At 47.2% G+C, this 57,671-nt stretch carries 51 protein-coding genes, 2 tRNA genes, 1 pseudogene and 1 riboswitch (2 of these 55 cut by a window edge); of the genes and pseudogenes, 25 read left to right on the top strand and 29 right to left on the bottom strand.

Annotated elements, in window-relative coordinates:
- A protein-coding gene (locus AC5JR3_RS07770; RefSeq protein WP_495844625.1) for a Wadjet anti-phage system protein JetD domain-containing protein crosses the window boundary here: on the top strand, positions 1-973 show its 3' portion. It extends 194 nt beyond the left edge of the window; the window shows 973 of its 1,167 coding nt (coding positions 195-1,167); its start codon lies beyond the left edge, outside the window; the stop codon is at positions 971-973.
- Positions 974-1,022: 49 nt separating this feature from the next.
- Here AC5JR3_RS07770 and AC5JR3_RS07765 read toward each other — a convergent pair whose 3' ends face one another.
- The 3 genes from AC5JR3_RS07765 to AC5JR3_RS07755 form a co-directional block, all read right to left on the bottom strand.
- Positions 1,023-1,415 (bottom strand): ACP S-malonyltransferase, encoded by a 393-nt coding sequence (locus AC5JR3_RS07765; RefSeq protein ID WP_495844623.1) that lies wholly within the window; start codon positions 1,413-1,415, stop codon positions 1,023-1,025.
- On the bottom strand, positions 1,412-1,786 hold the full coding sequence (locus AC5JR3_RS07760; protein ID WP_495844621.1) for a DUF433 domain-containing protein: 375 nt from the start codon (positions 1,784-1,786) through the stop codon (positions 1,412-1,414). Before AC5JR3_RS07760 ends, AC5JR3_RS07765 begins: the two co-directional genes overlap by 4 nt.
- 116 nt (positions 1,787-1,902) lie before the next feature.
- Entirely contained in the window at positions 1,903-2,445 is a 543-nt protein-coding gene (locus AC5JR3_RS07755) for a Uma2 family endonuclease (RefSeq protein ID WP_495844619.1), read from the bottom strand.
- A gap of 144 nt (positions 2,446-2,589) precedes the next feature.
- Here AC5JR3_RS07755 and AC5JR3_RS07750 point away from each other — a divergent pair.
- A pseudogene (locus AC5JR3_RS07750) lies at positions 2,590-2,799 on the top strand (HNH endonuclease); the annotation flags it as partial.
- Positions 2,800-2,864: 65 nt separating this feature from the next.
- Here the strand turns inward: AC5JR3_RS07750 and AC5JR3_RS07745 are convergent.
- Both AC5JR3_RS07745 and AC5JR3_RS07740 read right to left on the bottom strand, forming a co-directional pair.
- Entirely contained in the window at positions 2,865-4,094 is a 1,230-nt protein-coding gene (locus AC5JR3_RS07745; protein ID WP_495844617.1) for a DUF4336 domain-containing protein, read from the bottom strand.
- Positions 4,095-4,184: 90 nt separating this feature from the next.
- Positions 4,185-5,129 (bottom strand): ROK family protein, encoded by a 945-nt coding sequence (locus AC5JR3_RS07740; protein WP_495844614.1) that lies wholly within the window; start codon positions 5,127-5,129, stop codon positions 4,185-4,187.
- Between the two features lie 170 nt (positions 5,130-5,299).
- Between AC5JR3_RS07740 and AC5JR3_RS07735 the strand changes: the two genes are divergently transcribed.
- Positions 5,300-7,159: an RNA/DNA-binding domain-containing protein gene (locus AC5JR3_RS07735; protein WP_495844612.1), complete on the top strand. Its 1,860-nt coding sequence runs from the start codon at positions 5,300-5,302 to the stop codon at positions 7,157-7,159.
- Between the two features lie 159 nt (positions 7,160-7,318).
- Here the strand turns inward: AC5JR3_RS07735 and AC5JR3_RS07730 are convergent.
- Positions 7,319-7,391, bottom strand: a tRNA-Ala gene (locus AC5JR3_RS07730).
- 146 nt (positions 7,392-7,537) lie between these two features.
- Between AC5JR3_RS07730 and trhO the strand changes: the two genes are divergently transcribed.
- A complete protein-coding gene (gene trhO / locus AC5JR3_RS07725) occupies positions 7,538-8,512 on the top strand; it encodes an oxygen-dependent tRNA uridine(34) hydroxylase TrhO (protein ID WP_495844610.1) in 975 nt (324 codons plus the stop codon).
- Between the two features lie 49 nt (positions 8,513-8,561).
- On the opposite strand, the gene AC5JR3_RS07720 is transcribed toward trhO, so the two are convergent.
- From AC5JR3_RS07720 to AC5JR3_RS07705, 4 genes are all read right to left on the bottom strand, one after another.
- Positions 8,562-10,235 (bottom strand): cation:proton antiporter, encoded by a 1,674-nt coding sequence (locus AC5JR3_RS07720; RefSeq protein ID WP_495844608.1) that lies wholly within the window; start codon positions 10,233-10,235, stop codon positions 8,562-8,564.
- 100 nt (positions 10,236-10,335) lie between these two features.
- A riboswitch (Fluoride riboswitch) is annotated at positions 10,336-10,418 on the bottom strand.
- A 217-nt stretch (positions 10,419-10,635) separates the two neighbouring features.
- The gene (locus tag AC5JR3_RS07715; protein ID WP_495844606.1) at positions 10,636-12,069 is read right to left on the bottom strand and encodes a cytochrome c biogenesis protein; all 1,434 of its coding nucleotides are present in this window, start codon (positions 12,067-12,069) and stop codon (positions 10,636-10,638) included.
- Between the two features lie 78 nt (positions 12,070-12,147).
- Positions 12,148-12,888: a cytochrome c biogenesis protein CcdA gene (locus tag AC5JR3_RS07710; protein ID WP_495844604.1), complete on the bottom strand. Its 741-nt coding sequence runs from the start codon at positions 12,886-12,888 to the stop codon at positions 12,148-12,150.
- A 387-nt stretch (positions 12,889-13,275) separates the two neighbouring features.
- On the bottom strand, positions 13,276-14,421 hold the full coding sequence (locus tag AC5JR3_RS07705; RefSeq protein ID WP_495844602.1) for a DUF7453 family protein: 1,146 nt from the start codon (positions 14,419-14,421) through the stop codon (positions 13,276-13,278).
- A gap of 414 nt (positions 14,422-14,835) precedes the next feature.
- Here AC5JR3_RS07705 and ppk1 point away from each other — a divergent pair, with 414 nt between their 5' ends.
- From ppk1 to AC5JR3_RS07690, 3 genes are all read left to right on the top strand, one after another.
- Entirely contained in the window at positions 14,836-16,956 is a 2,121-nt protein-coding gene (ppk1, locus tag AC5JR3_RS07700; protein WP_495844761.1) for a polyphosphate kinase 1, read from the top strand.
- A 108-nt stretch (positions 16,957-17,064) separates the two neighbouring features.
- Complete coding sequence (locus AC5JR3_RS07695; RefSeq protein WP_495844759.1) at positions 17,065-18,354, top strand: glucose-1-phosphate adenylyltransferase; 1,290 nt, start codon at positions 17,065-17,067, stop codon at positions 18,352-18,354.
- Between the two features lie 1,370 nt (positions 18,355-19,724).
- Positions 19,725-19,931, top strand: coding sequence for a hypothetical protein (locus AC5JR3_RS07690; protein WP_495844600.1), 207 nt, complete (start codon positions 19,725-19,727; stop codon positions 19,929-19,931).
- A 7-nt stretch (positions 19,932-19,938) separates the two neighbouring features.
- On the opposite strand, the gene AC5JR3_RS07685 is transcribed toward AC5JR3_RS07690, so the two are convergent.
- A complete protein-coding gene (locus AC5JR3_RS07685) occupies positions 19,939-20,061 on the bottom strand; it encodes a hypothetical protein (protein ID WP_495844598.1) in 123 nt (40 codons plus the stop codon).
- A 231-nt stretch (positions 20,062-20,292) separates the two neighbouring features.
- On the opposite strand from AC5JR3_RS07685, the gene AC5JR3_RS07680 reads away from it, so the two are divergent.
- Positions 20,293-21,843, top strand: coding sequence for a mercuric reductase (locus tag AC5JR3_RS07680; RefSeq protein WP_495844597.1), 1,551 nt, complete (start codon positions 20,293-20,295; stop codon positions 21,841-21,843).
- A 47-nt stretch (positions 21,844-21,890) separates the two neighbouring features.
- Here AC5JR3_RS07680 and AC5JR3_RS07675 read toward each other — a convergent pair whose 3' ends face one another.
- Together AC5JR3_RS07675 and map are read right to left on the bottom strand one after the other, a co-directional pair.
- On the bottom strand, positions 21,891-22,562 hold the full coding sequence (locus AC5JR3_RS07675) for a glutathione S-transferase (protein WP_495844594.1): 672 nt from the start codon (positions 22,560-22,562) through the stop codon (positions 21,891-21,893).
- A gap of 240 nt (positions 22,563-22,802) precedes the next feature.
- The gene (gene map, locus AC5JR3_RS07670) at positions 22,803-23,627 is read right to left on the bottom strand and encodes a type I methionyl aminopeptidase (protein WP_495844592.1); all 825 of its coding nucleotides are present in this window, start codon (positions 23,625-23,627) and stop codon (positions 22,803-22,805) included.
- Between the two features lie 120 nt (positions 23,628-23,747).
- Here map and AC5JR3_RS07665 point away from each other — a divergent pair, with 120 nt between their 5' ends.
- A complete protein-coding gene (locus AC5JR3_RS07665; protein ID WP_495844590.1) occupies positions 23,748-23,933 on the top strand; it encodes a ribbon-helix-helix domain-containing protein in 186 nt (61 codons plus the stop codon).
- 180 nt (positions 23,934-24,113) lie between these two features.
- On the opposite strand, the gene AC5JR3_RS07660 is transcribed toward AC5JR3_RS07665, so the two are convergent.
- Positions 24,114-25,226, bottom strand: coding sequence for a CPCC family cysteine-rich protein (locus tag AC5JR3_RS07660; RefSeq protein WP_495844588.1), 1,113 nt, complete (start codon positions 25,224-25,226; stop codon positions 24,114-24,116).
- A gap of 50 nt (positions 25,227-25,276) precedes the next feature.
- The gene (locus AC5JR3_RS07655) at positions 25,277-26,056 is read right to left on the bottom strand and encodes a carbonic anhydrase (protein WP_495844586.1); all 780 of its coding nucleotides are present in this window, start codon (positions 26,054-26,056) and stop codon (positions 25,277-25,279) included.
- Positions 26,057-26,416: 360 nt separating this feature from the next.
- Between AC5JR3_RS07655 and AC5JR3_RS07650 the strand changes: the two genes are divergently transcribed.
- Positions 26,417-27,412, top strand: coding sequence for an LCP family protein (locus AC5JR3_RS07650; protein WP_495844584.1), 996 nt, complete (start codon positions 26,417-26,419; stop codon positions 27,410-27,412).
- Between the two features lie 18 nt (positions 27,413-27,430).
- On the opposite strand, the gene AC5JR3_RS07645 is transcribed toward AC5JR3_RS07650, so the two are convergent.
- The 3 genes from AC5JR3_RS07645 to AC5JR3_RS07635 all read right to left on the bottom strand — a co-directional run bounded on the left by AC5JR3_RS07645 (position 27,431) and on the right by AC5JR3_RS07635 (position 29,237).
- Positions 27,431-28,132, bottom strand: coding sequence for a nuclease-related domain-containing protein (locus tag AC5JR3_RS07645; protein ID WP_495844582.1), 702 nt, complete (start codon positions 28,130-28,132; stop codon positions 27,431-27,433).
- Positions 28,133-28,261: 129 nt separating this feature from the next.
- Positions 28,262-28,669: a hypothetical protein gene (locus tag AC5JR3_RS07640; protein ID WP_495844580.1), complete on the bottom strand. Its 408-nt coding sequence runs from the start codon at positions 28,667-28,669 to the stop codon at positions 28,262-28,264.
- A 187-nt stretch (positions 28,670-28,856) separates the two neighbouring features.
- Positions 28,857-29,237 (bottom strand): cupin domain-containing protein, encoded by a 381-nt coding sequence (locus tag AC5JR3_RS07635; RefSeq protein WP_495844579.1) that lies wholly within the window; start codon positions 29,235-29,237, stop codon positions 28,857-28,859.
- A 344-nt stretch (positions 29,238-29,581) separates the two neighbouring features.
- On the opposite strand from AC5JR3_RS07635, the gene AC5JR3_RS07630 reads away from it, so the two are divergent.
- Positions 29,582-29,935 carry a phenylpyruvate tautomerase MIF-related protein gene (locus AC5JR3_RS07630; protein ID WP_495844577.1) on the top strand — a complete coding sequence of 118 codons (354 nt, stop codon included), beginning with the start codon at positions 29,582-29,584 and terminating at the stop codon, positions 29,933-29,935.
- A gap of 137 nt (positions 29,936-30,072) precedes the next feature.
- Here the strand turns inward: AC5JR3_RS07630 and AC5JR3_RS07625 are convergent.
- Positions 30,073-30,154, bottom strand: a tRNA-Leu gene (locus AC5JR3_RS07625).
- A 140-nt stretch (positions 30,155-30,294) separates the two neighbouring features.
- On the opposite strand from AC5JR3_RS07625, the gene AC5JR3_RS07620 reads away from it, so the two are divergent.
- Entirely contained in the window at positions 30,295-30,459 is a 165-nt protein-coding gene (locus AC5JR3_RS07620) for a metallothionein (protein ID WP_495844575.1), read from the top strand.
- Positions 30,419-30,613: a hypothetical protein gene (locus AC5JR3_RS07615; protein ID WP_495844574.1), complete on the top strand. Its 195-nt coding sequence runs from the start codon at positions 30,419-30,421 to the stop codon at positions 30,611-30,613. Before AC5JR3_RS07620 ends, AC5JR3_RS07615 begins: the two co-directional genes overlap by 41 nt.
- 87 nt (positions 30,614-30,700) lie before the next feature.
- Here the strand turns inward: AC5JR3_RS07615 and AC5JR3_RS07610 are convergent, their stop codons facing one another.
- Positions 30,701-31,624 carry an alpha/beta fold hydrolase gene (locus AC5JR3_RS07610; RefSeq protein WP_495844573.1) on the bottom strand — a complete coding sequence of 308 codons (924 nt, stop codon included), beginning with the start codon at positions 31,622-31,624 and terminating at the stop codon, positions 30,701-30,703.
- Positions 31,625-31,921: 297 nt separating this feature from the next.
- Here AC5JR3_RS07610 and AC5JR3_RS07605 point away from each other — a divergent pair, with 297 nt between their 5' ends.
- From AC5JR3_RS07605 to AC5JR3_RS07595, 3 genes are all read left to right on the top strand, one after another.
- Positions 31,922-33,844, top strand: a complete 1,923-nt coding sequence (locus tag AC5JR3_RS07605; protein WP_495844570.1) for an iron uptake porin — start codon at positions 31,922-31,924, stop codon at positions 33,842-33,844.
- A gap of 556 nt (positions 33,845-34,400) precedes the next feature.
- Entirely contained in the window at positions 34,401-35,426 is a 1,026-nt protein-coding gene (locus AC5JR3_RS07600; protein WP_495844568.1) for a DNA cytosine methyltransferase, read from the top strand.
- On the top strand, positions 35,423-37,156 hold the full coding sequence (locus AC5JR3_RS07595; RefSeq protein ID WP_495844567.1) for an ATP-dependent nuclease: 1,734 nt from the start codon (positions 35,423-35,425) through the stop codon (positions 37,154-37,156). The genes AC5JR3_RS07600 and AC5JR3_RS07595 overlap by 4 nt, the downstream gene beginning before the upstream one ends.
- A 116-nt stretch (positions 37,157-37,272) precedes the next feature.
- Here the strand turns inward: AC5JR3_RS07595 and AC5JR3_RS07590 are convergent, their stop codons facing one another.
- Together AC5JR3_RS07590 and AC5JR3_RS07585 are read right to left on the bottom strand one after the other, a co-directional pair.
- Positions 37,273-39,246 carry a heavy metal translocating P-type ATPase gene (locus AC5JR3_RS07590; protein WP_495844565.1) on the bottom strand — a complete coding sequence of 658 codons (1,974 nt, stop codon included), beginning with the start codon at positions 39,244-39,246 and terminating at the stop codon, positions 37,273-37,275.
- 262 nt (positions 39,247-39,508) lie between these two features.
- On the bottom strand, positions 39,509-39,874 hold the full coding sequence (locus AC5JR3_RS07585; RefSeq protein WP_495844563.1) for a DUF2834 domain-containing protein: 366 nt from the start codon (positions 39,872-39,874) through the stop codon (positions 39,509-39,511).
- 177 nt (positions 39,875-40,051) lie between these two features.
- Here AC5JR3_RS07585 and AC5JR3_RS07580 point away from each other — a divergent pair, with 177 nt between their 5' ends.
- The 3 genes from AC5JR3_RS07580 to AC5JR3_RS07570 all read left to right on the top strand — a co-directional run bounded on the left by AC5JR3_RS07580 (position 40,052) and on the right by AC5JR3_RS07570 (position 42,365).
- The gene (locus AC5JR3_RS07580; RefSeq protein WP_495844561.1) at positions 40,052-40,186 is read left to right on the top strand and encodes a hypothetical protein; all 135 of its coding nucleotides are present in this window, start codon (positions 40,052-40,054) and stop codon (positions 40,184-40,186) included.
- A gap of 49 nt (positions 40,187-40,235) precedes the next feature.
- On the top strand, positions 40,236-41,102 hold the full coding sequence (locus AC5JR3_RS07575) for a helix-turn-helix domain-containing protein (protein WP_495844559.1): 867 nt from the start codon (positions 40,236-40,238) through the stop codon (positions 41,100-41,102).
- Positions 41,103-41,255: 153 nt separating this feature from the next.
- Complete coding sequence (locus AC5JR3_RS07570; protein WP_495844557.1) at positions 41,256-42,365, top strand: precorrin-8X methylmutase; 1,110 nt, start codon at positions 41,256-41,258, stop codon at positions 42,363-42,365.
- 98 nt (positions 42,366-42,463) lie between these two features.
- Here AC5JR3_RS07570 and AC5JR3_RS07565 read toward each other — a convergent pair whose 3' ends face one another.
- From AC5JR3_RS07565 to AC5JR3_RS07555, 3 genes are all read right to left on the bottom strand, one after another.
- Positions 42,464-43,903: an N-acetylmuramoyl-L-alanine amidase gene (locus tag AC5JR3_RS07565; RefSeq protein ID WP_495844555.1), complete on the bottom strand. Its 1,440-nt coding sequence runs from the start codon at positions 43,901-43,903 to the stop codon at positions 42,464-42,466.
- A gap of 359 nt (positions 43,904-44,262) precedes the next feature.
- On the bottom strand, positions 44,263-44,952 hold the full coding sequence (gene rnc, locus AC5JR3_RS07560) for a ribonuclease III (protein ID WP_495844554.1): 690 nt from the start codon (positions 44,950-44,952) through the stop codon (positions 44,263-44,265).
- 191 nt (positions 44,953-45,143) lie between these two features.
- A complete protein-coding gene (locus AC5JR3_RS07555; protein ID WP_495844553.1) occupies positions 45,144-46,187 on the bottom strand; it encodes a methyltransferase in 1,044 nt (347 codons plus the stop codon).
- A gap of 686 nt (positions 46,188-46,873) precedes the next feature.
- On the opposite strand from AC5JR3_RS07555, the gene AC5JR3_RS07550 reads away from it, so the two are divergent.
- The 5 genes from AC5JR3_RS07550 to AC5JR3_RS07530 all read left to right on the top strand — a co-directional run bounded on the left by AC5JR3_RS07550 (position 46,874) and on the right by AC5JR3_RS07530 (position 52,761).
- Positions 46,874-48,202 (top strand): ATP-binding protein, encoded by a 1,329-nt coding sequence (locus AC5JR3_RS07550; RefSeq protein ID WP_495844551.1) that lies wholly within the window; start codon positions 46,874-46,876, stop codon positions 48,200-48,202.
- A gap of 68 nt (positions 48,203-48,270) precedes the next feature.
- The gene (locus AC5JR3_RS07545) at positions 48,271-48,993 is read left to right on the top strand and encodes a hypothetical protein (RefSeq protein ID WP_495844549.1); all 723 of its coding nucleotides are present in this window, start codon (positions 48,271-48,273) and stop codon (positions 48,991-48,993) included.
- A 72-nt stretch (positions 48,994-49,065) separates the two neighbouring features.
- Positions 49,066-51,447, top strand: coding sequence for a DEAD/DEAH box helicase (locus tag AC5JR3_RS07540; protein ID WP_495844547.1), 2,382 nt, complete (start codon positions 49,066-49,068; stop codon positions 51,445-51,447).
- A gap of 152 nt (positions 51,448-51,599) precedes the next feature.
- Positions 51,600-52,055, top strand: coding sequence for a DUF4385 domain-containing protein (locus tag AC5JR3_RS07535; RefSeq protein ID WP_495844545.1), 456 nt, complete (start codon positions 51,600-51,602; stop codon positions 52,053-52,055).
- Positions 52,056-52,131: 76 nt separating this feature from the next.
- Entirely contained in the window at positions 52,132-52,761 is a 630-nt protein-coding gene (locus tag AC5JR3_RS07530) for an FMN-binding negative transcriptional regulator (protein WP_495844544.1), read from the top strand.
- 61 nt (positions 52,762-52,822) lie between these two features.
- Here the strand turns inward: AC5JR3_RS07530 and AC5JR3_RS07525 are convergent, their stop codons facing one another.
- Positions 52,823-53,647: an ATP-grasp domain-containing protein gene (locus AC5JR3_RS07525; protein WP_495844541.1), complete on the bottom strand. Its 825-nt coding sequence runs from the start codon at positions 53,645-53,647 to the stop codon at positions 52,823-52,825.
- A 101-nt stretch (positions 53,648-53,748) separates the two neighbouring features.
- Here AC5JR3_RS07525 and AC5JR3_RS07520 point away from each other — a divergent pair, with 101 nt between their 5' ends.
- Complete coding sequence (locus AC5JR3_RS07520) at positions 53,749-54,150, top strand: acyl-CoA thioesterase (RefSeq protein ID WP_495844540.1); 402 nt, start codon at positions 53,749-53,751, stop codon at positions 54,148-54,150.
- Between the two features lie 219 nt (positions 54,151-54,369).
- Here AC5JR3_RS07520 and AC5JR3_RS07515 read toward each other — a convergent pair whose 3' ends face one another.
- The 3 genes in view from AC5JR3_RS07515 to AC5JR3_RS07505 are tightly spaced (at most 4 nt apart) and all read right to left on the bottom strand, a layout consistent with a single transcriptional unit that may run on beyond the window.
- Positions 54,370-56,499, bottom strand: a complete 2,130-nt coding sequence (locus AC5JR3_RS07515) for a hybrid sensor histidine kinase/response regulator (RefSeq protein WP_495844538.1) — start codon at positions 56,497-56,499, stop codon at positions 54,370-54,372.
- 4 nt (positions 56,500-56,503) lie between these two features.
- On the bottom strand, positions 56,504-57,076 hold the full coding sequence (locus tag AC5JR3_RS07510; protein WP_495844535.1) for a chemotaxis protein CheB: 573 nt from the start codon (positions 57,074-57,076) through the stop codon (positions 56,504-56,506).
- Positions 57,076-57,671, bottom strand: the 3' portion of a protein-coding gene (locus AC5JR3_RS07505) for a CheR family methyltransferase (RefSeq protein WP_495844533.1). The gene runs 241 nt beyond the window's last position; 596 of the gene's 837 nt are visible here — the last part of the coding sequence; its start codon lies beyond the right edge, outside the window; the stop codon is at positions 57,076-57,078. The genes AC5JR3_RS07510 and AC5JR3_RS07505 overlap by 1 nt, the downstream gene beginning before the upstream one ends.

Raw genomic sequence — 57,671 nt, 5'->3', positions numbered from 1 at the left:
CCTAGAATTGGAAACTAGAAGAACACAGAAATATGGACAGCAATCTTTACCTAAACGTATTAGCATTGAGACAGAGCAGGATTATTTGAAACTGATTAAGAAGGAAAAAGAAGTTTCACAATTTAAGGCAGACATAGACCTGATTCAGCTAGAAATTCCTGAACTAAATGATTGGCTTTCCCGAAACCCTTTAAAAGTTATTGAGTATAGCGATCGCTGGAATGACTTACTCAAAGTCTGCCAATACTTTCAACATAACCCCAAACCTAATCTCTATATTCGAGAACTACCCATTCAGGTTCATACAAAATTTATTGAACAAAATAAAGGTATTTTACGGAGCATTCTAGAGGATATTTTACCCGTTAACAAACTTGCGTTTTTAGAAGGCGAGAAAGAAAATACCTTTGAAAAGCGATTTTCTCTAAAGTATCGCGAGCCTCTCATTCGTCTTAGAATTTTAGATCAAATTTTAAAAATCAAATATGGCTTTCCTTTTTCTGATGTCAGTGTTCCCCTTTCTGAGTTTAGACAACTGAATTTAGAAACACACCGCTGCTTTATCACTGAAAATCTAATGAATTTTCTGACTCTACCCCTTTTAAAAGACAGCTTTGCACTGTTTGGTAGTGGCTATGCTATTCAAACCCTAAAATCTGCTAATTGGCTATCATTCTGCCCTATCTTCTATTGGGGGGATTTAGATATCGATGGATTTAAAATACTTTCTCAACTGCGATCTTATTTCCCTCAAACAATATCTATTATGATGGATTCAAAAACATTTGAAACCTTTCACGAATTTTCGGTTACTGTTGCAGAAGCGATTGCTGAAACCTTACCTCATCTGACCCCCGAAGAAGAAACTCTATATGCTCATCTTGCACTTCATCGAAAACGCCTGGAACAGGAGCGCATTAGTCAAGATTATGCTAATCGGCTTCTACAGAATTTGGTGCAGCAAAGCCCCTGAGTAAATGTACGAGCGCGATCGCTACAATCACCCGCTAGAACCAATTACCTCACGGAATGAAAAGACGACTAACTCCGAGATAGTTTTCAATAGACAACACAATGTCAGCTAGACGGGCACTACACTGCTCCCGATACTCTCGCTCAACCAGTCTATCCAGATTTCCAATCGTAATCACGGGCACAGATGTAGAGGTGCCTTCTTCGCGGATTGTTTGTTCTAGTGAATCCTCACCTTTTGCGTTTCGGTTTGCGGTCAAAAGAAGCATCTGATTGGATTGCGCGAACCGCCAAATTATTCGATCATTGCTGTCAGCAGCCAGTCCCGCCTCTTTCAGCGTCACAAAACGAATTGAGAGAAGGTCAAGCCAACCGTTAGCGGCTAAAGTCCCTTGAAACAAAACGACATAACCTGTCAAATTGTAATCAACCAGAACAATCATGCAGTCAGTCCAAGCTGCGCTTTCCAGGCTTGGAGTTTAGCATAAATCTCTTCCTGTCCTGGTTTTGGAGGTATTTTGGCAATTTCAGCCAAACGTTCCTGATTTTTGTCTTCCCAGTATTCCCGTATCTCTTGGGTTGCTTGTAAGACAGTTTGATATTCTGCTTCTACATCAGTACGGTTGGAATCAATGTAGGAGAGTGCTGCATTGAGTTGTTCTTCTGTCAAAGGGAGCCAGTTCAGAATGAGCTTGGGTGTCCATCCTGCTGCAAGATGATCCATAACATCGTAGAGGGTGATGCGGGTGCCTGTGATCGTGAGTCCTCGCTCTGTACGAATAATAAATGACTGCTTATTAGTTCCTAGAGTCATGTTCATCCCTTACTAAAATCTACTTTTATGATACTTTGCAGAAAAAGCAGGGTGAGCAATGCCCACTCCACGAAACTCAGTTCTCGCTACAGCCTCAAGGAAATAAGCGATCGCACTCAAGAAAAAAGTCTCTCAACAGATACCTGAACATCGGGAAATGCTAACGGTACAATCGCACCTTCACGAAGAACTTGTTGTGTAACGTACCGACCATTCTGAGGCGATCGCAAGACAATTATTCGCTTAGCAGATAAATCCAAAATCCAATACTCTTGAATTTCAGCCGTAGCGTAGATAGAGGTTTTGAGATCTAAGTCTTTTTTCAGGCTGGTCTTAGCAACCTCTACTACCCAAAAGATATCACCAGGTTCAGGATGGCGATCGTTGTATGCAGACTCCGGCAATCTAACAATTGCAATATCCGGTTCTGGTTCAGAGTCAGGTAGTGCAATCGGACCATTGAAACGCACATCGGCTTTACCTGCTAGCAACTCCTCCAGGTATTTCGCCCCTCGCCTTGCCGTATTGTAGTCAATCGGCGTTTCGGGACTCATTTCAACAATTTCACCCGCTAGCAATTCCACACGGCGATCGCGCAAAATTCCCGCTTCGATCATGCGATGATAGTCATCCACAGACCATTTGGCTAGCGTCTTCATCGCTCCAATCACTCATTCCGTTTGTAGACTTGACTCAATTCTATATTCCTTTAGCTGGAGCGAATGCCTACGGCACGATACGCGATCGCACTATCCTCTTCAAATTCCACTCTCCCAAATCTGAAGTAGTACGAGAAGCGATCGCCTTCTACCCAGCAGACAGTTCCTTTGTTTCATCCTTATCGTCAAGTTTGGGAAGAGCATTTTACCTGGAGTTAGGAGGGTACAGAGTTAGTCGGGTTGACACCTATTGGTCGAGCAACAATTGCTGCTCTAAAGATGAATCGTCCCCAGTTGATTCGCGTGCGTCGGATGTGGGTGAAGGTAGGGGAACATCCGCCAAAATTTGAGTGAGCGAAGAAGTGCTATGTCGAAAAGGGATTGCGATCGCGCCCTTCCCATAATCACCCCCCTACACCTTATTCCTTCCCTGCCGATGTAATGCCGCGCTTGGTCAGATTCTCTTCGAGATTCCTGATAAACTCCAAGTCCTCTTCAGGTAGAGGCTGACTTCCACTCTCTTTTATGTCCCCACCTATAGAAGGCTTCTCAAGGAAGGTGAACGCCTGCCGGAACTGATGCGGACTTGCCTCAATAGGTGCGTCAAAGTGGCAGGGAATAATCCGCTGAAACTTCCATAAAGCCACCTTGTCTGCCCAGTCGAGGACTTCTCTCGGTGCTTGGTTGAAAATGAACGTCTGTAGAATTGGTGCCACAAATAGACGACCGCCGCCTCGTAGTGCCTTGAATGACTGCCTCCAGTCGCTCTTCCATCGGAACGGAAACCAACCGAAATACGCCTTTTTTGAGCGATCCGGTGCTTTGAGGGCGTCGCGAAATCCTTGCCCCAGTCCAATCGTCTCTAAGGTGCTGGGACTGAAATACAAAGCAAACAATGAAATGCGCTGCCATCCCTTGCGGCGGTTCGCCTCACTGTCTTTAACCACCTCAAGCCCATTATCCCTAGCGTGAAATAGCAAGGGGTACGGGTTAAGCTGGACAATTTCTGGGGGCAACTCCTGCACAGAAAGCACAGAGTCTGTGACTAGTAGAGTGCGCGATCGCTTGTGAAATAAAGCAACTTCTTCAAACGACCCCCGTCCCAGATCAATACTCAGTACTTCGTAGTCAAACTCATCGGCAAACGGGGCATCACCGCTAGCCTCAGGGAGTACATGAGTGCGTTTAGTGGGGAAGCCAAGCCAAGCCAGCGGCAAATTCAGCGGGAAACTCCACTGATTCGCCGTCACGAAAACCTGCGCTTGAGGAAAACATCTAGCAAACGGGCCCACAAAAACCTTATGTTCTAAGCCAGAAGCAGTGGGTAAGATGATGTACTTCACCTCACCGTATTTAGCCTCTAACTCCTTAACCAGCCGGATACACTCTCTTGTTGGTGCGACTGGGGCATAAACAAGCAGACCCCCCTTTTCCAGCTTAACCACACTCATCCGAATCGGTACAACGGTGTAGAGGATGCCCTGCATCTGGTCAAAAGTCCAGATGGTGTCCTTAACTACTTCTTTGCGGAGTGTCCGCCGCCTACCGTAGGGGTAGAGTGGCACAGCCAGCCAGAACCGCCATGACCAGTCCCCAGGATTGAGACTCTCACTACCTTGTTGCCCTTGCTCAAGCGATACGCTCAACATTTGCCTTTGATGTAGTTCTCGATAACCGACTAGTTATCTAAATTCTAGACTTCCATCACAATTGGAGGTTAGGCAACCTTCAACTCATTTTCAACGCTGATGTCCGCTTGCTCCCAACTTTTGCCAAGCCAACTTTGCCGCACCAACCATCCCCGCTTGATTGCCGAGTTCCGCCGTCAGTAGCTGTAAATCCTCGCGGGAACTAGGCAGCACCCGCCGCTCAATTTCTGCCCACGCAGCGGGAAAGAAAAATTCTGCACTGGCACTTACCCCACCGCCAATCACCACCACTTCCGGCGTGAGGACATAAATTAGGCTTGCCAACCCTGCCCCTAAGTTGCGCCCGTAGCTTTCCCAAAAGGCGATCGCTTCTGGTTTCCCCTCCCTCGCCATCGCCCCTAATTCTGCGGGTTCTTTGCCTGTGCTGCGGCGAATCGCTTGAATCGAAAGATACTGCTCTAGAGAACCTTGATTACCACTATTACAGGGTGGCCCATCTGGGTTAAGGGTAATTAACCCCAACTCCCCCGCCGCTCCTCTAGCACCCACAAAAAGCTGGTTATCTAAAATAATTGCGCCCCCAACTCCCGTACCGAGGGTAAGCAAAATCAAATTGCGAAATTTTTGACCTGCTCCTAACCAAGCTTCTCCTAAACCCGCACAATTAGCATCGTTTGCCAATATGGTTGGGCAACCCAGCCGAGCTTCCAACCAATCAGCTAAGGGCACATCCTTCCACCCTGCCAGATTAATTGCCACTCTGGTAATTCTCCCCTCAGCATCAGCCGGGCCAGGAGTCCCAATCCCAATCGCCATGGCGGGTTGTGTAGCCGTATTGAGAGACGCGATCGCCTCTACCATCACTTCTACCACCGCTTCTGGAGTCGCAGGTTGAGGCGTCGGTATCGTCAAGGACTGCAAGCAAGCACCATCCTCAGCAAACCGCCCCAGCTTAATTGCTGTTCCCCCTAAATCAACACCAATGACGGTTCGTGGGTTGTCTAATGTTGCAAGAACGTTTGGGTCAATGCCCATTGGCTACCAACTATAAGCAAGGTCGGATTTATTTTACAGGGATTGCCCTCTTCCGGTGTCAATTTCCCTAAATCCGTTGTACATTCGCAAAACTCAACCAGAGGCTAAAACTAGAATGGTAGAAGGCAATTTTTGCTGCCTGGAGTGTCTACCACCTATTTTTCACTTGAATGGATGTAGAAACGTTACTACAACATCTAGACCTCGGAGAAGACCAAGACATTGAGTTCAAGTCTGCCGATGGTGGATTACCAAAAGATTTGTGGGAAACAGTATCCGCCTTTGCCAATACAGACGGAGGCTATATTGTTCTCGGTGTAAGTGAGAGTAAGGGCAGGCTTGTAATTTCTGGGGTACGCAACCCCAATGGCGCACAGAAAAACTTCTGGGATATTCATAATAATCCACAAAAGCTCAATGCCCCAATCTGTTCCAACTCTAATGTGCAAGTTTTAAAGGTTGATGGACACAGCCTAATCACTATTTGGGTACCCAGAGCTGCACGTACCCAGCGACCTGTGTATATCAACAATAACCCCATGACTGGCACCTACAAGCGTAATTATGAGGGAGATTACCGCTGCACTCAAGAGGAAGTGTGGCAGATGCTACGGGATGCCAGTAAGGATGCTCAAGACTTTCAGATTTTAGAAGGGTTTGACCTTACTGACCTCGACCAAGAAACATTGAAATCATTTCGCCAACGGTTTAGTTCTAGGGAACCCGATCATCCTTGGCTGGCACTAGACGATCGCAATCTGCTCTGTCAGCTAGGTGGTTGGCGTCGCGATCGCACTACAGGGAAAGAAGGGCTAACACTAGCTGGTTTACTGATGTTTGGTCGTGAGCGCAGTATCCAAGATTTCCTGCCTCACTACCAGATTGATTACCAGGAGCGGCTTTCTGACGACCCAGAGACACGGTGGACTTATCGCCTGACGCTCGATGGAAGATGGGAACCAAATCTGTTTAACTTTTACTATCGGGTATATGGTCGCTTAGTAAATGACTTAGATGTCCCATTTCAACTTGACAAAGACGCTGTGCGCCGGGGTGAAACCCATGTGCATGAGGCACTGCGAGAAGCTTTAGTCAATACTCTCATCCATGCCGACCATCAATCTACACGCCCTATCGTAGTTATTAAAATCTCAGACCGTTTTTTATTCTCTAATCCCGGTCGTTTGAGAATCCTTCTTCAGCGTCTTTATGAAGGTGGTGTTAGCGATGCTCGTAACCCCAACCTACAAAAAATGTTTCAAATGCTGGGCTTAGGAGAGAAGGCAGGCTCTGGCTTCGAGAAAATTCTCCGTGCTTGGAGAGAACAGCAATGGTTGATTCCCCTTGTTTCAGAAAAACTAGACCTAGAAGTGACATCCGTTGACCTGCCAATGCTCAGTTTAATTCCTGAAGATGTTGAAAGGGAATTAAAGGAAATTGTGGGGGATGATTATTTTAACTTGACAGAGATAGACCGAATCGTCCTAGTGCTAGCCCACCGCTCTGGCGAGATTAATAACATGGGTGTTCAGCGTTACACACAAGAGCACCCCAGAGAAATTGGTGAATGTCTTAAGCGCTTAGTGAATAAGGGCTGGCTTGAACAATTTGGTCGTGGTCGTGGCACCCACTATACTCTCCCAAACCAGCGTCAATCTGATTTGCTTTCACTGTTCCCAAGCTCCGAACATTACGAGTTAAGCTCCGAACATTACGAGCCAAGCTCCGAACATTACGAGCCAAACTCCGAACACTACAAACGTTTGCAAGAGATTGCCACTCCTGTCCGTGAGAAAGGTCGCGTAAACAAGAGCTTAGTAGAGAAAGTCATTCTACAACTCTGCTCCGAACATTACCTATCACTCCGAACATTAGCTGACCTATTGGAACGCAAACCAGACAGCATCCGGAATCACTATGTAAAGTTCTTGCTCTTACAGGATTTACTGGAACTTAAATATCCTGACCAACCGAATCATCCTGATCAGGCATATAGAACCAATTCACTTCCAGATGAAAGACTTGAGTGAGTTTTGGACACTTAGCGAATACCCAAACTTAGTAAGTTTGGTGCACTTAGCGCGATCGCTTCTGCTGCCCTCTCCGCTTCAAATCCTCAGCCGATTGCGAATTACGACACCAATCCGTTAATAGCGACAATAATTTGGCGAACGTACAAATTTATTTAATGGAGATTAGCGGACTCGAACCGCTGACATCCTGCTTGCAAAGCAGGCGCTCTACCAACTGAGCTAAACCCCCGAAACCTGTCGGTTTTTGAACCCACGATCCCTATTATACCTTTTCCACTGACTTTGGCAAGAAATATCTAGAAAAAACCTGAGAATCGATAAAGTAGATCTAGTACAAACGGAAGGGAATACTGCAAAAACTGTTTGCAGGCGAGCATGAACCAGGTTGTTGCTACATTTTATAAATTTGTCAAACTGCCGGATTTTGCCGAGAAGAAAGAACTCCTGCTGTCTTACTGCCAACAGCAGGGCATCAAAGGGACAATCCTGCTGGCGGAAGAAGGCATTAATGGCACGATCGCGGGTTCTCGTTTAGCAATTGATGCCACCCTCGCCTTTCTGCGTGCTGATCCTCATTTAGCAGACTTAGAAGCGAAGGAGTCTTACACCACGGCTCCTCCCTTTGAGCGACTGAAAGTCCGGTTAAAGAAGGAAATTGTCAGTCTCGGCGTCTCAGAAGCTGACCCAACCCAACAAGTAGGAACATATGTCAGTCCGCAAGAGTGGAACGACCTGATTGACGATCCTGAGGTAGTCGTGGTTGATACCCGCAACGACTATGAGGTGAAGATTGGCACATTTAAGCGGGCAAAAAACCCGCAAACTGAATCCTTTAGAGAATTTCCTGACTACGTTCAAAATCATCTCGACCCGACGCAACATCAAAAGGTTGCCCTCTTTTGTACGGGAGGAATTCGTTGTGAAAAAGCCACCTCCTATCTACTTAGTCAGGGGTTTGAAGAGGTGTATCACCTCAAAGGCGGAATTCTCAAATACTTAGAAACAATCCCCGCCGCAGAAAGCCTCTGGGAAGGGGAATGCTTTGTCTTTGATGAGCGCGTTGCTGTTCAGCAAGGTTTGGCAGAAGGAACATACCAACAGTGTCTCAGTTGCGGACATCCGATTTCTGAGGCTGATCAGGCTTCGCCGAAGTACGAGGAGGGGATTTCTTGCCCTGATTGTTTTGACAGCCTCACGCCGGAAAAGAAAGCGCGTCAGGAAGAGAGACAGCGGCAGAGGAGGCGGGGGAGCGGGGGAGCGGGGGAGCAGGGGAGCGGGGGAGCAGGGGAGCAGGGGAGCAGGGGAGCAGGGGAGCAGGGGAGCGGGGGAGCAGGGGAGCAGGGGAGATGAGGGGGAGAAAAATTAATAACGGCTAGCTATTAGCCATACAGAGTTTGATTTATTCTCGCTTACTTACGGCGTTCTGGCTGAGATCGGGTTTTGTATTTGCTTGAGTACCTTTTCTCTCGACCATCATCACGGGAATGGCACTGCTTTCCAAAACCGCTTGCGAAACCGACCCCACCAGCACATTTTCCCGTTGATGACCACGTTTACCGATGACGACATCAGTGACTCGACGAGCCTCCGCCACACGGACAATCTCCTCTGGTACAGTGCCCGATCGCCTCATGAATTCGTAGCGAATATCAGATAGGAACAGCTGTGTCTGTTCCCGTAATTCCTTGACGGCTTGCTCGTCTCCCACATTGTCTATATGTAAAACAAGAATCTCACCATGACTGCGTCGAGCTAGGTCAGCCGCTTTGGTCAAGACATCAGCGGCTAGTGGTGAGGTATCCACCGCTGCTAAAAATACAGGACGGCCTGTAACCGCTACTTTGGTGGGGTCTACCTCTCCCTTTTCTAGCAGTTTGGGCGCAAAGACGATAGTTGCCCAGGCTCCAAGGGGAGCTGTGGTGAGAATGGAGAGTGCAGCGATCGCTAAAATAATCTCCCCTCCTGCAATCCCTGCTGCCAGAGGTAATGCACCGATCGCCGCCTGCACCGTTGCTTTCGCCATATTTCCCGGTAGCAAAAACACCTTTTCCTTCCCAGTCCAATTGCTGCCCACAGTCGAGAGATACCAGCCGATCCCCCGTCCCACCACTAACCCAATCACCAGCAGCAGCAGACCGGGTAACAGTACATCCCCTAACACCTGAAGCTGAATGCTTGCACCCAGCAAGACAAACAAGACAATCTCTGCTACCGCCCACAGGACATCAAACCCACCCCGAATCAATCGAGCCAGTGGAGGATCAAACTCAATTAAAAAAAATCCCATTGCCATCACGGCTAGATAGCCGGAGTAATAGGGAAACACACCTGTAAACACAACCAGAAATAGCGCCACACTGGCGGCAATGATCATGTCTTGAACGGCATTGCGCGTCCAGTTTTGCTTGACTAACAGCAACACCAGTAATTTCGCAGCTAGAAAGCCAGCCGCCAATCCCAAACCAATTTCCAGCACCACCTGAAAGGGTAGGAGCTGCAAGGGAGATAGGCTCAGTCCACCGGGTAATTTGACTAACTCTGCACCACCTTGCCCTAGGAAGTTGAGCAGCAGAGCAAATACTAACAGCAGCAAGACATCTGACAAAGCACTCCCTGTCAAAATTGCATCGGGAATGCCTTTTGTCACGCCCCATCCGAGACTTTTGAGCCGCAACATTGCCGGAACAATTACCGCTGGTGATTCTGCCCCAACTACACAGCCCAGTAATAGACCAGTGAGAAAGTCAAAGTTGAACATGAACATGGAGGCGATCGCTACTACCACCGCCTCTACGGACGCGGGTAAAAATCCTAACCTCAAGGCGACGGTTCCCTGCTGTGCCAGTTTCTCCCGGTCTAGTCCCAAGCCTGCTTTCATCAAAATGATCGTGACGGCGACGATTCGCAGATCATCAGCAGCGTCTAAAACTTCAGGGGCGATCGCATTGGCAACTTGAGATCCGAGGACAATGCCGATCAAAATCATCCCAATTAGCGGTGGTGCGCCCAATCGTCGGGCAAGTTGCCCCGCAAAAAAGCCGCCCACCAAAACCCATAGCGCACTGGCTAACATATTTTTTCTCTCTCCTCGGTCAACTCGTTACGCATCCTGAGCGCCAGAGGAGTAAGAGAGTGATTAGACGAAAAACCCCCTACTCTCTGGCATACAAACCAGAACAGTAGGAGCCATCAGCCTGAATAACTAGCGCATCAGCTAGTCTCGGCGGTTAGGGTGAACTCCATCACCCGCTAAAAGCGATTTTCGGTGTGCCCTTTGGGCGATCGCGCTTCTCCGGTTTTCTTGAGAAACAAACGCTTTTGAGTAGAGTATCACATCTGAAGTGTCTACAGGAGCCTGAATTGAGCCGTCTGGAGGCGAGCCAGCGATCGCTAAGACGACCGGACATTGATCAGGTAGAGCCAGATATAACGCCTGCAAGTGAAGACAATCCTCAGGACGTAGCAGCTTATCGTTACACAGGCGGGGTAGACAAAATAGATTCCGCTGCCACCTTATACTCTTCCTGCGGTTCGCTTAAGCGCTCCAAAACCTCCACGATTTCTCGCTCAAACACCACTTGGGCGCGGTTAGTCCTACCACCGACATAGAAGTGATAGCCCTCAGGGGATGCTTCGCGATCGCCTTTTTGCAATGCCCAAATCTGAGAATGGGAAACATAGCTCATAATCACGCCCACCATCAGCAAGCCAAAACCCGTATATACAAAGGGGATGCCCGGATCGGCTTTGATTTGTAAGCCAGTGCTGCCAATAATTTCCTTGACTTTTAAGGTAATTCCGTTAATTTGGGTCTCCATACCAGGGCGAACAGTAGACACTAACTGACCTGCGGTGTCATAAATCAGCAGCGTTCCTTGCAAATCTCGCGCCAGTAGAGACACACCTGCACTTAAATCAGGTTTAGTCGGAACCCAAGTTCCCCAAAGCCGACCTTTTCCGCCAGTATCTAACTGTGCCATTGGCAGGTGGAAAATCGGGCTGTTGTTAAGTTGTATCCGCACAGCCCCTACCGCCCAATCAGTCTGGTAGAAGGTAACGCCCTGATAGCGTAGGGGTTTGTTGACGTGAATGGTTTGGCGGTCAACTTCCTGCCCATTTTGATCTAGAACCGACAAATCCGAGTAAAACTGGTCGATACCTCCACTTGGAGTGTAGTCAATCCAGAAGCGATTCACCCCGATTCCCCAATCCTTAGGAATTTGCGGTAATGCCCAAGGGCCAGCATCAATGATATTTTTGACCTGAAACGCTTTACCACTCTCAACCATTTCCTGAGCCACAAAGCCTGTCATCGCGCCCCAAATTGACCCTGCCAAAATAATCAACATGCTGGCATGAACAACAATAGGGCCAATGCGCCCAACAATTCCCTTGCGGGCGTAGAGAGTATTCCCTTCCCGAAATATCTTGTAGCGCCGTTTTTCTAGTAACTGGGCTAAAGAATCCAAAGACCCTGTCTCTAGTTCAGCACTGAGGGCAAGTTTTTGAAACTGTCGGGGTTCTTTGTAAAACTGCCAGCGACGAGCCGCTTTTAGGGCGGGAAACTGTCGGGTAAACGTACAAGCCGTGAGGCTGCTACCAAACAACACCAACAGGGCGAGAAACCACCAAGTTCGATACACATGGTCTAGCCCTAGGGTTAAAAGAACTTTCCAACTCAGGAAGCCAAATAAGGCGGGGTCTTCAGGATAATTTGCCTGGTAAAACGCCAGCGACTGACCCTGTTCAATGACGGTGCCACTAATACTAAAAAGCGCGATCGCTAGCAGCAACACAATTGCCAACCGCAAATCTGCCAGCACAGGTAAAACCTGCTGCCGGAAAAACTGTTGTGGAGCTAACGCCAAGTTAAATAATTTTGTTGAAAACGAATCTTTTAACGTCATGACTAATTAAAAACAACAATAGAACCAACAGGCGCTGCCCTCTCAACAGTTGGCGCTTGCTCATTCTCCTCCATCTAGCTAAAAAATCCTGAGAGGAAGCCGAGACAGCAGGGAAAAAACGCCAAACCCGACCAAAAGTACCCCACTCGCCGGAGTAATCCAACCAGACCAGCGGCGTAATTCTAGCAACTTCTTAATCGATGCCGTAAACGTCCCGGCTAGAATCAACGGGGCAACATAACCCGCCGTATAAGCCAGCAACATCGCACCACCTAATACTAAATCCTGCGTTCTCGACACCCATGCCAGCAAGGTTATCAATACGGGCGTACTACAAGGAGATGCCACCACTCCAAACGTCAAACCGATTAAATAAGAGCGCACACCTTCTGGCAAATCTTTAGAAATCCATTCCATTCCTCCAAAGGAAGGCAAGCGTAGGGGTAATGCTTCCAGCAAATTCAACCCCATTAAAATCGCAATCAGACTCACAACAATTGGCAAACCCACCCCAACTTGCCCATAAACTCGCCCCAAAGACGCCGCGAGGATACCTAACCCTGCCAGGGTGGTAGCAAGACCGAGAGAAAACCAAGTGGATTGCACAGCGGCTTGCAACCGTCCTTTGGCTTCGTAGCCGCCGATGTAGCCAATCGTAATTGGCAGCATAGAAAGCATACAAGGCGTCAGGCTCGTAAGCAGTCCCGCCCCAAAAATTACCGCGACACTGAGCCAACTCAGATGCGTCAGTTGCGTTGAGACGAGAGAATCAGCGAATTGCTCAAGTTCGTAAAGTCGCGTAGAAAGTGTTTCGATCATGCCGCACTAAATTTGATGAAATGCTCATCCTGCTTGCATTTTAGCTTACAGAAGGTTAGGGTGCGGGGAAGCAGGGGTGCGGGGGTGCAGGGGTGCAGGGGTGCGGGGGAGATGGGCAGCAGGGGTGCAGGGGTGCAGGGGTGCGAGGGAGAGAAAAATTGATGACGATTAGCCATTACTCCAATCGCCTATTTCATCCTTCATACTTCACCCTTTATACTTTCTTCCCACTCAGGACTCAGGACTAGACCTCTTGCAAAAATGTACCAGACCCCTCCCCAACCCTCCCCTTAGTAAGGGGAGGGGGCAAGATTTCAAGTCTCCCCCCTTAGTAAGGGGGGATTAAGGGGGGTCTATTCGACTTATGCAAGAGGTCTACTCACCGACTCAAGAGCGTGCGACAAATAACCCGGCTCCGAAGCCTGTGCTGGTGTGGTTTGGGTCAGCCAAAGAGGCGGCAAAGACAATCTCCCCCTGATCGTTGAGGTCGGGTAAGCCGATAAACACGGCATTATTGTCCGGTCGTGCTAGGCGCAACTCCCCTTTGTCGGTGGGGACAATATCTCTTGCTGTCACTACTTTATGGAGAGTGATGCCATTACCTGCCCAGATAGCTCGTAAGCCTGCGGCATCAAAGCCACGGAAAATTACCAAACCTTGATTGTTCAATCGGGGTGGGAAACGCTCGATTTGTGAGAGCTGTCCGTCCCCTTCAATGGCGATTAATTCTGTTTTGTTGCCATCAAACCGCAAAACGGCACGCTGACCGGATTTTAGGGTAGCGATGAAGGCAATTTTTCCGTTGTCGTTGAAGTCGAGGCTGTTGTCAAAGCTTTGATAGGGTGAGTCTGCGTCATGATTTTGGTTCGCCACAACCAAGCGGGAATAGCCATCGGCGTCAAAGATCCGGATTTGATCGGGTCGCTCATCCCCAATTGCTCCTGGTTTCCCTAGGCGTACTTTTGCGGCAATCTGCCCTTGATTATTAAAGGAGGGGAGAAATAGAAAGGAATAAATACTGCTGGCGTCTAAGTCCCCTGTCAAGGCAAAAATTGCGGTTGTTTCTGAGGGAGTGGTGTAGGTAGCAAAGCCGTAGGAGCCGGAAAATTTAGCCCGAAAGGCAATGATCCCCTGATCGTTAAGGGTTGCTGCCGTCCAGCCGCAGCTTCCTTGGGGTTCGCTGGTCAGTTGAGTCGTGGTATTGGTAGACACCTCGTACTGCCAGATGCCGTTACGATGCGATCGCAACTGTTCCCAAACTAAACATTCCCGGTTATTCAAGGAGACTCCGCTGAAACAAGCGCCCCTGGCTCCGGTATGGACGATCCTCCCCGTACTTGCACTTCCATACCAAATGGCTTGATTCCAAGCTCCTAATATCTTGAAGGCGACATTCCCGTAGTTATTAATTGCCGGGGAAATGTTGCCGAAGGAATACCAATCCGGCAAATTGTAAGCTTCCGTGCGATCGCATCGGGCTTGTAGCTGGAATTCGTACTGAACCGGAAGGCTTGAGTAAGTCGATTTAAACATTCATCTCCCCAGAGGTGCGCGTTGCCTCCCCTATCCCTTTAAAAATACCGAGTTTACGGCGGTTTTCCACCACTGGCGTTCCTGAATAGCCGAAACTTGTCAACGTTGTCACCTAAACAGAACCAGCCTTAACGATTTCTTTGCCTCAAGCTGTTAAGGTGCCAGTGAAACAATATTGCAACTCAAAGCTATTCCATTATTAAAAAATATCGCTACTTCAGTATTCCTATCAAACGATAGGTTTTACAGGGATCGGGATCGGGTTAGGATTAAGCGGAGATTTAGCTTCCGTGCTAGTTCATCAGCCATTAGTGAAGTGCTACGAGCGATCGCGTGGCACGGCACAAAACTCGTCAACAATTTGTTGTAGTTGCCATCAATCGAGCGGTAACAAGACAGTGCCAACTCAAAATCATGCCGAAATCGAAAACGACTGTCACAGAAATTAGCCTTAGAGACCCGCAATACTACTTTAATCGGGAACTTAGCTGGCTAGAGTTTAACAACCGAGTCTTACAAGAAGCGATCGACCCTCGGACGCCGCTGTTGGAACGTCTCAAGTTTATGAGCATTTTTAGCTCAAATTTAGATGAATTTTTTATGGTGCGTGTTGCAGGTTTGAAGCAACAGGTAGCTGCGAAGGTCAGCAAGCTGACACCGGATGGTCGTACCCCCAGTGAACAACTAAAGGCAATTTGTAAGTTGTTGCGTCCGATGGTAACGCAACAGCATCAGCATTTTGAGAAAGTCCTGCGACCCCAACTAATACGAGAAGGCATTCATCTTCTCGACTACATGGACTTGAACCAGGAACAGCGCACTTATTTGCAAAATACCTTTGAGGAGCAAATTTTTCCGGTTCTGACCCCCCTAGCGGTTGACCCGTCCCACCCCTTCCCCTACATTTCCAACCTCAGCTTAAATTTAGCCGTGGTGATCAAAGACCCAGAAACAGGAGAAGAGTTATTTGCACGGGTGAAAGTGCCGAAAGTATTGCCCCGATTTATCCCCTTACCCGAGGAGTTGCGGCAACGGCAAAAGGGTCGTCCTGCCCTCTGGACAGGTGTGCCTTTAGAACAGGTGATTGCTCATAACCTGGAGGCGTTGTTTCCAGGGATGAACATCCAAGAGTATCACCCGTTTCGTATTACCCGCAACGCTGATTTGGCAGTCGAAGAAGATGAAGCCGATGATCTGCTGTTGGCAATTGAGCAGGAGTTGCGAAAACGCCGCCTCGGAGGTTCGACTGTCCGTCTAGAAATTCACACCTCAACACCAGAGCCAGTACGGGTCACTCTGATGCGGGAGCTGGGACTAGCCCAAAAGGATATTTATGAGGTAGAAAGCCTGCTAGGGTTATCCGATTTGATGTGCTTTATGGAGTTATCGATTGCGGAACTCCAAGACCCGCCGTGGACTCCTGTGTTGCCACCGCGACTACGACATGCAGAAGCGGATGAAGAGAAAGACTTTTTTTCGGTGATTCGCAACTCGGATGTGATGCTGCACCACCCCTATCATTCCTTTTCAGGAACAGTGCAGCGCTTTATCACCACGGCGGCTCATGACCCGAATGTCTTGGCAATTAAGATGACATTGTACCGGACGTCAGGGGATTCCCCTATTCTCAGTGCCTTGATTGCAGCGGCGGAGAATGGCAAACAAGTTGCCGTACTGATGGAGTTGAAAGCGCGATTTGATGAAGAAAACAATATTACCTGGGCGCGGAAGCTAGAACGTACTGGGGTGCATGTTGTCTACGGAGTGACGGGGTTAAAGACACACACGAAGGTGGTGCTGGTGGTGCGTCGCGAAAACAATGAGATTCGGCGCTACGTCCATATCGGCACGGGAAATTATAATCCCAAGACAGCGCGGATTTACACCGATATAGGGCTTTTGAGCTGTCGTGAAGACTTAGGAGCAGATTTAACAGATTTATTTAATTTCTTAACGGGTTACTCCCGGCAACGGTCTTACCGTAAGCTGATGGTGGCACCTGTCAACTTGCGCGATCGCATGATGTTCTTGATCAATCGGGAAATTGAAAACTGCCGCTCCGGCGCAAGCGGTCGTATCGTTGCCAAAATGAATGCCTTAGTAGACCCGCAGCTTATTGCCACCCTCTACGAAGCATCTCAAGCAGGTGTCCAAATCGATTTGATTGTGCGCGGCATTTGCTGTCTGCGTCCCGGTGTTGAAGGAGTCAGCGACAACATTCGTGTCTTGAGCATTATTGGTCGATTCCTAGAACATTCACGTATTTTTTACTTTCACAACCGAGGTCAAGAGGAGGTTTATATCGGAAGTGCAGACTGGATGCCCCGGAATCTCGACCGCAGGGTAGAAGCAATTACCCCCGTAGAAGACCCAGAAATTGCTAAAGATTTGCAAGAAATTATGGGGATTATGCTAGCAGACAACCGTCAAGCTTGGGATTTGCAACCTGATGGACGCTACATTCAACGGCATCCGGCTGACGGAACCAATGCACAAAGCGCTCAACAAATTTTGATGGATACGGCATTGCAATAACGCCAAAAAAAAGTGGTGGTGGTTTACTTCCTCCTGAAGCGATCGCCAACCACTACTCCCAACTCAAACACTGAATTTGAAACTCGACAACTAGTAGAGAGGTTTTTTGTGAAGAAGGTCTTAGGAATTATTCTTGGTGGCGGCGCGGGAACTCGCCTTTATCCCCTGACAAAACTACGGGCAAAACCTGCTGTTCCCCTAGCCGGAAAGTACCGCTTAATTGATATCCCAGTCAGTAATTGCATCAATTCAGAAATTTATAAAATCTATGTCCTAACCCAATTCAACTCAGCCTCCCTCAACCGCCACATTGCCCGCGCCTATAGCTTTTCTGGCTTTACCGATGGCTTTGTGGAGGTACTCGCTGCCCAACAAACCGCCGAAAACCCCAGTTGGTTCCAAGGTACGGCTGACGCTGTGCGGCAATATCTCTGGCTATTCCAAGAGTGGGACATTGATGAGTACTTGATTCTCTCCGGCGACCACCTGTACCGGATGGACTACCGTAAGTTTGTGCAGCGCCACCGCGAAACCGGAGCAGATATCACACTATCAGTGGTTCCTATCGACGAAAAGCGGGCATCAGACTTTGGTTTGATGAAAATCGATGATACCGGACGAGTTGTCGATTTCAGCGAAAAACCCAAAGGGGACGCCCTGAAAAAGATGCAGGTTGATACAACAACCCTAGGTCTTGACGCCGAACAGGCGAAAAAAAGTCCTTACATCGCCTCCATGGGGATTTATGTCTTCAAACGCGATGTAATGATGAAGTTACTCAATCAGTTTCCCGATCAAACCGACTTTGGTAAGGAAATTCTTCCCGGTGCTGCTGACGACCATAATATCCAAGCCTACCTATTTGATGACTACTGGGAAGACATTGGAACCATTGAAGCGTTCTACAACGCTAACTTGGCACTGACACGCCAACCTCAGCCACCCTTTAGCTTCTACGACGAAAAAGCCCCGATTTATACCCGTGCTCGTTACTTACCTCCCACTAAGCTTCTAGATAGCCGGGTGACAGAATCCATCATTGGGGAAGGCTGCATCCTTAAACAATGCCGGATTACTAACTCCGTATTAGGAATCCGTTCTCGTATAGAAGCAGGCTGTACCATCGAAGATGCCCTGATTATGGGGGCTGACTTCTATGAGCCGTTTGCTGAACGCCAATCCGGTTTACAAGAAGGCGGTGTTCCACTAGGCATTGGCGAAGAAACTACCATTCGCCGCGCCATTATTGACAAAAATGCCCGTATTGGTCGCCATGTGCAAATTATTAATAAGGACAGAGTTGAGGAAGCCGAACGTGAAGACGAAGGCTTTTTCATCCGTAACGGTATTGTCGTTGTGCTGAAGAATGCCAAGATTACCGATGGCACCATCATTTAACAAGTTGCTCGATAGGAAGATGATTGGTCACATTCTGAATACAACGCAGTAGACCAAGAATAGGGAAACTAGTGTTGACGCCATGAAGCCCTGACCTTAAAGCCCTTTCTCCCTGATTGAGAGGGCTTTAGGGTGAGGGTTTTTCTTTCCTTCAAGACAATATTGAGCTGTTAGGGCATCAGTAACTCTTTTTTGTTTCATCCTCCTAAAGATAGAAGGCGATTTTATACCCTTTTTTAGGAGAAATTTGTCTGACACCGACTATAGATTCTAATGTGTAGGATTGTTGTATACATAGCTACAATTAATTCACAGATCAGTCCCCTGCTTTAGGTAGAAGTCGCAGTGGAAGAGAAAAAGTATTATTCCCTCAGAAGACTATTAAAAGTTTCAATTTTTACTTAGAATTTTATTTAATCTCAGGCATTAGTTTAATTAAAGTGATTTTCGCCCCAAAAAAGTTACAAAATTAGACTGAGCTTCTTAGGTTTTTTTAGAATGAATTAAGATGTTAATAAGACGTTAGAGATTAAGTAAGATGGAAGGCAAGGAAATTCCAAATCAAGATCTGGCAGGAGAGAATAGTTTTCAGGTAGTAGAGCGGATAGAGGAATCTCCGGCTAAAACAAGTCATGATCAGGTGACAATTGCTAATGAAGGGCTTCTGTGGACTCCGCTTTACCTAACGCTAATAGCTTGGGCTTTGCTTTTTCTTGTCCCACTCAATGTATGGAAGAGCTTACGTAGCAAACCTAATCCCCTAGAAAAGGCTTGCAAGTATCCCTGTTTAAGTTGTCGATTTTTTGAAAATAATCACTATCTTAAATGTGCTGTGCATCCCTCTAAAGTTCTCAGTACAGAAGCCAATGAGTGTCCTGATTACTGGTCGCAGAAGAGTAACAAATTTCCTTGCTAATTTTTTAAGAAGAAACCGTAAAATTTACCAATAGTATTGTCAATTTGATTGGTTTAGTTAACCTTGAGTATTGTTTGATTTCTCTAGAAAAAGAGAAATTCATTTCAAAATGAGGCGATCGCTGCAAATTCCGAAAAGTAAGAAGTAAGTAGGCAACAATAAATCAAAAATTGTGTTGTAAGGTGATTTTTTTAAATTGTTCCGTAGTCAGGGCTAAAGTCCTGACTACAAGCCTTTAATCATTTACCTTGTCTTACTTAACGCTATATCCCCGTAACAATTGCCAGTAAGCGAGAGATAAAAAGCCGATTTCGGTATCTCTTGCTATGGCAGTAAATTTTCTATAAAGAACTTATTAGAGACCTAGACAATTTAAGTCTCTAGATAGGGTATTCCTCATAAGAAGTGCATCTAAGCTGAAGTATCTTTAGTTAACAAAATGGAGAAACTATTTATGCCAGGTGGACAGGCTAGTCATAAAGGTCACTCAGCAAAACCTAATACCAACGCTAATGATAGTCTTGATATTGCTGCCGGACTTGAAATAGACCCAGAAGAAATTCTTGGTGAAGGAGAGGATGCAAGACGAGCCAGAGAAGAAAGTCCGGAGAATCGTGCGGCTACTCAGCGAGCTAGTGGGAATGCAGGAGACGAGGAATAAAAGGAGGTTACTGTAAATTCTGGTGGAAATGATGCAAAAGTCTTACCAGGATAAATACCTTTAACAGGGCGATCGCTCTATCTAAATAAGGAGTATGAGCAAGCAGGCGAAGTTCAATAATGATTGTCACGACGCTAAGGCTGCCACTTTGATTTAGTGCTACCTTTTTTGCGAACAGTTTAGTTTGCCGCTCCAAACAAAGATAACTGGGCGAGATTTTAAGAGTAGTAGCATTAAATAATTAGAGCGATCGCCAAATTTCACTAAGTATTTATCCTTACTTTTTATTCCACTACTGCAAAAAACTGATGGTACGTTAGGGAAGACAGAGTTAAGTCTGTATTCTCAGGAGAAGTTATTAATGCCAAAGCCCGCGATCGCATCGGTTAAAGTTCCCCCGATGGATGTTCATAACCAAACCTTGGTTTCCAACCTTCATCCTCCCGACTGGGTAAACCCCATACCAGCACCTCGTTATAACTTAGTAGTAATTGGCGCTGGTACAGCTGGACTGGTAACAGCAGCCGGGGCAGCACTTTTGGGTGCGAAGGTGGCTTTAATTGAAAAGCATCTCATGGGCGGCGATTGCACGAATGTCGGTTGTGTGCCTTCAAAGGCAGTGATTCGCTCGGCTCGCGCTGTGGCAGAGGTAGAGAATGCCCAGCAGTATGGTGTCTGCGTTCCGGAGGGGACAACGGTTGATTTTCCGGCGGTTATGGAACGGCTGCGACGGGTACGTGCGGATATTAGCAGTAACGACTCTGCCAAGCGCTTTACGCAGGAGTTTGGCGTCGATGTTTTTCTTGGGGAAGCGCGTTTTTCTGGTTCTGACACGGTAGAGGTGGGGAGGAAAACTCTGCGCTTTAAAAAGGCGGTAATTGCTACAGGTTCGCGAGCTGTAGAACTGCCCATTGAAGGATTAAAAGAAGTAGGATATCTCACCAACGAGACGGTATTTTCCCTCACCGAACGTCCCAAACGCCTCGCTATCATCGGCGGCGGTTACATTGGCTGCGAGTTAGCCCAGACGTTTCAGCGCCTAGGTTCCGAGGTGGTGTTGCTGCAAAAGGGTTCACGCCTACTAGAACGCGTTGATGCAGATGCGGCGGAGATTATCCAACAGACGTTGATTCGAGAAGGCGTTCGGGTCATTTTAAACGCGAAAACCCAACGCGTTGAACGCCCTGTTGCAGAAAAAGTCCTCCACTACGAAATCGATGGCAAAACTGAAACCGTGACAGTGGACGAGATTTTGGTGGCTGTAGGACGCGCCCCCAGCGTAGAAGGATTAAATCTTGACGCTGTTGGTGTTGAGTATGACAAGAAAAAGGGTATAACGATCAACGATTACCTGCAAACGACCAATCCGCGCATCTATGGGGTTGGTGATGTGGCGATGAAGCAGAAGTTTACTCACGCAGCTGATGCGGCAGCGCGAATTGTCATTCAGAATGCGCTATTCTCGGTTTTTGGAATTGGACGCAAAAAACTTAGTTCTCTCGTCATGCCGTGGTGTACTTTCACCGCTCCAGAGATTGCCCATGTGGGGATGTCTGCACAGGATGCTCAAGAGCAGGGGATGGAGATTGATACCTTCTGCTTTGAGTTAGATGAAGTGGATCGGGCAATTATAGACGGCGAGACGGAAGGATTTGCGAAGGTACATCTGAAGAAGGGAAGCGACAAGATTTTGGGAGCAACGATTGTCGCCCGTCATGCGGGGGAGATGATTAATGAAGTGACGCTGGCGATGGTTAGTAAGGTAGGATTGAGCGCGATCGCTAACACGATTCACCCTTACCCAACGCAAGCGGAAGTAATTCGCAAAGCCGCTGACGCCTACCAAAGCAAGAAGTTGTTCAATCCGTTTGTGAAGAAGCTCACCTCTACTTGGCTGGCTTGGAGGCGTTAGAGAGTGTAGTGCGTTATTAATGCACTTTGAAAGATTGGCGATCGCCTTTAGAACAGAAGCTCGTATGCACCGCCACGTTCCAGCGCCCGCTGGTAAGCCGGACGCCTATGAATGCGATTGAGAAAGTCTATAAGCTGCGGTCGGTTCGCACCTAAACCTGTCCGCGCGGCTGCCGCCTCCAGAGGGAAGCTCATCTGAACATCGGCTGCGGTGAACTCGTTGCCAGCGAACCACTGACTTTTCCCAAGCTCTGCCTCCATGTAGTTCAGGTGCCGCGCGATCTCAGGTTCAATGAACGAGCTTTTAGTGCGATTGCTGATCAACCGGGCGACAGGACGCACAAAAAAGGGCATTGGTCGCTTCTCGATTTGATCAAAGATTAGCTTCAACACCAGAGGGGGCATAGCCGAGCCTTCTGCATAGTGCAACCAATAGGTGTATCGCAGCCGCTCTGGCGTACCAACCCTGGGGGCGAGCTTTCCATCACCATAGCGCTCGACCAAGTACTCAATAATTGCGCCAGACTCTGCCAAGGTTAATGCACCATCGGTAATAACTGGCGACTTGCCGAGAGGATGCACCTTGTGCAGCGATGCTGGTGCTAGCAGGGTTTCCGGGTCACGCTCGTAGCGCTTGATTTCATATTTTAGTCCCAGTTCCTCTAGCAGCCAGAGCACGCGCTGGGAACGGGAGTTGTTCAAATGGTGGACGATGATCATCAGAGGGTTTTCTTAGTTGTATATCTAGTGTCGCATGGCGCAATACTCGCCTGTAAGATTGCTAAGGCGCGTAACGCGGCGGTAGATGGCTTTGAATTTACTACCAGGATCTTTTGCTCGTCAGTATCGACTGATTCGCTTACTGGTGCTTCACCCTTGAAGTTGTACATCATATTAAACAAAACTGCTCTTGTAGAAGGCATTATTAATGCGCCCTACAAGAGGTGCGATCGCATCTCTTTATGAAACAGTCAGGATTTCCACCCCTTCTTCTGTTACAGCAATGGTGTGTTCAAACTGAGCGGAGAGTTTTTTGTCTTTCGTAATCACAGTCCAACGGTCAGGCAAAATCCTCATGTCACAGGTTCCTTCATTTAGCATTGGTTCGACTGTGAAGACCATCCCTACACGCAATTTCAAACCGCTGCCTCGTTTACCGTAGTGAGGAATCCACGGTTCTGTATGAAACTGCCTTCCAACTCCATGCCCGACCATCTCCCGCACAACTGAGAATCCATTCGCCTCGGCATATTCCTGAATTGCCGCACCAATATCCCCAACCCTTGCTCCCGGCTTAATTTCAGCAATTCCCCGCATCATGCACTCTTGGGTTACCTCAACCAGTTTCCGGGCTGATGCTGACGGGTTGCCAACCAGGAACGTTTTAGAAGTGTCACCGTGATAGCCATCTAGAATTGGAGTCACATCGATGTTGATGATATCTCCGTCTTTAAGGATCTGTTTGGGGTTAGGAATTCCATGACAGACAACCTCGTTGACACTGGTGCAAATTGCACCCATGAAAGGGGGATAACCGGGAGGTGCGTAGCCCCGTGTGGCGCTGATTGCACCGTTAGCTTGCATCCAACGCTCTGCTTCATCATTTAACGCTTGGGTGCTGACTCCGGGTTTTACCATTGGTTCAAGATGCTTGAGTAGAGCCGCAGCGAGTTGTCCAACGCGGCGCATCTTGTCCAATTCTCTAGCAGAGAGCAAGACAATCCCCCGATGAGTTGGCGATCGCAAATTATTTCCAGTCATTGAAAGCAAGCTTTGATGGTTCATGACCAAACTCTTTCTCCCTAATGCTAAACCGTGCTAGCACAGCATAGCATAGCACGACACGGTTTAGCCCCTTGCTTGTATGCTGGGTATAGGGAAAAACAGTGGAAGCAGGCACTTAGAATGGGTGGAAAGACAGACTTAGATAGAGTGGTAGCCTATGTTCCTTCCGAGTGGAAAAAGGAACTGGAAGAATGGGCAGAGGAGGAAGAACGTTCGGTTTCCTGGATGGTTGCCAAACTAATCGATAGGGCTTTGCAAGAACGTCGAAAGCCGGAAAGTCCTTCAAAAGTCGTGAATATGCGTTGAAGATAGCGTTTTAGGATAGCACCAGTCTCTCATCACAAAAGGTTGCTCAGTGCTTGTGAGGGAAAACGCGATCGCCCTTTCAAGTCACTCGGTCATGGCTATCGCACCCTCAACAGAAACAACGAAACGAGGTAGGGAATCAGCGAGCGCTTCAATTCATCCAACGTTCCTCACTTGTCTCTAACCCTCAACAAGTCGTGTGCCAATTTCTCTTAATAATCCTGCAACCTCTTGTGGGTGTGGTTCAGGTGGATTAAGTAGTACTTGTTGCGCTATGTTTTTCCACTGGTCAACTCGTAGCTCTGTAATATAATCACTCCCTCTGAGACCCAAGAGCCATTGTGGGGAGATTGCCCTGAATTCTTCTGCAAGCGCTATGCGGATGCGTTCTTCTTCTGAAAGCACCAATTCACTCAACTGGCGCAGCAGATATCCCTTTTTTTCTGAGCGATAGAGGGCAGTCGCTAGCAAAAGAATACCCATTGCAAAAAAAGGACATTCTTCGTTATCTACGGGTAGCGATAACATCCGCCAGCACATTAGTTGTAATGCAAACTCGCAAGCCTCCTGTCCCAGATTTAATACACTTGCAATCAATTGGATAATTGTTTCTGGCTCATTATTAATGTTCGCTGTATCAATGTTTTGCGGTTCAATCGCCATTCTAAGCAAAACGGCACAGCAAAACGCTCGCATTAGATGTCCAATAGTTTTCTCTGAATCTTGTTGGAAATTCTCTGGCTTTGACCAGCTCATCAACTGTAAAACCTCTACTGCCTGATACCAAACAGGTACTAGATCCTCTCCCTTAGATGGACGAACTACCACTTCATTTGACTGCCATGGTTCGTCACGAACGCGTTTGAGTACCCGCAGATAGTTTTCAAAATCCATGCCATAGTCAGCTGCTGCTATCTTTTCAAGCATGGCATCATCAATGCGCGATCGCAGCCACACCCATAACGTATAATCCGATGGATTAAACTGATTGAGCAGTTCGTGCCACTTTGCGTGCAGCGTGACTTCAATTGTTTGCCAATTTGGGTTACGCTCCTCCTCTTCAGTTGGACACCTAACAGAATCTAGCCATTGGCGATCGCACGCCCCAAAGGCTAGAAAGTTCCGCTGTGCTTGGATTAATCCGATTCCATTAGAACTTGCGTGTTGCCAAGACCAATCAGCCAAAGAGTCTTCCCAAAAACAGATCGGGCAAATCTCATAACTACCTGGCGGCTCTTTAGTGAGGGTTTTGTAACCACAACAGAGACAAGGATATGCTTGGACAGAGTACATGGAGATGCCGATCTAGCTTTCGTAAGATATAGACTATCGCACTGAATCCCTTAACTAGACCGTAACAAGTAGCGCCGATTTAACGGCTGAATAGGTCTGGCATTGAGGGGAAAAAGTTTACTAAACTTCTCAATTTGAGCGGTCGATACTTCAACGGGTTGCTCAAGAACAATCCAACGGACAATTTCCGAGCAAGGTGGAGTCGTCAAAGAACCGAAATAACGGAATGAGTCACGTTCAACAGGCAACATTTGAGCCAGATCGATCTGTGTGCCACTAATCGACTTTTCCGGAGATTTTTGCTGAGGTATGGCTGCCCAAACTGGCATCAGGGCTTGATTCTCTGCTCCTTCTTTGAGAAGTACCCCCAAAACGGCTAACTCTCCCTTACGGTTTTGGTGAACGAAATGGGCTTCCATCGGGTAGGCTTCTCCCTCAACCGTATGCTCGCTCGGATGATGGAAGTGGAACTGGAGCAGTTCGTATTCTTCCCCGTTTATGATTAGGCGATTGCCCGGAACCGTATTTACCTGAATAGTTTGACCATTATTGATAATCTTGAGCGGAACTGAATTATAGCTAATTTCTACATCAGGAAGTTCAGCCTCGATAGCTCCTTGCAAATTGATGGGAGATTGCTGTAAACCAGCTCTACAAGCGCTGTAGGTTGAAGATAAACTACTCCAATTCTCTGGACCTTCAGCACCAATATAACCCCACTCTATTCCACCTTCTTGTGCGATCGCAGAACGTAATGAAGTAGCTCCTAAACCAAGCACAGTTCCTGCACCACTAGTTGCTAGGAGCTTAAGCATCGTTCTTCGCTGCATAACTTTCAACTTCCTATTCTGAGTTACAGTGAACTTAATCGTCACCTTAATAATTTTTTTATCTTCTCATACAGATGTAATAAATATCTAGTCTTTCTGGTTACTTTATTGTGAGTTACTTTGTAAATTATTGTGCTTACTAACGCATCCTAAACTGTTAGCACTCTCGAATTAATCCCAATCATCTACAAAACGCTGCAATCATGCTTTACTGATTAATTGTGCTGTTTTATAAATGAGTTTTACGTAAAGGCTCTTAAGGAGAGTGAATTTATTAAAGGATATCTAAAGCCCTAGATAACCCTTTCTCAACTGATTAGGCAAAAATATAGTGTTTCTGTGTGGAACCCTTTCCCAAACGTGAAAATTCATTGGTGGCGTCGGTTATTGCTCGGATTCGGCTTCGGTGGAGTGGTGCTCGTATCAGCATCGATTGGTGTGTTGTTTGCGCTTTCAGAAGCAACTGCTCCCCTACTCAAACAACCTCTGAGTGTCAGAGAAATCGAGACATTTGCTCAAGATCGCTTTATCGATCGCGATCGCCTATTCCCAGAGTTGTCTCGACCCGTTAATATCCTGGTGATGGGGATGAGCGTACTAACTTCTGATGTCCCCAACTCACCCGAAGCCTCCCAAAATTCCGGTTATCTGGCGCAGGTTAACGCCTTTAACGGTTTGTCCGATGTGATGCTGCTGTTGCGCTTTGACCCCCAAACCCAGCAGTTGACGGTTCTCTCAATTCCGCGCGATACCCGTGTGGTCACTGAGCGAGGGGCGAGCAAGATTAACGCGGCTAATGCCTCCGGTGGCCCCGCGAACAGCGCTCAAAGGGTAAGCCAGCTCCTCTCCAACATCCCGGTTGACCGCTACCTGCGGGTAAATGTTATGGGGGTGCAACGACTAATCGATGCTTTAGGAGGCGTGACGGTAGATATACCGGAAGACCTGAAGTACACTGATAAGTCCCAACATTTATACATTGACCTCAAAGCAGGAAGACAGCACTTGAATGGGGAGCAAACGCTGCAATTGCTACGCTTTCGCCAAGACAGCCAAGCAGATATTGGTCGCATTGGACGGCAACAACTAGTGATGCAGGCACTGCTAGAACAGAAGGTAAATCCGCTCTTGCTCTTGAGATTACCACAAATTCTGAATGTTGTTGAGTCACACCTAGACAGCAACTTGCAGGGAGATGAGCTGGTGGCGCTGGGTATCTTTTTGACAAATACTAACCGCGAAGAGGTAGAGTTATTCACCTTACCCGGTACAGCAACGAGGAACGGCGTCAGCTACTGGCTACCAGATGAGTACAGTATTCAGCAATTGGTAGAACAGTATTTTCTGCCAAGGTAGTAGGGAAACGCAAACCTACTAGCCAAGAGATTTTAGAAGTGTTACTAACCTAGATTTCTCAACTACATATACTTTCTGTAGTTTCCCAGCCGGAACCGAAACTTTAGCATCAGAAAAAGCCACAATCGGAGTCACAAAACTCAAGTTCTTTTGCTTCTTCACTTGCAAAGCTTGTTTCATGGCTTGATCAAGAAAATTTTTTTCGTAGGGATAACTTGTCTTTCCCATACGCCGATACAACTGTTTTCCATCTGTTGTTACTTCACCTCGATGTGACTTGACATCGATCACATAAGCTTTGTTTTGGGGAGAGATACAAACAATATCAGCATCTCCTAATCGATTACCTAAACGCATACCGTACTCAACTTGCCAGCCCCCTTGCTCTAGTTGAAATATTTCTTGAGCCGTATCTTCCTCACCTTTAGCACCTTGATCAGCATGATTGGCTCGTTTCCCTAAGAAAACACCATTTGATACCATCCCCAAAGCAACAATGACGAGAAATGCATAGAGAATGAGTGGTATTTTTAACAATAGTTGCGGCTGAGAGGGATTTAGAGAAGGAATATCTTTCAAAAAGCTCTCGAAAGCCTTGAACAAAAAAAATGGAAAGAAGACGACTAACCCTGCTGAGACAAAAGAAAGAATAGCCTTTGCTCGTCTTTTTACTGCCAGTTTACGAATATTTTGTCCAGCTTGACGGCTTGATTTTGCCATAGGTATTTATTCAAGAGTCTGATGAGGCTTTTGTAAGAATACCCAGAACTACTTTACAAATTGCTATGGCAGAACAATCAGGGCTAAAAACTATTTAGCCTGTTACTGTTTGCAGATTTCCACATTTCATCAAGCAATTTTCTTCTTAATTGACTTAATTACTAAAACAACTGATAAAAATAGAATACAGCACAATACTAATGCCAGTGTTTCTTTGATTTTTGGTGATATAAATACGATAAATTCGTGGTCTTTAATTAAAGCAGAAAAGCTTGAAACACAAAATGGCATCAGGTATAATCTGAATGTTTGCCAATTATCTTTCTTGTCAGCCTTGTTAGAAGAAACACTTAATAATAGACCTGTACCGACTACAGCACTTATACCAACTGAGTTGATCCAGATTTTAAGTGAAGGATCAAAATATAAATAAACTACTACGATGTACCAAATTAAATAGCACCAAAGAATCGCTTTATTTAATTTTATTTCATAAAAATATTTAATCGCCCCTTTATATCTAAGTGCTTGTTTCATTTTTACCTAAGCTCTGAAGGAAATTGCAAAGGGCAGTCAAATGAATTAAAGAAGTAAATAAGCGAGAATAAATTAAACTTTGTGTTGCAACGCAAAACTTTAAGGGGGTCGCAGTCAGATTTTGCGCTCTGTTTTGAGTGCTGAAGCCCTGATTACAGACCTTTAATTATTTACATGTCCTACTTAGTTAGGACGGGAGTGCCAAAGCATCTTCTGGCAAGACAAGCTGATATCCAGCATCGGACGGCGACGCGACTGAAATAAAGACTAATGGCTGATCACCAGTGTTGAATACTCCATGCACACATCCGGTATGAGCAACTACCACATCTCCTGCGATAATCGGCTGGGTACTGCCTGCTTTGTCCAAATAATATTCGCCCTTTCCGCTTAAAACAGTCCAGGTATCCTGCCCATTAGGATGGATATGTGCGGGGATTTCTTGACCTGGCTGAATGTACCAAGCGACAATAACGGCATCCTTTGATTCCGTAACAACCGACCGAATCGGCTCCCCGTCTGTTGGTTGGAAAAAATTAGAACTGTTGAATATCCTGGTCGTACTCATCTTTGTATCGCTATTGAAAATAGACTACGGAAGAATAAACAGTACCGTCCTTGAGAGCCACCTTTGAAAGTTTTCTTACAGGCAATTGTGTCACTGCTAGTTTCAAAGAATTGTCTCAGCGATAACATAACAACTTGACCCTGAGCACTAACAGATCGGGTTTCGGAACGTTGGGATATACGGTTGACTGTGTATTTTTCCCTTCCTAATGGTCAAGCTTTTGCTGAAAGCTGCGTTGATGGGAACTTGTCTACAAAACCCCACCTGCTTTCCTCGTCGCCTATACTCGATCGCAGGGATGAGATACCGAACGGGTTAGAACGATAAAGGAGATCGCACTTACTATGCCTCTAATTAAAGTCCAAACTTCGGTTGATGCTCCAGAACCAACGGCTGTTGAGGGGCTGCTGCTCCTACTTTCTGGCAAACTCTCGAAGCATCTCGGCAAATCTGAATCTTATGTGATGACGGCGTTTGAGCCTGAGGTAGCAATGACCTTTGGTAGCACTGTGGAGCCTGTATGTTATGTGGAAGTCAAAAACGTTGGCAGCATGAGTCCTGCCCAAACCCAGGCAATGAGTCAGGACTTTTGCCAGGTGATCAATGAGCATCTCGGTGTACCGATTAACCGGGTTTACATTGAGTTTGCTGATGCCAAGGGTTCTATGTGGGGTTGGAATGGCTCCACGTTTGGTTGATTGTCACATCTGCTAGTTCTGGCAGACTAAAGTCTGCATCCGCAGGCTAATTTAATTTATGTGAGATAGATGCAAGGGGTTTAATAGATAAGGGTTCTAGCTTACTCAGAAGTTAGAACCCTTATCTTTTTAAGTGATGCGGACGAAAGGACTTGAACCTTCACACCTTGCGGTACTAGAACCTAAATCTAGCGCGTCTGCCAATTCCGCCACGTCCGCGTTTGTTGCGCGATCGCTATCATAGCAAACAAAGCTGTCACTTGCGTACAGGTTTTTCAAATGTAAAGAAGCATTAAGCTTATATATGAATATCTGTTCAGGTGTTAAAGTAAATACAGAACAGATAAAGGAAGATTTTTATGACTACCGTTACCGAAATGAAATGTGCCTGTGAGTCCTGCCTGTGCGTGGTTTCCACCAATGATGCCGTGCAAAAAGACAACAAAAATTACTGCTCTGAAGCTTGTGCGAACGGTCATACCGATGGTTCAGGCTGCGGTCATACAGGTTGTGAGTGCTCCTAAGGGGCGATCGCCAAACCTAATCAACGGATTATTTCCCTCACTGCCAAAGTCTCAAGTCACGGCGGTGAGGGAAATTACTTTAAAACGTGAACGTTGTTCTGACTGTACCGATAATCACATCGCTGTTGTTGGAATCTTGAGCCGCCGCCGCTGATGTTAAAAACCCAAGAGCTATGCCAAAAATTGCTGAATAATTCAGCAGAAAAATCAAAGTCTTGATGAGCAATGCCCACCCAACAAGTTACTGTGCGGCGGCGGCTAAGAAGGGCAAAGCCACTTCAACTAACTCGGCGGAGTACTCTTCGTGCAACCCTAACGCACCAGGGAGCGATCGCCTCTCAATTCCGGGCAAATCGGCTACGGCTGTCATTTCTGAGCGCGACTTCGGGGGAGCATTTTCCCCGATGACTACCATCACGGGGACAGGGGCGGGCTGAAACCAAGCGCGAAACTCTGACGCCTCGCGAACGGGGTCGAGTGCGCCTGTAACGAAGGCAGCAGAGGCGTATCTAGCACCGGGTTGTTGCGTGGTTTCTCGCTTCTGGGTAATGAAGTCTGGGGTTAGGAGGGTATCTTCGGCGTAGACGTGACCCTTGTACATGGTGCGGAGAAATGAGGACGTTGTGTTGAGTTGGTAGAGGGTTTGACCGAGAATAGGCGATCGCACAATTCCTCTGACTGCACCAGCCACCTGCTGATTAGCCCCCATCGTTGGCAAGGGGCCGCGCCAGGTTGGTGCTGACAAGACAATCCGGCTCACGGCTTGCGGCATTTTGTGGGCTAGTTGCATGACGTACCCCGCCCCATGACCTGCCGCCATGATGGCAATCGGGCGGTGGAAGATATCGCCAACAAAATCTTCTAAAAACTGCTGGTACAACTCCCCGCGATACTCCAGAGGCGGACGATCCGATTCTCCAAAACCGGGCCAATCTAGAGCCACGACCTGAAATTGAGACGATAGGCGTTTGGCGATATCGCGCATTTCGCCTCTTGTGGAGACGCTACTCAAAGCTGGCAGTAGTAATACGGGGTTTCCTTCCCCTAGAGTTTCGTAAGCAACGGCTAACGGTTTTCCTTGCCAATTCCAAAGGTATTTTTGTACAATGCCCCCGATATTAAGCTGCGTCGGGGTGGAGTTTGTAGAAGTTGATTGAGCAATCATCTATTTTCGTTTGAATAAAAATCGTTATGCTTCTATATTCTCTCGGTCACGTCTGAAGGGAGAACCATTAGAGCCGCCTGTTGTAGATGCGATCGCTGTCTTTCAGTAATCTGCCTAACTACAGTTGCGGCTTGACTTGCTGTAAGCTAGACGCGACAAAGTTTTTGCATCTGAGTCGGATTTTTGTTGACTCAGAGCAAATCTAAATCGTATTTTAGAATGATTCTCGTTTTCAAAAACGTTTAAAGAATTTAACGCTCTTTAAACCTTAATTAATGGGTGTGAGGAAATTTAAGCATGTCTAGAACCATGAGATTTAGGCTGATTAGCCCAACTGTTTTGGGTACAACGCTCTTGTTCGGTGCCAGTGCGATCGCGACAGAAACCACCTCGATTCCCCAAGCAAATCAGCTTTCAACGGCAACAATTTCTGCTACTAATACAAGCGTTGAGGCAGTCCGATCAAATCCGATTGAGCACACTCCAGCTGTGGCACCCCTCCGGGTGGACTTAGAAAGAATGGGGGATAAGGATGGACAATTCTCCAGACTTGATATCACTGAGGTCGCACTGCCAGAAAGCCAGGATGAGCCAGTCGCGTCTAACCCCATTGAAGAGTCTGCACCCTTGACGGATGATGCCAGCGTATTAGAGCAAATCAACCGCTATAACAGTGAAGATAACGCTCTTGACCAAGTTACCAACGTCTCTCAACTACGGGATGTTTCTCCCGGAGACTGGGCGTTTGAAGCCCTGCGGGAACTCGTAGAACGCTACGGCTGTATTGTTGGTTATCCCGATGGCACCTTCCGAGGTAATCGCGCTACGACCCGGTTTGAGTTTGCGGCGGGTTTGAATGCTTGCTTAAACCAGATTGAGCGTTTGATTGCTGCTTCTACGGCTGATTTTGTTACTCGTGATGATTTAGAAACCCTGCAACGGCTGGTACAAGAGTTTGAAGTGGAGTTGGCAACTCTAGGAACTCGCGTTGATAACTTGGATGGTCGGGTGGCGTTTTTAGAAGACAATCAGTTTTCTACCACTACTAAGCTCGCAGGTGAAGTCATCTTTGGAGTGGCAAGTATCTTCACGGGAGAGAGTGCCGATGGTGGTGAGATTCAAGAAACAACAGTACTGGGCAACCGAACCCGTTTGAATTTGGAAACGAGCTTTACAGGTCAAGATTTACTCCGCACGCGACTAGCAACGGGTAACTTTCCTGAGTTTGCCGGGGTTACGGGAACGCGGGAAGGGGAGTTTGCCTTTGCCCAACCGGAAGATAATGATCTCGGTTTAGAAGTTTTGTTGTATAGCTTTCCAATTAGCGATCGCACGCAGGTTGTAGTGGCTGCCCAGGGCGGGGCTTTCGATGACTTTGCCAGCACAGTTAACTTCCTCGATGGAGACGGAGCTAGTGGTGCATTGTCTGCCTTTGGTACGCGCAACCCGATTTATTACTTAGGTGATGGTGCGGGAATTGGCATTAGAAGTGAAATCAGTGACGCTTTGGAACTTAGCTTGGGCTATTTAGCAGGTGAAGCCAACAACCCTTCCCCTGGAACAGGCTTGTTTGATGGCCCCTACAGTGCCTTAGCGCAATTGGTGATTAAGCCGACCGAACGCTTGAATCTTGGTTTAACTTACATCAACTCCTACAACGCTGATGATACGGGGACAGGGAGTAGTCGTTCCAGTTTTTCCATTTTTGATGACGCTTTCTTCCAGAGTTTGAGTTTGCCAACCCAGGACGTTCCCACCAGCAGTAATTCCTACGGCGTAGAACTCTCCTGGCAACTCAGTGACAGGTTTGTCGTCGGTGGTTGGGCAGGCTACACCACGACGCGCTTGCTCTCCACCTTGGGGGGACTAGTTAACCGGGGTGACACTAGCACCTTTAACTATGCGGTGACACTGGCATTCCCAGATTTAGGTAAAGAAGGAAATCTGGCAGGGATTGTCTTTGGGGTGGAGCCGAAACTCACTGACACTGATATCACCGTGCCAGCCTCTACTATTGCCCAGTTAGCGGCTCAAGGCGTTACCCCACCAAATATCAGTGCAAATGACGATACTTCCTTCCACATCGAAGCGTTTTACCAGTATCGGCTCACCGATAACATCTTGATTACGCCTGGGGTAATTTGGATTACCGCACCGGGGTTCAATAATCAAAACGATGACATTGTGATTGGTGCGATTCGCACAACATTTAGTTTCTAGAAACTAAATAAATAGGTGGGAATAAATCAAACTGTGTGAAGCAATGTAAGAAGATTAAAGTGTTTCGTAGTAAGGGCTTCAGCCCTCAGACCTTTAATTTTTTACGCTGATGTCTGGTGGACAGACACTGTTAATGCCCTACGAGCCTTCTGTTGAGCTGGCTTACTCTGTCTGGTTGCTGCCTGACGGATAAAGTCGAGCTGAGAGAGTAGAATCAATCTCATTACAAGTTAGCCTGCAAGGTTATCGGTGGGGGCTGTTCACCTGACTCATCTATTGAGACTCAAAGTAAAACCTACTGCAAAGTTATCTATAGAGGTCACGTAGCTTCAATAGCTGTTAATAATGAGGAGATATGGGCATTTTATGTATAGGTGAGACCTAATAAAATTCTATTAAAAATTAGTGCAATCGCCGCTCTTATTAAGGTAAGTTTCTGCAAACCAATTCACCATTTTATTGGGCATCCTAAATTAATATCTATTTAGGATAATGCTGCTTGCCTAATTGCAGAGTGGGGATTGCAGAGGACATCTGATCGTGACAACATAAAGTAATGACATTATTAACATCTATCGACCTTTTTGCTGGTGCAGGGGGACTTAGCTGCGGACTTACGGCAGAGGGATTCCAGGTGAATGCTGCGGTAGAGATTGATCCGGTATCAGCGAAAAGTTATAGCCTCAACCATCAAAGTACGAATGTCATAGTCGATGATATTCGGCGCGTAACTGATTCTCAGCTGCTTAAGCAAGCAGGACTTGCTCCTGGTGAATTGGACTTGTTAACTGGTTGCCCACCATGTCAGGCTTTTTCCACACTTCGTACGCGGCGTCGGAAGCAACAGTTAAACGATCCGAGCAAAGAACTCATTATTGAGATGCTACGACTGGTAAGATCGATACGCCCTCGCGCAGTCATCGTAGAAAATGTTCCTGGTTTAGCAGATGATCAGCACTTTACTAACTTCCGACTTGGTTTGAAAAAAGCAGGGTATCAATCTACATATGCAGTTCTCAATGCATCTGACTTTGGTGTACCACAGCGGCGTAAGCGGTTAATCCTTGTTGCATTGAAGGGGAGCGAAATTCCCTCAAGTTGGTCAAGCTATCACTGCGAACGTAGGACTGTTAGAGACGCTATCGGTCATCTTGCACCAGCGGGAATTAGTGGAGATATACTTCACGACATTCCTGAAAAGCGAACACCAGCTATGATGACGAGAATCAAAGCGACACCTAAAAATGGTGGTAGTCGCCTTGATATCTCACCCGAATTACAATGCGCCTGCCATACACGCATTGACGGGTTTAAGGATGTTTATGGTCGAATGGCATGGGATGATGTCTCACCGACTATTACTAGTGGGTGTAATAATCCGTCCAGGGGTCGGTTTCTTCATCCCGAAGAGAATAGAGCTATAACACTTCGAGAAGCTGCACTGTTACAGACATTTCCCCTAGCCTATCAGTTCTGCCTTGATCGAGGTAAAGAGCATGTTGCATCCCAAATTGGGAATGCTTTCCCCCCAGATATGATTAGACCAATTGCAAGAATCATCAGCCGTGAGTTGTCAGGATGAGTAAGAAAAAACCGGTAGATGATCTCCAAAAGAGTGTTAGGGCACTTGAAAGTAAAACCTCCTATATTTGCAGCCTTCGCTTCCCCAACTATCGGAATCTTCGGTGTGACAGCGAGCTACCATTTGACTTTCCAATCACAGTTCTGCTTGGTCGTAATGGGACGAACAAGAGTTCCATTCTTCATGCTCTGTACGGTAGCCCAAGCGGTCAAACTATTGCAGATTTCTGGTTTGAGACAGAGCTTGATGCAATTCCCTCGGAACGTAATGGACTTAAACAGAGCGTTGTTCACCGATATCGTAAAGATAATGGCGATATTGTTGAGTGTATTAAGGCTCGCGCTCCACGCGGACCTAAAGACCCCGATTATTGGGAGGCTGTTAAACAGAGCCAAGTATATGGGTTCTCTGATAGTGGCACTCGAATTAGTCCTATTAAAATCAAAGTTACACACTTGGACTTCCGGGGCGAGTTGCCCGCTTTTGATAAATACTTCTACTTTCCTGATCCAAAGCATCTTGCGGTTCTTGTCCGTTCTGCAAAAGGCCGAGGAAAGCTACGCAGAGAGTATCGCAAGCAGGACTATCTTAGACAACGTTCAAGACGGTTAAGAAAGGCAATTGAGGAGGAGGGTATTGCACTAACTACCGAAGAGTTGGAAGTCCTGAAATACATTCTTGAGCGGGATTACGTTAGTGGAAGGGTGCTGAAACACTCACTATTTCACGGACATGAAGGCTGGACAATACTGTTCGAGACAAATCAGTTTAATGGGTATTCGGACGCATTTGCTGGCAGTGGTGAGTCAGCTGCTGCGCTGCTTGTACATAATATATTGCAGGCTCCAGAAAGATCTTTGATGCTCCTAGATGAGCCTGAAACGTCGCTTCATCCCCGTGCCCAACAACGAATGCTAGAATTTATCGCACATCAGGCTGTGCGGAAGTCCCTTCAGGTTGTGATGGCAACACATTCTATCTATCTCGCAAAAAATCTCCCTCAGAAAGCAATCCGAGTACTAGTTCGTGAACCAGATGGCTCTGTGACAGTGAGAACCGATCTCTCAGCAGACGAGGCATTACATGAAATTGGTACTCTCCCACCTGGAAAAACTATTCTGGTTGAAGATGAGCGAGCAAAACACATCGTTGTTTCAGCTTTAAAGCTAGCGTCGAGTCATGCTTTAAGTGAGTTTAAGGTTTTGGTTCGAGAAGGCGGAACTTCACGCATATATCGTGATATTCAAAGCTATGCAAACTGCGAGAGGAAAGACGTATTTGTTATTTTTGATGGAGACCATGAACCTAAAAAGCCTATTCCTAAAGAGGGGGAACTTCCCCAAGGAGAAAGTGACCTAAAGAAACTGATTCAGGAGCTTACACGGGGAAATAATCAAAAAGGTCCTGATCTTGATTTGGTAAATGCAGACGAGATGACACGCTACATTCGTTTCTTAAGAGAATCTGTCTATTTTTTACCTGAGCTAACTCCTGAGACCCTCGTTTGGGAAGAAGATGCAGCCAAAGAACTTTTAGGTAAAGAGCTACCTGACGAAGTTTCACAAGAGCAGAACCTCAAACAGCGCCTTCACCTACTTGCAGAGGAGATTCCCGGTTTTGATGCTGATACAGTTTTCAAGAGTCTCTTGGCTCAACTACTGAGAGGCGAAAGCCAGCGTAAAAAAGATCTTATAGAAGTTATTCGGCAGATTCGATCTGCCACCGTTTAAGGGAGATCTCCCCTAACCCACTCTCAGTACGTTATACCAGCACTGCTCACCCGACATTAATTATCTATACGTTAAAGTTGAATACGGTTCATTAAATTTCCCAGTTCCAAACAATATCATCGCAGCAGTCGTAAACCGCTGAGTATCACTAAAACCGTAGACCCTTCATGTCCAATTACGGCTAAAGGCATGTTGATGTTGCCTGTAAAGTTGGCGATGAGCAATAGGAATATGAAGCTTAGGGCAAAGGCGATGTTTTGCTTAACGATGCGTTGAGAACGGCGTCCTAAGCGAATGGCTTGTTCGAGTTTTTCCAAACGGTCTGCCATTAACACAATATCAGCCGTTTCCAGAGCAACATCGCTCCCGGCGATTCCCATGGCAATGCCGACAGAGGCTTGAGCAAGGGCAGGGGCGTCATTGATGCCGTCTCCCACCATGGCGACGTTTTTGTATTGTTGCTGCAAGCGACGGATGGCGCTGACTTTATCTTCGGGCAGCAGCTCGGCATAAACGCGATCCACTCCCAAGGATTGGGCAATGCTATGGGCAGTACGCTGGTTATCCCCAGTTAGTAGAACAATTTCTTTGATGCCGAGCTGTTTTAAGCGCTCAATTGCGGGGATAGCACTAGGGCGAATGGTGTCAGCGATCGCTATAATTCCCAAAATTTCTCCCGCTTGCGCTACCCAAATTACGGTTTTTCCCTCTGCTTCTAACTCTTGGGCTTGAGCCTGTAGTGGTAGGGGTACAGCATCATAGCCGGAAGCAGTGTTCTGGCGCTGGGTAGTGAGTACGGGGGATTTCTGGATGGAAGTAGCAACGAAGGCAGCTTTGCCGACTAAGGTAAATTTCTGCTCGACTTCGCCGCTGATGCCTTGACCTACTTCGGCTTTAACGCGATCTACTGGGGAAAGTAGGAGTTGCTGACGTTGGGCAGCTTGAGCGATCGCCTCTCCAATGGGATGCTCGGAGTAGGCTTCTAGGGCAGCGGCAATTTGTAATACCTGATTTTCCGTTTGTCCAGGGGTGGGGATAATTTTGACGACTTGGGGTTTACCTGTGGTGAGGGTGCCTGTTTTGTCAAAGGCGATCGCTTTTACTCTCCCGATCATCTCCAACTGCGCCCCCGTCTTAAACAAAATTCCTTCTCTTGCCCCATGAGCAATCCCCGATAGCAACGTCGGCATAATTGCGGCTACCAAGGCACAAGGCGAGGCAACAACGAGAAAAATTAACGCTCGATAAATCGTTGTTTCCCAATCCCAAGCCAACAAGATCGGGGGCAATACGGCAAGTAATATCCCGACAACAACGATAACTTGGGCGTAGCCTCGCTCAAAGCGTTCGATAAATAATTGGGAAGGAGGCGCTTCGGTTTGAGCTTGTTTCACCAACTGAATGACGCGCTGAATCAAGCTACTTTCCGGCGGTTGATGCACCTTGAGGGTTAATACCCCATTGCCATTAATCGTGCCAGCAAAAACTTCCTCCCCCGCCGTTTTCTCAACAGGCATCGATTCACCTGTGATTGACGCTTCATTCAGGGTGCTGCTACCAGAAACGATCAGCGCATCGGTAGGAATCAGCTCTCCCGGCTTAACGACAACCTTGTCCCCAACTTGCAGTTGACTTATAGAAATTTCCTCTTCCTGATCTTGGCGGATTACTCGTGCTGTATCGGGGGCTAAGTCCATCAAGCTGCGGATATTGCGTTCCGTCCGCTGCATGGCGTAGCCTTCGAGGGCACCGCTAATTGCAAAAATCAAAATCAAAACTGCCCCATCCACCATCAGGAAATAGTCCTGCTGCCACAATCCCAAACCCGCCGCACCCAAAGCAGCAACAATCATCAATAAGTCAACATCAAGTTGTTTTTCTTCAAATAGGGTAGTTAGTCCTTCACGAGTGCTTTCGTAACCGCCAATTACATAGGCAGCGACTAAAATCAGCACGCCCAAGCCCACCCAGTTGAGGTAGAGGGCTAACCATCCCAAAATTACTAAAATGCCGCAAGTCACGGCGGCGACAGCATCGGGATGGTCTTTGAGGAGGCTAGGGGTTGAGAAGGTTTGGGATTGGGGAGTCATGATCGCTCAAGGAGGAGACTCCCTCACCCTAAACCTTGACATTAGTGTCAATGTCAAGGCGAAGTATTCAAGTTTTAAATGAACCGCACGCGACGCAAAGAACGCGAAGGAAGAAAGAAGAGAGAATAAGCGATCGCTGCTCTGTGGTAGGAAGTGAGTAAGAAGCTTAGGTTGAATGGCACTGGAAACTTGTGGCTCAGATCCCCGACTTCTTGAAGAAGTCGGGGATCTAGATTCAGCTTAGGTTGGTGGGCATTACCACCTAGCCTGCACGCTCAAGCAGATACTCTCGACGATATAGAAAGAACGGTAGAGAGCAGGAAAGCCCAACACCAAAGGTTAAGCCAATATACAAAATGAGCCAGGAGCCAGAAGTATTCAATCGCCTCAATTCAATCCAAACAAAGCAAAAGAAAGCGATCGCCGAAATCAACAAATCTGTTGTTAATGCAGTTGCAATATTATTAGCAAATGCGTGTTGTAGAAATAATGTGGGAGAAAGCAAAGCTGATGGAGCTTGAAGTAGCCAGAACCAGGGAGCAATCGAGCCAGCGATCGTGAGCAGTAGGTATAAAGGCTTCATTGAGCCAAATGGAACTGTTGTTGATACTTGAGTTGATTTCAGCATGGTTGCTCGTTGTTAATGGGTTGAATGGGAGCAATGAGTAGAAGTTTTATTCGCCTTGAATAAAGGTCAACAGATCTCGATTGAGTCATCTGGTACTCCCACATCTCAGCGCCTAATACCCAACCGTGGACAAAGACGATAGGTTTACCTCTATCCCAGTCCTAGAGGAACAAAGTCGTGCCATCTTGGGTTTCGATCATTGATCGCCGAGATAAACACTGTGCAGGTGATGTTCTAGGAGACTGGATTGACTTCAACGTCATTCTTACTCTCAATCGGTATGCATCTATGATGTGGAAAGGAGATAGTTGAAGCAATTACCTCTCAGGTAATCAAGGCTATTGTTTTCGTCAGTCTTGCTATGCAACAACGTACCCGTACCACAGATCGTGAATTCGACTCGTTTGGAGTGCTCCTCAAACAATGGCGCAGCCAACGCGGCTTCAGCCAGCTTGATCTCGCCGTGACTAGTCAAGTGTCTCAGCGTCACATCAGTTTTCTTGAATCGGGACGGGCAAAACCCAGTCGAGAGATGGTGCTGCAATTGGCAGAAGTCCTGGAAATTCCGCTGAGACAGCAAAATCTGATGCTGACTGCTGCTGGATTTGCTCCCATTCATGCACAGACCGATCTCTCGGCTCCTGAAATGGCTTCCATTCGCAGAGCATTGGACTTCATGCTGCGACAACAAGAACCCTACCCGGCAATTGTGATTGATCGCTACTGGAATCTTCTTCTGCCCAACAACGCCGCGACTCAACTATTGACTGCTTTTATTGCTCCAGAGCAACTGCAAACTCACTTCTATCAAGATGGAAAAGTCAATCTCATGCGAGCGATGTTTCATCCTCAGGGGTTGCGTCCATTTGTCGTAAACTGGAAAGATTTTTCAGGACATTTGCTGCAACGATTGCACCGAGAAGCGATCGCAGACGGGGAAAGTGAACAATCCAAGGCATTGCTGAATGAGTTGATGAGTTATCCCGGCATTTCTGAGGTTTGGCATACGTCTGATCGAGCTGCCCAAAATACCATGCTGCTCACCGTTCACCTCAAGCGAGCGGATCTGGAGTTACAATTTTTCTCGACGATTGCCACCTTAGGCACACCCTACGATATTACCCTACAAGAATTGCGGATTGAATGTTTGTTTCCAGCTAATGAAATAACCGAACATCACTGGAAACAAATAAATCTCACCAGCGATAACAGCCGCTTTTCTGAATGAGTTGTTGCCGAAGAGTTTTATTCTCTTTAACTACGAGCTGTAAAAAGTCTGCACGTCAAAACTCTAGAAAAAAGTTGCGAATGTTTGGGATATTATTGCGATCTTTGGAGCTTGGTAAAGACAATCATAGAGCCTTGTTAGAAACTGAATAATATGACAAAAAACTATCTAACAATTAAAGAACTAACAGAGGCAGTGGGCAATGGTTTAACGCCTCGGATGGTGCGGCATTATCACGCCTCAGGACTCTTACCCCGTGCCTTGCGAAGCGAGAGTAATTACCGCCTGTATACCCAGAATGATGTGCAGCGTCTACAGCGGATTGTGGCACTCAAACAGCAGGGATTTCAGCTTTCCCACATTCGCAAGCTGCTAGAAACCGATGCCCCGATGCCCGAAGTTGATACCCTCAGACCATTGCTTCAGCAGCAATACCAGTCGGTGCTGCAACAGTTGGGACGACTGCGAAGAACTGCCTCAGCCTTGGAAGGATTGCTCGGACGCGATCGCCACTGTCAAAGGGTGCAAGCCGAAGCGATCACCCAACTGCGACATCTAGACGTCGAAACCGCCGACGAATTAGATCTACTCGAACAGCTTTGGGATAGTTGGGATGCGGCGACAGACAACCACCCGGAAGCCTTCAGCGAATCTTTGCAGCAACTGCTACCTGACTTATCGGATCGCTCAGAAATTGAGGTGGATTTGCTGAAAAAACTGGTGTTGGCTAGTGGTGATGTGAGTTTGGTGAACTTTGTGCGGTTGGGGAAATGTGCGATCGCCGCCGCCCGCGATCGCCTCAAAGCTGGGTGTCAAGTTGTCTGCGATGTTCCCGCTGTCAGGGGAGCTATTGACCAAACCCGCTTGGCACACCTGAGGTGTTCTGTGGAAACCTTAATTGCTAACCCCCACATCACCAGTGCAGCAGATGCGGAAGCCAGCTTTTGGCAGCACCACCGACAAGAGCAATGGCAACTGGCTGAGGGTTGTATTTTAGTCATTGGCTATGCCCCTAGCGTGTTGCTCTTAGCCCTCGAAGCCATTGAAAGCGGTCAACTCCAACCTGCACTGATCGTTGGAATGCCGATTGGCTTTAGTCACGCACCTGCTGCCAAACGTCGCTTGATGCGTTCTGGCGTTCCCTACATTACCCTTGAAGGAATAGGAGGTGGTTTATTAGCCGCCGTTGCTTTGAATGCTCTGGCTGAGTCGTTAATTGAGAAACCCGACTGTCATTGTTATTTGCAAGATTTGAACCGATAAGGGTGGGGAACCAAGAGAGTAAGACTCTCTGGCTTCTGGCGTCCTACTAACACGTCTTTTGAGGTGAGTCCCAAACGCCGTCTAGTAGGCTATCGATCTTATTTCACGTACTGGATGATACCGCGAGCGATCGCCTCTGCCATCTGAGTCTGAAAAGCTGGACTTGCCAGTTTTGGGGCATCCTCTCGCCCAGTGACAAATCCTACTTCTACCAAAACAGAAGGCATTGAGGTGTTGCGAAGGACATAAAATCTGGCTTGGCGTACTCCGCGATCGCGCATATTCACGCTTTGCAACATACTATTGTGAATCGAGCGAGCAAGACCAGCGCCACTGGAGTAGTAGTAGGTTTCCAATCCATTGACATCCGGACGGCTCATACTAATGGCATTGGCATGGATGCTGACAAACACCGTCGCCCGCGCCTGTTGTGCCATCTGCACTCGTTGTTGCAAGGTAATAAAGCGGTCATCATTACGCGTGATCACTGCCGTAATTCCCTGTCGCTCTAAGATAGCGGCGATTTGTTTGGAAATGGGAAAAATCACATTTTTTTCCTGCAAACCACCAATCCCAACGGCACCAGGGTCTTTACCGCCGTGTCCGGGGTCGATCATCACGACAATGCGACTATTGGGTGTGCGGGTTGGGGGCGGCGGCGTCGTGGCTCTTTCTGGTGCGGGTACCGGAATGGAGATGGGCGAGGGAGCTTGGCTGACCGGAGAATCCGGGAAATTTCCCACGTTTGTCGCTGTGGTTCCCTCAGGCAAAAGCACCAAACCGCCAAGACCGATGTCGTTATAACTCACATTCCAATCAGGGCTAGTGGCTGCCACGCTTAAGGTGATACGAGCTACCGCTGGCTGTACTTGTGAAAATCGGACTTGGTTGACACCAAACTGATTGGCAGAGATGGCTTGTCTGGAAAGACTCGATGAGAAGGTTGTACCTTCTAGGTCAATATCGATGGTGCGGCGATCGCGGCTACGTTTAACTTTGATGTTTTTTGGTTCTCCGCCGCTTGTCCGCAGAAAAAAACCATCCCGCGTCGTCTGAAAATTTTGGAGTACAGCCGCCCCCGATCCTGTCGATCTTCTTGGGGGAGTTGTGGGGGCTGGGCGAGAAGACTGAGTGATCCGTTGCGGTGTTGGCAGTTGTACCGACCACTGCGTCGGCGAAGCACCGCGAAACTTGACTTGTTGCGGGTCGAGGGTATAACCGGGTGCCAACTCAACCACAATCCGCGTTGTCCGGTTTTCAAACTGACCGACGCGGATTTGTCGAATCGCTCCCACATTGGCAACAGGCTGATTGACCGTTGGGCGTCCGAAGGTTGCTCCAGGTAAATCGATCACCAGCCGTGTGGGGTCAGCAATTAGCTGGGCGGTGGGTTGTACCCCCTCGTCTGTGGAAAAAGTTAGTTGATTTTGCTGGGCATTAAACCGCCAGTTAAGCAGCTTTCCGGCATTAGCAGGAGAAGAAAGAAGAAAAACGCTCAGTACACTGGGAAGTAGCAGTAGCCACCGAAATTTCATCATTATTACGCTTAATTAAAAACTTGGTGTCGCTTCATCCAAATGCAAAAGAAGCAACGACGATCCTGTCATGGTAGATGGCAAACACCGACGAGAGTGTTAGTGCTGTAAGCCGATACGTAGTCTGGCTTTCAGCCAAGAATCACCCCCAAACTAGTCTTTCCCTTTTGACACCCCTGTTAATAATAAGTTCCTGAATAAAAACATTTTCTCTTATTCGAGAGAATGCTCAACCATCAGGATTTTTATATTGCAGTCCTGATGGAGGTCAAGAACAGCAGGATGTCCTCACGGCGATCGCCACAAAAACAAAGCACAATTACTTGAGCCAAGCTATCGGGCATTATCTACTGAAGTTGACCCTACTCGTCAATCCCTCCAGCCTTCCTCAATGCGGCTTCGGCAGCACGTTTTTCTGCATCTTGTTTGCGACGACCTTTCCCAACACCGTATACCATGCCGTTTACATGCACCTCGGCGGTGAACTCTTTGGCATGATCGGGGCCAGAAGCATCAATGATGAAATACTCAGGATTTTGGACAAACTCAGCCAACGCCCATTGCTGAAACCGCCCTTTGGCATCTACAAGGTTGATCGGAGCAGCATCAGACGGAGGAAACACAATGCTATCCGCTACTGCAATAAACAGCGGTTGGACAAATTCGCGAACCGCTTCCAGATTTGAATCCAACAGTAACGCCCCAATATAGGCTTCCAAGGCATCGCTAAGTAAGGATGGATTTTCACTTCCTCCTTCTTTAATTGCTCCTTTGCCAAGTCGCATCAAGTCACCCATGCCAAGCTGGGTAGCAAACTTTGCCAATTGCCTCTCATCCACTAACGCCGAGCGCAGGCGAGTGAGTTGCGCTTCGCTCATATCAGGGTAGCGTTTGTAGAGCAGTTCCCCCACTAAAAAACCCAGCACCGCATCCCCTAAAAACTCTAAACGCTCGTTATTTTCCCCCTCATGGGGATTTTCATTAGCATAGGAGCGATGAGTAAGGGCTTGACGTAGGAGCTTTTCATCTTTGAGAGGCGGAAGTTTGGGCATTTTTATGGGTTTATTCACATTTGGCAGATATCTCAGCCGAGGGGGCGATCGCTGTAGCATGAGTTACGGCTGCGCGTAACCCATGCTGTCTAAGGAGTCGATGCGTAGCGGCTACACCTCACAACACCTCCGAGAAATAATGAGGCGACCCTACGCGAGTTGCGGCTCCGGATTTGCCTACTTCGCCAATCCTAGTCCGTAATTCGGACGCCTTCAACGACGCTGACATCCGACTGTGTCGGTACGATACGCGTGAGATTGAAACCCGCCGCTTGAAACAAGTCGCGATACTCCTCTGCGGTGCGCTCTCGTCCGCCGGGTGTCGCGACTAACATATTTAAATCTAGAAACTTTCCTGGGAATGGCTGATTTCCGGGAGGAATGACTTGCTCAATCACCAAGAGCCGTCCTTGTTCTGACATCGCTTGATGGCAGCGCTGAAGAATCGCGATCGCGCGATCGTCATCCCAATCATGGACAATATGCTTGAGCATGTACGCGTCGCCTCCTGGAAATATCTCCTCAAAGAAATCTCCTCCCACAAACTTACAGCGATCCTGCACCTGTTCTTTCTCCAGCAACTGCTGGGCGTTTTCCTTCAAGTAGGGTTGATCGAATACCACTCCCTGCATCGTCGGATTTTTTTGAAGAATCGCCGCCACTAAACTGCCTTGTCCTCCACCAACATCCACGACCTGATTAATTCCAGAAAAATCATAAGCCTCTACGACAGCCGCCTTCGCTACCACAGAAAACTCTGTCATTGCGTCTTCAAAGATTTTTCCCGGCTCAGGGTTTTGGCGGTAGTACTCAAATAGATCCATCCCGTACTGCTGCTCAAACGCCGCCTCCCCCGTCTGCACGCTGTGGATCAAATTGTTCCAGGGTAGAAGATGTTCCTGTCCCATCATGAGCGTAAACGCCCGCAGTGAGCCAGGAACATCGCTTTGCAGATAAGTCCCTAGATGAGTGAGTTGAAAACAACGCGACTGAGTTTCCTCAAAAAGGCCGACACTCGCCAAAGCTCGTAACACCCGATACAGCGATTGACTGTGGGTGCCTGTTTTTGTGGCTAGCTCGTCGCAATGGCGGGAACCCTGCTTCAACAAATCGGGAATCCCCAGCTTGGTGACAACATAAACAGACTGGGAAACCCAGAAGCCCGTTATCATTTGCAACAAGATCGCTTGGGGAGGAACTTGACTAGTAGTGGGTAGATTCTCAGATTGATTCATCAAAACTCCTGGGTCTGAAACCCCGTACTTCTAGAACGGCTTTTTATTTAAGAAGGGTTGTGGAGGGGTATGGTTGCCCCTCCGATGAGGATAGGGTTGTCCCCAAACTCCCTTTCGGGGTAACGTTAGCTGTGCGCTAAGAGCGCCCCGCTTCGCTAACGCCAAAGTTTTAAGAGCTTGTTAGGCTAAAAGCACTGTTCCAGTGACCTTGGAACTGTTTAACTTTCAGCGATAGAGCGGAAAACTAGCTACGCATTCTCCGGTATCGTGACTCAAAAAACGTAGTCTGCCAGAGACTTAGGCTGGTCAGAACGGCTTGTTAGAGATCTCCCTTCGGCAAGCTCAGGGTAAAACTTTCAAGCCTCATGCCTTTAGGCTGAGGTTCCTGACATCAGTTCTATACTCAGTGGTATCCTTAAACCCTATATTCTTCGTCATGATGATAATAATCTAGTTGAGTAAGTGAGCGAGAATAAATCAAACAATGTGTATTGCAATATAAAATTTTTAAATCGTTTCGTAGTCAGGACTTCAGACCTAGTTTGAGGAATTTAGCCTTGACTACAAACCAATAATATTTACATGCCCTAGTTCAGGGAAGCATGGCTAATCACCAGTGCCGATCATTAACTTCACCCTTCACCCTTCACCCTTTATACTTTTTTCCTAGCCCCTAATACAGGCGTATGGTTATGCAAAAAATCCCCAAACGAATCTCCACGGCTCTGATTAATGCCTTGAGTGCGGGAGTTGTTCCGCGAGTGGGATTAGAACAGATTGCCGTTGGGCGAGAAAAGGAAACTTCGGCTTTAGCCCAAGATTTAGAGAATATTGCTGAGGGTGGTGCCGCTTTTCGGTTCATCGTTGGGCGTTTTGGCTCAGGAAAAAGCTTTATGCTGCAATTCCTTCGCAATCTGGCGATGGAACAAGGATTTGTGGTGGCGGATGCGGATTTGTCTCCGGAACGGCGGTTAGCAGGTAGCAGCAGTCAAGGCGTAGCAACCTATCGAGAGTTGATGGGTAATATTGCTACCAAAACCAATCCTAATGGGGGAGCGATCGCGCTAATTTTAGAAAAATGGTTAAGCGGTATCCTCAGCCAAGTTGCCCAAGAAACAGGCAAACGCCTCGGTGAGGATGATTTTGACGATCAAGTTGAGGTAAAAATCCGCGCTGTTGTGGATGATTTGGAAAACTTAGTCCACGGCTTTGACTTTGGTAGCGTGATCATTGCCTACTGGCGAGGCTACCGTGAAGATAACCCCGACAAGCAAGATGCCGCCCTGCGTTGGCTGCGGGGAGAATTTAATACTAAAACTGAAGCCAAGTCTGCCCTAGGCGTGCGCGTCATTATTGACGACGATACCTGGTACGACTACATCAAACTCTTTGCCAAGTTTGTTTCTGATATTGGCTACAAAGGGCTGATTGTTTTGCTCGATGAGGCGGTGCATTTGTACAAAATTACCCACACAGCTTCCCGCCACAGCAACTACGACAAGCTGCTAGCGATGTTCAACGACACCATGCAGGGTAAAGCCGAAAACCTAGGAATAGTCGTCGGGGGAACGCCAGAATTTCTCGAAGATTCCCGCCGGGGACTGCATAGCGAAGAAGCTTGGCGATCGCGACTGGCAAAAAGCCGTTTTCTCAAAGATGACTTTCAGGATACCTCCGCCCCCGTTATTGGGCTAGAACCCCTAACATCAAAAGACATCTCTCAACTTTTGCAGCGGTTAGCCGAGGTTCATGGGATGCACTACAGCTACAAAAAGGTGATCTCAAGCCGTGAATTAGAGGAATTTAAGCAAGAAATCATGAATCGCTTAGGGGCAGAAAAACTCTTAACTCCCCGCGAAGTGGTTCGCGACTTAATCAGCGTTTTGAATATTTTGCACCAAAATCCCCAAGTTACCTTTAAGCAAATCATTAATGGCGATCGCGTTTTGCCAACGGCAAATGGCAAGAAACAGGACGGCGATAAAACGGGTAACTTTGCAGAATTTACGTTATAAGTCCAATATTCCTTTAATTATCACCTTGGTAAAGAATTGAAATAACATCTAAGTCTGAGCTAACTTTCTTGACTATGGGACATAAGAAATCTCTCAACAAAAAGCGCCTGACTCGGAAACAAGTTCAAGAGTTAATTGAGGCTGAAGGAAAACTGCATGAGGAGTTTACAAAATTCTTTGAGGAAACTTACTCAACTGGGTATAAAAACCAACCTTTAGTTTATGAATTACCTAATGATAGATTCCTATACGTTTTCGATCCAAAAGAGATTGGAAGTCCTGGTAAAGGTGACATTTATCCAAAAGACTACTTTCTACGGCGCGTCCAATGGACACAAAGGGTAAGAGATGATTCTGCAAATAATCGTGGTAGTTCTATCCGCCATTGGAGATACTACTCAAAAAATAAAGCAGAACTGATTAGCAAAATTGAGCAGCTAATTGACGAACTTGCAGAAAAATTAGCAATTCCCCGCCCTCAACTTGATTTTTCCTACGCGAGCCTAGATATTGTCTCCAGCAAAGCTGAAGATTACGAACTCGATGAAGTGCAGGCTGAACTCTATGATAATTTGGTGGCTTATGTCGGCGAGGTTTTAAAACGTAGAGTAAACGGGCAATGGGCTATTGAAACTTTACATGGGGATGAAAAATACCCATATATTAGTGCAGATACTAAAGGAGTTCTGATGCCGATCAATGTGGTTTGGACAGAACTAAATGGTCTTGAACCGATGAATTTGCGAAAAGAAACTGCCAACGAGGTGCGGCGTTTTTCCTTGCGGAGATAATTTTGATTTAAGGCGCGATCGCGTTTACTTCTTCCCAGACGCTACAATGCTTGGGGACTATGAAATTTCCCCATGAGCGAACAGTCTTTTAAGAAACTTGCCCCCTTCCTCCAGGACTACATCTACAAACACCGCTGGAGCGAACTGCGGCAAGTACAACAACAAGCCTGTCAGGTAATCTTTGAGACAGATGCTCACTTATTGCTGGCGGCGGGTACGGCGGCGGGAAAAACAGAAGCAGCGTTTCTCCCCGTTCTCACCCTCCTGCATCAGCAGCCTTCTAAAAGTATTGGCGTCTTATATATTGGCCCCCTCAAAGCATTAATTAATGACCAATTCGACCGCTTGGATGGCTTATTAAAAGCGGCGGATATTCCCGTTTGTCCCTGGCATGGCGATATTCCCCAAAGTTACAAAGCAAGGCTGCTAAAAGAACCAAAGGGGGTGTTGCAAATTACGCCGGAATCCTTAGAAAGCTTGTTAATTAATAAGCACAGCGAACTAGAACGGCTGTTTGGGGATTTGCGATTCGTCATTATTGATGAAATCCATGCCTTTATGGGTTCAGAACGAGGTGGGCAGATTCTTTGTCAGTTAGCACGACTATCGCCAGTAATGCAGACTTCCCCACGTCGCATTGGCTTATCGGCAACCTTGGGAGATTACTCCCAGGCGGAGGAGTGGCTGCGTTCTGGTACAGATAGAGCGGTAGTGACGCCAGAAATTGCCGGGGGCGATCGCCAAGTTCGTCTGGCGCTAGAGCATTTTGAGATTCCCCGTGAAGTGGAACCTCCCCCCCAACCCCCGGATAACAAAAAGCGCAAGCAACATCTGGCTTCCCCCTTTTTAAGGGGGACAGGAGGGGGATCTGTAAGGGGGGAGAATTTAGGCAAAGTCCCCCGCAATATTCAAAGCGCAGCAACATCTAGCTTCCCCCTTTTTAAGGGGGACGGGAGGGGGATCTCCGAGGGAGATTTAGGGGGTTCTCAAGATTTGAAAACACGCCCTAGAAGTCCCTATTACCAATACATTTTCGATTGCAGCAAAGCGAGAAAGTGCCTGATTTTTGCCAACAGTCGCAGCCAGACAGAATCAGTGATTGCCAACCTACGGCAAATTGCGGCGGCGGAGGGGATGCCGGATATTTACCACGTCCATCACGGTAGCATTGCGCCTCGCTTGCGGGAGGCGGCGGAGGCGGCGATGCGAAATTCAACCACTCCTGCGGTGACAGCCGCAACGCTGACGCTGGAATTGGGAATTGATATTGGGCAGTTAGAGCGGGTAATTCAGCTCAATGCTCCCTTATCAGTGGCGAGTTTTTTGCAGCGACTGGGGAGAACGGGAAGGCGGGGAGAGCCTGCGGATATGCGCTTTGTCTGTACAGAAGAGGAGGGAAACGCCGAGAAGCCTTTACCAGAGCAACTTCCTTGGCAACTGCTACAGGCGATCGCGATTATCCAACTCTACATCGAAGAGCGCTGGATTGAACCCATCCCAGCAGTACAGTACCCCTTCAGCCTGCTGTACCACCAGACGATGAGCATTCTAACCGCTAAGGGCGAACTTTCTCCCGCCGCCTTAGCCGAGCAAGTCCTCACCCTGCCAAGCTTTGCCGCCATCTTCCCAGATGATTTTCGGCAACTGCTACATCACCTCATCGCCATCGATCATCTACAACCCACCGCTAACGGCAGCTTAATTATCGGTTTAGCGGGAGAAAAAGTCGTTAATCGCTTTCAGTTTTACGCCGTCTTTCAAGACAACCCCGAATACTCCGTTCGTGATGACACGATGGAAATTGGCAGCATCGTTATGCCCTTACCTGCCGAAAATCGCTTTGCTCTAGCAGGTAGAACTTGGGAAGTCATCGACATCGATACCAAAGCCAGGATTGTCTACGTCAAGCAAGTAGAAGGCATTGCCCGTATTTCTTGGCGGGGAGGTAGCGGCACCATTCACGCCAAAGTGCTGCAACGAATGCGTCAAGTGTTGCTTGAAGATGTGCAGTATCCCTACTTACAACCCACCGCTCAATCTCGCCTGCAAGCCGCCCGTCACTTAGCTCAAAATGCAGAGTTAGAGTATAAAAACATCCTCCCTCTTAAGCACAATACTTACTGCATTTTTCCTTGGATGGGCACAGTAGCTTATCACACTTTAGAGCGGTATTTGAGCCTCTTTTGTCGAGAAACGTTGGAGATTAAAAACTTGAGAGGTTTAGCTCCCTACTTTCTCACGATTCGACTCGGAAAAGATAAACTATCACTACTTCATGAAGAACTTGCCTGTTTTGGCGATCGAGGAATTACCGAGGAAGATTTAGTTACCGCAGAGGATGTTTTGAATCAACAAAAATATGACCGCTTTATTCCTCCAACCTTGCTTAAAAAAGCATTTGCTGTTGATTCCTTAAACGTTGAGGAGATGGAAAAAATTATTAACAACTGGTAGCACAGAAAATAACCTCGACGTATAGCCATCCTAAGTTATCGGTAAAAAACTCATACTCTCTTCTCTCTTCCTCCGCGTTCTCTGTGCCTCTGTGGTTCGTTAATAATTTAACAAATCAAATAGAATTGTTACATTTATATACAATTATCAGTATGAAATTTGACTACTCCCTCGATTTTGACAAAATAGACTTTAGAAAAAATCCAGAACTCTACCGCATTGGCAAAGGCGAGCAAGGCGTTCTCATGGTAGAGCCTTATAAAAGTGAAATCCTTCCTCACTGGAAATTTAAAACGCCAGAAATTGCTCGTCAATCATCAGACAAAATCTACGAAATGTTTCTTGACTACAAAGCTAAAGAAGACTTTGTAGGAATGGATATGGCTCGCAAATTCCTGCAAATGGGCTATACGCGATCGCGTCGCTACGCCAATCACAAATCGGGAAGAAAGTACGCCAAAGATAGCAAAGAAGTATTACCGATTGAGGAAGATAAACTTAAGGCAGAATCAGCTAACATATTTTATGAAAAATGGCGGTTAGCTAGAGAGGATAAGCAATATCTGGAACTTAAGAAAAAACATCGCGATCGCTACGAGCAGCAATAATGAGATTACTCTTTAAATAGTGAGTGAAAACACCTTGTTATTATCTCTAAGAAACTGACATAAAAGTTAAATTGCCATGTATAGACAAACTGATTTTCAAGAAGACAAAGTTGACAAGCTGTTTGATTTTATGAAAGCAAACAGTTTTGCCACTCTGGTATCAATTGTAGACGGTGTGCCTTGTGCTTCGCATATTCCTCTTGTTGCCGTACTGCAAGGAAATGACATTAAATTAATCGGTCATCTTGCGAAGCAAAATTCTCAATGGCAAGCCTTTGAAGCCTATGAGTCACTGGCTATCTTCACCGGAGCGCACGCTTACATTTCCCCTACTTTATACGAAAAACACGAGAGCGTACCGACGTGGAATTATATTGCGGTTCATGCGTATGGTGTTCCCAAAATCATCACGCTCAATGACTCACCCGAATCAATGGACAAGATGATTGACGAAATGATAGACACTTACGAAGCTGACTACAAATCACATTGGCACAGTTTATCTAATAAATTCCGCGACGGGATGATGAATGGCATTGTAGGATTTGAGATGACTGTTACTCGTTTAGAAGGTAAGTACAAACTCAGTCAAAACCGAAGCCAAGTTGATCGGCAAAATGTGTCAAACACACTGCTACAAAGTTCAGATCCGGCTGCTCGTGCTGTTGGTGCGGAGATGAAACAGAACCTAGAGGTGAATGAGTAGCAATTGTCAAGGTTCTGCTAAACGGCGAGTTTGTAGGTAGAGCGATCGCGTGAGAGTAAAATTAATTATTGACAGCTGCGTAATCTTCTAAAGCAGCTTTTGCACCAGCTTCTATAATTAAGCTCAAATCGCATCCGTACTCGCCAGCACAGCTATAGGAACCAAGCTCTAGTACGTAAAGCTCTCCTTCTGACTCGCAGATGTCTACTGTGTAAAGAGCTTCTGGATACCAGCTCATAGCCTTTAACACATCACTAAGATAACTTACTAGATAACCGCCTTTAATCTCTTCATCAATCCTTTCTTCTCCAACCAGATAGAGCGAACCCGTGATAACTTGATCTTTATAAACAAAGAACCTCCATTCTTTAGCGATCGCTCGCTTACCACTGACTAGAACTAAAGTTGTCTCATCTCTTTTCAGTTCGCTTTCTAGAGACTGCATTGTATTTAAGACATTAAGGTTAAAAACTCCGGCATGGAATGGCTTTATGTTGCTATCAGGCTTTACAAATAGATCCCCCTCCGACTTAAAATACTCAAGAATCTCTTCCCTCCTTCTAATTAGCTCACCTAAAGAAAGAATAAAATACTTATTATTAAGCAAATACTGACCAAAATAGGTGTAGTAGGTAGAGCAACGAAGATTCTTTTCATCCATATAGGCTCCAGGAATCCAAGAAGTTCTCAAAATGTCCCGACCTAAATTGAAAGTTCCTCTAAATAAAACACAATCATGATCGGGAAAATATTTATTTGCTTCTCTAGGATGAAATTTAAGATAACTTGTCTCCTTATAGGTGTATCCTTGGCTTTTCAACTCTTCTATAAATTGCTCATGGGAGTCAGAGACATCTTTTTCAAGTAACCAATTAACTTTGTTCATGAATCGTCTCATTTTTGACAGATTTAAGGATTGGCTGCGTCTGAAAAATTCGTTATTAACGAGTTCAGTTGTTAGTCTGCGAGAGAGGAGAGAAGCCGATCATGCCCTTTAGTCATTTTCGAATTGTTCGTTTTCAAGATACCGATGCGGCGGGTGTAGTTTATTTTGCCAATATTCTTTCAATATGCCATGAAGCCTATGAAGCCTCACTTATGGCATCAGGAATAGACCTTAAAGCCTTCTTTACACAACCGAAAATTGCAATTCCTTTAACTCATGCTAGTGCTGATTTTCGTCGCCCAATCTATTGTGGAGATGAGTTAGTTATTCACGTCATGCCTCAGCAATTGAGTGAGGAGGAATTTGAGATTAATTATCAAGTGATGACAACAACACAACAGCTAGCAGCGAAGGCAATTACTCGGCATGTTTGTATTCATCCAGAGATGAGAAAAAGAGCGCCACTACCGAAGGAAATCAGGGATTGGCTAATCGCTAATTAGCTAATCACCAGTTTCCTCTCTGGAAGGGATGGGGAGATGGGGAGCGGAGGAGAAGGGGAGCAGGGGAGCGGGGGAGCAGGGGAGCAGGGGAGCAGGGGAGCAGGGGAGCGGGGGAGAACCCCTTACCCTTCATACTTCATACTTCACACTTCACACTTCATACTTCATACTTCACCAAGCGCCTCGGCAACGGCTTCGCGAACATACTTTCTTCCCCACTCAGGACTCAGGACTCACCGACTCAGGACTACCGACCTTCGCTGTCAGTTGAGTAATTACTTCGATTAAGTTGTTTGGCTCGAAGGGTTTAGACATGTGCCGTTGGAAGCCTGCTTCGAGGACGCGGCGGCGTTCTTCGGCTCGGGCGTAGGCGGTAAGGGCGATCGCGGGTAGGTTTCCTCCCTGTTGGGCTTCGGTGGCTCTAATTTTGCGGATTAAGCTATAGCCATCTTCTCCGGGCATCCCAATATCGCTGACTAAAAGATCGGGTTGTACCTGTTGCAGTACGGATAGGGCTTCAGGAACGCAGGAAACGGCAGTAACCTTTACCTGCTGCTGTTCGAGAATGGTGGTGATAAATTCTCTGCTGTCTGGATCGTCTTCTACTACCAGCACATGTAAGCCTGATAGGGCAGCATGTTGAGCGTTCAGGGCGGTCGTAGCGGATGCTTCTTGTATCTCCAGCAGGGAACGCTCTGGACTCGGCTGGAATGGCAGCCTTACTGTAAATGTTGTTCCCGGTTGTGTAGAGTTATTCTCTGCCTCGACAGTCCCGTTGTGCAGTTCTACCAGATGACGGACAATTGCCAACCCCAATCCTAAGCCGCCATAGGAGCGAGTGGTAGAGCTATCTGCCTGACGGAAACGATCGAATACATGGGGGAGAAAGTCTGGACTAATACCAATCCCTGTGTCTATGACTTGAAGTTTGATCGTGTCACCTATTAGCTCTATTCGTACCTCGATCTTTCCCTCTTCGGGTGTGAACTTGACGGCATTTGTGAGCAAGTTACAGAAGACTTGCTGCAAGCGTTCCGCATCCCCCGAAATCAGTAGGGCCGTATTCTTGAGGAGGTGGGGTGCCACAGAGGTGAGGAGTTGAGAGGCTGAGGCAGCGGGAGAAAACTCGCGTCCCTCCAGGTCTTGGCTTTCTGTGGCGGCAGGTGTAATTAGCGCCAGTTGAATCTTCTTTGCCTCCACGGTGGGACGAACAGAATCGATCGCTGCCTCCACGATGGGAATGAGATTAATCAAACGTTGATTAAGTTGCAGCTTGCCTCGCAGGATGCGGGAGACATCGAGGATATCTTCAATTAGTTGGGCTTGGGACTTGGCGTTTCGCTCAATCGTTTCCAGTGCCCGTGCCATTGTATTTTCATCAAAAGAGCGGGTGCGAAGCAAGCGCGACCATCCCAAAATGGAGTTGAGGGGAGTGCGAAGTTCGTGAGAAAGCAGGGCGATGAATTCATCTTTCATCTGGTTAGCGGCTTCTGCTTGTAACCTTGCTTCCTGCTCCCGGATAAATTGCTCCCGCGCGGCTTCTGCCTGCTTGCGTTCGGTGATGTCTTCTACGGTGCCGACATGACCGAGCAATGTCCCTTGATCGCTGGACATGGGAGACATCTGGACGCGCACCCACCGCACAATGCCGTCCCGCGTCTGGCAGCGAAATTCGTTGATGTATTCCTGGCGGCGTTCTGTCCAAGCTGCCCAGTCTGACAAAACGCGATCGCGGTCTTCTGGATGCATCACCCGCAACCATCCCTCGTCTAAATTCTCTTGGGCCTCAATGTCACAAATCGTCTGACACCGGGGGTTGAGGTAGGTAGATTTTCCTTCAGTATCCGTTAAAAAAATCCCTACGGGAGAGCAGGCACTCAACGAGCGGAAGCGTTCTTCACTTGCTCTAAGTTCTGTATTGACGGCGGCTAGTTGCGCGGCTTGGCGTTTAATTTCAGCGGTTTTTTGAAATAACTCTACAAATGCCGTGACTTTCGAGAGTAAGATTTCCGGCTGAATCGGTTTGAGCAGGTAATCTACCGCTCCTAAGGAGTAGCCTTTCGCCATTGACGTATCGCTGCTACTATATCCCGTGAGAAAAATAATTGGGGTAGAGCGCGATCGCTGCCGAGAGCGAATTAGCATGGCGGTTTCAAAGCCATCCATCCCTGGCATCTGGATATCGAGCAAAATCACGGCAAAATCTTGACGGAGCAAACATTTCAACGCTTCCTCCCCAGAATTGGCTCTGACCAAATTCTGACCCAAACTTTCTAAAATTGCCTCCAGTGCTAGCAGATTTTCTACCCGATCATCCACTAGGAGGACATTTACTTTTTCAGGCTGCATATCTTCACGTCAGCACAGGGCAACAAAGGTTGACTAAGCAGGGCGCAATCTCCGGTAGAGACAAAATCCTGTCGGCTTTGACCGCCGCGATCGCTGCTGTGGGCATTGTCCGACTATAGGCTGTTGTCGGTTCTTGTACCACAGTAACTCCCCCGGCAGCAGCGATCGCGGCTAACCCCTGTGCGCCATCATTACTTGCTCCCGTCAAAATCACCCCAATCGCTTTAGCAGCGTAAGCATCAGCCGCCGACTCAAATAGCACGTCAATCGACGGGCGAGCATAGGAGACGGGAGCTTCTGTAGAAAGAGAAAAACTGCTATTTTCTACCAACAAATGATAGTCAGCCGGAGCCAAGTAAACATACCCCGGCACAATCTCTTCTTTATCCTCCGCTTCTTTGAGCGGTAGAACGCACACCTGCTGTAAAAAGTCGCTGAGGGAGTTGTCAGAGTCCTTATGACGGTGTTGCGCGATCGCTACAGGTACAGAGAAACCTGCGGGTAAACCGGAGAGTAACACTTCTAACGCCTGCAATCCTCCCATTGATGTACCGACAACAATAATTTCGTACGTCATCAGCGAATCCTCCGGTAGAGTTTTTCCCGTGCCGCGATCGCTTCATAATCTTCACAGTGGGGCGTGAACTTTAGCGATTCCTGGCGTCCTAGCCCTAAGATGCCAAACATGCCGAGACTTTCATACAACAGCTTGTGGACTCGTGCCTGAAGTGTCTGATTGAAATAGATTAGGACGTTGCGACACAAAATCACATTAAATTCATTAAACGAACTATCCGTTGCCAGGTTGTGGGGCGAAAAGACTAAATTCTCCCGTAACGATGACCGAAAGATCGCACTTTCATAGGCTGCTGTGTAGTACTCAGAAAACGACCGCTTCCCACCCGCGTGCAGATAATCCTGAGTATATTGCTGCATCAATTTCAAAGGAAAAATTCCTGCTTTTGCCTGTTTTAACACGGTTTCATCCATGTCCGTTGCATAAATTCGACAGCGGTGATACAGCCCTTCTTCTTGTAACAAAATTGCCAAAGAATAGACTTCTTCCCCCGTCGAACACCCCGCATGCCAGATGCGAATGAACGGATACGTCCGCAACAACGGCACCACTTTCTGACGAAAAGCCAGGTAAAACCCCGGATCTCGATACATGG

This window comes from Kastovskya adunca (assembly GCF_059505785.1).
Note: the sequence above shows the minus strand (reverse complement) of the source record. Positions and strands in the feature narration are given on the sequence as shown.

Excerpts from the sequence above, each read along its gene's own strand:
- AC5JR3_RS07530 (WP_495844544.1), top strand. The coding sequence starts at position 52,132 with ATGTATAGACAAACTGATTTTCAAGAAGACAAAGTTGACAAGCTGTTT.
- AC5JR3_RS07755 (WP_495844619.1), bottom strand. The coding sequence starts at position 2,445 with ATGAAGACGCTAGCCAAATGGTCTGTGGATGACTATCATCGCATGATC.
- AC5JR3_RS07740 (WP_495844614.1), bottom strand. The coding sequence starts at position 5,129 with ATGGGCATTGACCCAAACGTTCTTGCAACATTAGACAACCCACGAACC.
- AC5JR3_RS07520 (WP_495844540.1), top strand. The coding sequence starts at position 53,749 with ATGCCCTTTAGTCATTTTCGAATTGTTCGTTTTCAAGATACCGATGCG.
- AC5JR3_RS07590 (WP_495844565.1), bottom strand. The coding sequence starts at position 39,246 with ATGACTCCCCAATCCCAAACCTTCTCAACCCCTAGCCTCCTCAAAGAC.
- AC5JR3_RS07660 (WP_495844588.1), bottom strand. The coding sequence starts at position 25,226 with ATGTACTCTGTCCAAGCATATCCTTGTCTCTGTTGTGGTTACAAAACC.
- AC5JR3_RS07715 (WP_495844606.1), bottom strand. The coding sequence starts at position 12,069 with ATGACGTTAAAAGATTCGTTTTCAACAAAATTATTTAACTTGGCGTTA.
- trhO (WP_495844610.1), top strand. The coding sequence starts at position 7,538 with ATGAACCAGGTTGTTGCTACATTTTATAAATTTGTCAAACTGCCGGAT.
- AC5JR3_RS07675 (WP_495844594.1), bottom strand. The coding sequence starts at position 22,562 with ATGATCATCGTCCACCATTTGAACAACTCCCGTTCCCAGCGCGTGCTC.
- AC5JR3_RS07690 (WP_495844600.1), top strand. The coding sequence starts at position 19,725 with ATGCCAGGTGGACAGGCTAGTCATAAAGGTCACTCAGCAAAACCTAAT.
- AC5JR3_RS07640 (WP_495844580.1), bottom strand. The coding sequence starts at position 28,669 with ATGAAACAAGCACTTAGATATAAAGGGGCGATTAAATATTTTTATGAA.
- ppk1 (WP_495844761.1), top strand. The coding sequence starts at position 14,836 with ATGCCGAAATCGAAAACGACTGTCACAGAAATTAGCCTTAGAGACCCG.
- AC5JR3_RS07525 (WP_495844541.1), bottom strand. The coding sequence starts at position 53,647 with ATGAACAAAGTTAATTGGTTACTTGAAAAAGATGTCTCTGACTCCCAT.
- AC5JR3_RS07600 (WP_495844568.1), top strand. The coding sequence starts at position 34,401 with ATGACATTATTAACATCTATCGACCTTTTTGCTGGTGCAGGGGGACTT.
- AC5JR3_RS07665 (WP_495844590.1), top strand. The coding sequence starts at position 23,748 with ATGGGTGGAAAGACAGACTTAGATAGAGTGGTAGCCTATGTTCCTTCC.
- AC5JR3_RS07630 (WP_495844577.1), top strand. The coding sequence starts at position 29,582 with ATGCCTCTAATTAAAGTCCAAACTTCGGTTGATGCTCCAGAACCAACG.
- AC5JR3_RS07760 (WP_495844621.1), bottom strand. The coding sequence starts at position 1,786 with ATGACTCTAGGAACTAATAAGCAGTCATTTATTATTCGTACAGAGCGA.
- AC5JR3_RS07710 (WP_495844604.1), bottom strand. The coding sequence starts at position 12,888 with ATGATCGAAACACTTTCTACGCGACTTTACGAACTTGAGCAATTCGCT.
- rnc (WP_495844554.1), bottom strand. The coding sequence starts at position 44,952 with ATGCCCAAACTTCCGCCTCTCAAAGATGAAAAGCTCCTACGTCAAGCC.
- AC5JR3_RS07735 (WP_495844612.1), top strand. The coding sequence starts at position 5,300 with ATGGATGTAGAAACGTTACTACAACATCTAGACCTCGGAGAAGACCAA.
- AC5JR3_RS07535 (WP_495844545.1), top strand. The coding sequence starts at position 51,600 with ATGAAATTTGACTACTCCCTCGATTTTGACAAAATAGACTTTAGAAAA.
- AC5JR3_RS07745 (WP_495844617.1), bottom strand. The coding sequence starts at position 4,094 with ATGTTGAGCGTATCGCTTGAGCAAGGGCAACAAGGTAGTGAGAGTCTC.
- AC5JR3_RS07550 (WP_495844551.1), top strand. The coding sequence starts at position 46,874 with ATGGTTATGCAAAAAATCCCCAAACGAATCTCCACGGCTCTGATTAAT.
- AC5JR3_RS07765 (WP_495844623.1), bottom strand. The coding sequence starts at position 1,415 with ATGATTGTTCTGGTTGATTACAATTTGACAGGTTATGTCGTTTTGTTT.
- AC5JR3_RS07620 (WP_495844575.1), top strand. The coding sequence starts at position 30,295 with ATGACTACCGTTACCGAAATGAAATGTGCCTGTGAGTCCTGCCTGTGC.
- AC5JR3_RS07610 (WP_495844573.1), bottom strand. The coding sequence starts at position 31,624 with ATGATTGCTCAATCAACTTCTACAAACTCCACCCCGACGCAGCTTAAT.
- AC5JR3_RS07540 (WP_495844547.1), top strand. The coding sequence starts at position 49,066 with ATGAGCGAACAGTCTTTTAAGAAACTTGCCCCCTTCCTCCAGGACTAC.
- AC5JR3_RS07510 (WP_495844535.1), bottom strand. The coding sequence starts at position 57,076 with ATGACGTACGAAATTATTGTTGTCGGTACATCAATGGGAGGATTGCAG.
- AC5JR3_RS07575 (WP_495844559.1), top strand. The coding sequence starts at position 40,236 with ATGCAACAACGTACCCGTACCACAGATCGTGAATTCGACTCGTTTGGA.
- AC5JR3_RS07565 (WP_495844555.1), bottom strand. The coding sequence starts at position 43,903 with ATGATGAAATTTCGGTGGCTACTGCTACTTCCCAGTGTACTGAGCGTT.
- AC5JR3_RS07655 (WP_495844586.1), bottom strand. The coding sequence starts at position 26,056 with ATGCAGCGAAGAACGATGCTTAAGCTCCTAGCAACTAGTGGTGCAGGA.
- AC5JR3_RS07635 (WP_495844579.1), bottom strand. The coding sequence starts at position 29,237 with ATGAGTACGACCAGGATATTCAACAGTTCTAATTTTTTCCAACCAACA.
- AC5JR3_RS07555 (WP_495844553.1), bottom strand. The coding sequence starts at position 46,187 with ATGAATCAATCTGAGAATCTACCCACTACTAGTCAAGTTCCTCCCCAA.
- AC5JR3_RS07595 (WP_495844567.1), top strand. The coding sequence starts at position 35,423 with ATGAGTAAGAAAAAACCGGTAGATGATCTCCAAAAGAGTGTTAGGGCA.
- AC5JR3_RS07615 (WP_495844574.1), top strand. The coding sequence starts at position 30,419 with ATGGTTCAGGCTGCGGTCATACAGGTTGTGAGTGCTCCTAAGGGGCGA.
- AC5JR3_RS07585 (WP_495844563.1), bottom strand. The coding sequence starts at position 39,874 with ATGCTGAAATCAACTCAAGTATCAACAACAGTTCCATTTGGCTCAATG.
- AC5JR3_RS07680 (WP_495844597.1), top strand. The coding sequence starts at position 20,293 with ATGCCAAAGCCCGCGATCGCATCGGTTAAAGTTCCCCCGATGGATGTT.
- map (WP_495844592.1), bottom strand. The coding sequence starts at position 23,627 with ATGAACCATCAAAGCTTGCTTTCAATGACTGGAAATAATTTGCGATCG.
- AC5JR3_RS07720 (WP_495844608.1), bottom strand. The coding sequence starts at position 10,235 with ATGTTAGCCAGTGCGCTATGGGTTTTGGTGGGCGGCTTTTTTGCGGGG.
- AC5JR3_RS07645 (WP_495844582.1), bottom strand. The coding sequence starts at position 28,132 with ATGGCAAAATCAAGCCGTCAAGCTGGACAAAATATTCGTAAACTGGCA.
- AC5JR3_RS07705 (WP_495844602.1), bottom strand. The coding sequence starts at position 14,421 with ATGTTTAAATCGACTTACTCAAGCCTTCCGGTTCAGTACGAATTCCAG.
- AC5JR3_RS07515 (WP_495844538.1), bottom strand. The coding sequence starts at position 56,499 with ATGCAGCCTGAAAAAGTAAATGTCCTCCTAGTGGATGATCGGGTAGAA.
- AC5JR3_RS07570 (WP_495844557.1), top strand. The coding sequence starts at position 41,256 with ATGACAAAAAACTATCTAACAATTAAAGAACTAACAGAGGCAGTGGGC.
- AC5JR3_RS07605 (WP_495844570.1), top strand. The coding sequence starts at position 31,922 with ATGTCTAGAACCATGAGATTTAGGCTGATTAGCCCAACTGTTTTGGGT.